Consider the following 55,741-nt stretch of genomic DNA (forward strand, 5'->3'; position numbering starts at 1 on the left):
GCGGCTGCCGACTTGCTGGCCGTCCCTGCCTGGCTGGCCGTCTCTGCGCTGCTCACAGCTGCTCCCCCTCTTTGCCGATTTCGGATTCGGCGGAATTCTTGTCCAACAGGTCAAACCATTCGGCTGCGGTGGCCACGTCCTTGTCTCCGCGTCCGGAAAGATTGACGATGACGATCTTTTCGGTGGCGGAGGCCGGGTCTTCGGCGGCCAGCCGCTGGCCCACCTTGATGGCCCCGGCCAGCGCGTGCGAGGACTCGATGGCGGGGATGATGCCCTCGGTGCGGCACAGGAGGCGGAAGGCATCCATGGCTTCGCCGTCCGTGATGGGTTCGTAGCTGACCCGTCCGATGTCGGCCAGGTAGGAGTGTTCCGGACCAACGCCAGGGTAGTCCAGGCCGGCGGAAATGGAATGCGACTCGATGGTCTGCCCGTCGTCGTCCTGCATCAGGTAGGAGCGGGCGCCGTGAAGGACGCCGGGCTTGCCCAGGGTGATGGTGGCAGCGTGCCGGCCGGTCTGCACACCTTCGCCGCCGGCTTCGAAGCCGTAGATTTTGACGGAGGGGTCGTCCAGGAACCCGTGGAAGATGCCGATGGCGTTGGAACCGCCGCCGATGCAGGCACAGACAGCGTCCGGGAGCCGGCCCTCCTGCTCCAGGATCTGGGCGCGGGCTTCCTCGCCGATGACCTCGTGGAAGTACCGGACCATGGCGGGGAACGGGTGGGCACCCGCAGCGGTCCCCAGCAGGTAGTGGGTGTTGGCCACGTTGGCCACCCAGTCCCGGAGGGCGTCGTTGATGGCGTCCTTGAGGGTCTGCGATCCGCTGGTCACCGGAATGACCTTGGCGCCCAGGAGCTCCATGCGGGCGACGTTCAGTGCCTGGCGGCGGCAGTCCTCGGCACCCATGTACACCACGCACTCCAGGCCCATGAGTGCCGCGGCGGTGGCGCTGGCCACGCCGTGCTGCCCTGCACCGGTTTCGGCGATAATGCGGGTCTTGCCCATGCGCTTGGCGAGCAGCGCCTGGCCCAGGACGTTGTTGATCTTGTGCGACCCTGTGTGGTTGAGGTCCTCGCGCTTGAGGAAGATGCGGACTCCCCCGGCATGCTGGGAGAACCGCTTGGCTTCGGTCAGCAGGGACGGACGGCCGGAGTAGTTCTTGTTCAGGTCGGCTATCTGGCCCCGGAATTCGGGATCGTCCTTGGCCTTGTTGAACGTCTCTTCGAGTTCGTCCAGGGCGGCGATGAGGGACTCGGGCATCCATCGGCCGCCGTAGTTGCCGAAGTACGGCCCCGGGGCGTGGCGGAGTGATCCGCCCTGCAGGAATGCTTCCGCGGTGTTGTTGTCAGCGTTTCCTGAGGGTGCGTCAGCCATCAGTCCTGTCCTGTTCGAGGTTGGTTGGTCAAAAGGGTGCTGCTCCGGCGGGTGGCCGGAAGGGCCTGTGCTGTGGGACCGGCTGGTACCGGCCCACAGCAAGGGTGTGGTGCGTCAGCCGCGGGCGGCGATGGCGGCGGCACCCGCTGCAGTGAATTCGGCAATGCGTTCCCGGGGCGTGGCGTGGCTTACCAGGGCCTCGCCCACCAGTATGGCGTTGGCGCCGCTGGCCGCGTAGTGCGTGACGTCGTCGGCGTCCCGGACGCCTGATTCGGCCACCACGACGGCCTCGGCCGGAATGAGCCCCGCCAGTGCGGCAAAGACTGAACGGTCGACGTCGAGCGTCTTCAGGTTGCGAACGTTGACGCCGACGATCCGGGCCTTCGCTGCGACGGCGCGCTCGATCTCCTCTTCGGTGTGCGTCTCCACGAGCACGTTCATGCCAAGCTCCCGGCTGAGGGCGCTGAAATCGGTGAGCTGGGCGTCGGAAAGGGCCGCCACGATGAGCAGGATCAGGTCCGCGCCGTGGGCACGGGCCTCCCAGATCTGGTACTCGTCCAGCGTGAAGTCCTTGCGCAACAACGGGATGTCGACGGCGGCGCGCACGGCATCCAGATCGGCGAGGGAGCCGTTGAAGCGGCGCTGTTCGGTGAGGACGCTGATGACGGCGGCACCGCCGTCGGCGTACTGCCGGGCGAGCGACGCCGGATCCCCGATGCTGGCCAGATCGCCCTTGGAGGGGCTGCGGCGCTTGATTTCGGCAATGACTTTCAACTGTTCCCGGGTTGGGGAGGTTCCGCCGAGGGCCGCCCAGGCATCGCGGGCAGGTGCCACGGCCTGGGCCAGGTCCTTCAGCTCAGCCAGGGAAACGAGCCGTTTCCTGGCCTCCAGATCCTCCCTGACACCGGCGTTGATGTCATCGAGAACAGTTGCCATCAGTGGCCGGAGTTCTTCAGCTTGCTGCCCTCGACGCCGTAGCCTGCCTTGCGCATGATGTAACCGAGGATCAGGCCCACGACCATCACAGCGGCGCCGCCGATGAAGATGGGGGTGCTGGCGATGACGAAGGCGATGGCTGCGATGAGTGCGCCTACGAGCATGACGATGACGCAGGTCCAGGCGGCCGGGCTGTTGCCGTGGCCCAGTTCCTGGCTGTGGTCAATGGCGCCGGGGGCCACCGTGCGGGTGCCTGACTTGGAAACGGACGCAGGTGCTTTGCTCATGGAAATCTCCTCAGGATGGATACTGCTTACATTCTGCCATTTTTTGGCTGCCCCCCGCGTACCGCCGGGCCTGGACGCCTGCGCCGCGGCCGGCAGCTCCTGGCCTTAGGTGGGATCCTCGCCGCGGCTAAGCCGGTCCCAGCTGTCGATCTCGTCCACGGGGCCGGCCGCCGCAACGGTCCCCGCGGCGCCGGCCGCGTCATATTTCGTACGCGTCTTCCAGTACCGGGACGCGGGGAGGATCAACAGGGCTGCCAGGGCCAGCAGGCAGCCGGCGACGACGGCGAGGACCGGAAAGAGGGTGACCTCAACGTGCGCCTGGCTGCCGGAGACACCCGTGGCACCTGCAATGGTGCCCTGCGCCGCCGCGAGCGGGTCAGCCAGGACGGTCGCCGCCGCGGTCGCCACGCCGGCAGCGGCAAGGACGATGATGGCGGTGATCACCCACCGCGCGATCCTGCCTGCAATGGCCGCAGCGAGACCGCCGGCGAGGGCCACCAGGGCCAAGGCGGTAACGGTGGTGGCAGCCTTGCTGCCCTGTACCTGGATGGCGCTTTGGGTAGCCGCGGCCTGACCCACCTGATTGGGGTCCAGGGTGGCGCTGATCCACGTCTGGGTGGTGGTGCCGAACGCGGCAAGCGCCAAAAGGATAATCAGCAGCACCAGCGTGGATTTGCGCGCCCACACCGGCGTAGTGCAGGCTTTCCTGCCCTTGCGCGCTTTCCCTGTGGTCCCCGTCGAGCCGGCAGCAATTCCGGAATCCGACATCAGGAATCCGTCCCGCCGGGGAGCGACTCCGCGGAAATGTTGTGCAGGGACCCTGCCGTGTGGACGGCGCGCAGGGGTGCGGCGGCCTTGTTGACGGTTTCCAGGGCCTCGGTGGGGTTCACCGAGTCCGCAACGATGCCGCCGCCCGCCTGGACGTATGCGCGTCCCTCCCGGATCAGGGCGGACCTGATGGCGATGGCCATGTCCATGTCACCTGCGAAGTCGAGGTAGCCCACCACCCCGCCGTAGATGCCGCGGCGGTGCGGTTCGAGCTCATCGAGGAGGCGCAGGGCCCTGGGCTTGGGGGCGCCGGAGAGGGTGCCGGCCGGGAACGTGGCCTTCAGGACGTCGTAGGCCTTGGCGTGCGGCGCCAGCCTGCCCACCACGGTGGACACCAGGTGCATGATGTGGCTGAAGCGCTCCACCTCCATGAACTGGGTGACGTCGACGGTGCCGGCCACGCAGACCTTGGAGAGGTCGTTGCGGGAGAGATCCACGAGCATGAGGTGCTCGGCGCGTTCCTTCTGGTCCGCCAGGAGCTCCTCGGCGAGGGCTTTGTCCGCTTCCACGGTTTTCCCCCGGGGCCGGGAGCCGGCGATGGGGTGGGTAATGACTTCCTGGCCGGTGACCGTCACCAGCGCCTCCGGCGAGGACCCCACGATGGAGTATTCCCGGCCCTCGGCGTCGGCCAGGCTGAAGATGTACATGTAGGGGCTGGGGTTGGTGTTGCGCAGGACGCGGTACACATCCAGCGCGGACGCCTTGCACTCCATCTCGAACCGGCGCGAAATCACCACCTGGAAGACCTCGCCGTCGACAATGGCTTCCTTGCCGCGGTCCAGCGCGGCAAGGTACTCCGCTTCATCCCAACGCTCCTGGACGCTGGAAGCGAAGTCCAGGGCCGCCGGCGCCAGGACGGACACCGGCTGCACCACGGGGGCGCTGATCTTCGCCAGGAGTTCCTTGACCCGGGCCACGGCGTCATGCCATGCCTCATCCACGCGCTCGGAACTGTTGTCGAAGTTGATGGCGTTGGCGATGAGCAGGACAGTGCCGTCAACGTTGTCGTGCACAGCCATGTCGGTGACCAGGTTCAAGGCCATTTCCGGCAACTGCAGGTCGTCCTCCGGCGGGCTGACAAGCCGTTCCCAGTGCCGGACAGTTTCCCAGCCGAGGAAGCCCACCAGGCCGGAGGTGAAGGGGGGCAACCCGTCGAACCGGTCGGTGCGCAGGGCCTCGATGGTGTCGCGGATGGCATCCACCGGGCTGCCGCTGACCGGCACGCCTGCGGGCGGTTCGCCCAGCCAGTGCGCCTGGCCGTCCTTGGTGGTGAGGGTGGCGCGGGACCTGGCGCCGATGAATGAGTAGCGGGACCAGGCTCCGCCCACCGCGGCGGATTCCATCAGGAAGGTACCCGGCTGGCCCTGGGCCAGCTTCCGGTACAGGCCGATGGGGGTTTCGGCGTCGGCGAGGACCTTCAGCCTGACGGGAATGACGCGGCTGTGGCCGGCGAGTTCCCGGAATTCCTCGAGGCTTGGGCTGATGGTTCCGAGGTCCTGCATGGCTATGCTTGTCCGCCTGTTCTTCGAAAGGGCCGGCCGTGCCGGGCACCTTGGGTGTGCTTGCTGGGGTGGGCGCGGCCGGGTGGGTGGGCCGGCCGGGCAACGTAGGCCGCCTAGCCCTCCACCACGTCGAGTGCCCTGCCGTCGAAGCAGGTGCGGGTACCCGTGTGGCAGGCGGCACCCACCTGGTCGACGCGCACCAGGAGCGCGTCGCCGTCGCAGTCCATGGCCACGGATTTGACCCACTGGACGTGCCCGGAGGTGTCACCCTTGCGCCAGTACTCCTGGCGGGAGCGGGAGTAGAACGTCACCCGGCCGGTGGTCATGGTGCGGTACAGGGCTTCGTCATCCATCCAGCCGAGCATGAGGACTTCGTTGGAGTCGTACTGCTGCACCACTGCAGCTACCAGGCCTGCGCCGTCGCGCTTGAGCGCCGCAGCCACAGCTTCGGGAAGCGGGCTTGCCGGCGGCGCTGCCGGACCGGATACCGCGGGCGACGGCGGCATGGATTCCACGGACTGGAATACCGCGGATCCTGCGGCTTGGACGGGGGCTGGCAGCTCAGACATCGGGTCAAGTCTAGTGCCTTCACGGACCCGTTCTCCTGTTGTGAACAACGGCGCGCCACCTACCGCTGCGCTGCTGCCCAACTCCACACCAGTCGTGCTAGTTTCACAAGTGATGCATTTCGTCGAACCCTCCCGAGAAGTCCTGGCCGAAACCCTGCTTGCGGCCGGCCCTGATGCGCCCACACTCTGCAAGGGCTGGCGTACCAGGGACCTTGCAGCGCACCTGTACCTGCGAGAGCGGAAGGCGGCCGTCGGGCTCGGTTTGATCATCAAGCGCCTGGCCAGGGCATCGGACCAGGCCACCGCCAAGCTCGCGGCCAAGCTGACCAGCAATGAGGACTACGCCCGGCTGGTGAACACCTTCCGCGCCGGGCCGCCTGCCCTCTCGCCGATGAGCATCCGCGCGCTGGACGAGAGCGCCAACCTGATTGAGTACTTCGTGCACACGGAGGACGTCCGGCGCGCCGTGGACCGGTGGGCGCCCAGGGCACTGGATGAGGCCTATTCGGATGCATTGTGGGACGAACTGGTCAAACGCGCTGCCATCCTCTACCGCGGCGTGGACCTGGGCATTGTCCTCGTGCGGCCCTCCGGACCCCGCCATGTCGCCAAGCGGGCACCTGTTTCGGTGGCGATTGTCGGCGAGCCGGGCGAACTCCTCATGCACGCCCACGGCCGCACCCGCCATGCCCTGGTCACCTTCGAAGGCCAGCCCGACGCCGTCGCCCTCCTCCAGTCGGCCGAAGTAGGGCTTTAGTCCCCACCCGCACCCTAGCCTCGCAAGCTCGGCCCGGGAACCCTGCGGGCGTGGGCCCACCCACCCGCACCCTAGCCTCGCAAGCTCGGCCCGGGAACCCTGCGGGCGTGGGCCCACCCACCCGCACCCTAGCCTCGCAAGCTCGGCCCGGGAACCCTGCGGGCGTGGGCCCACCCACCCGCACCCTGACGGCGTGGGCCCATCACCTGACCTCGTAGCCGGCTTCCCGGATGGCGTCCTTGACCTGGTGCATCATGTTGTCGGGCCCCCAGTGGAAAATCGAAGCGGCCAGCACGGCATCCGCACCCGCAGCGACGGCCGGCGGGAAGTGCGCGGGCGCCCCGGCCCCGCCGGAAGCGATAATGGGGACCCTGACGGCGGCCCGCACCAGTTTGATGAGTTCGAGGTCGAAGCCGTCCTTGGTGCCGTCCGCGTCGATGGAGTTGAGCAGGATTTCCCCCACCCCGCGGTCCGCTGCTTCCCTGGCCCACTCGATGGCGTCGATTCCGGTGCCGGTGCGCCCTCCGTGGGTGGTCACTTCGAATCCCGACGGCGTGGGCCGCGAGCCGGGGCGGGTCCGGCGGGCGTCAACGGACAGGACGAGCACCTGGGAACCGAAGTGCCGGGTGATTTCGTCGATGACGTCCGGCCGGGCCACGGCCGCCGTGTTGATGGAGGCCTTGTCCGCGCCGTAGCGCAGGAGCTTGTCCACTTCAGCCACGCCCCGGACGCCACCGCCGACCGTGAGCGGGATGAACACTTCCTCGGCGGTGCGGCGGACCACGTCGAACGTTGTCTCGCGGTTGCCCGACGACGCGGTGACGTCAAGGAAGGTCAGCTCGTCGGCCCCGGCATTGTCGTAGCGGTGGGCGAGTTCCACGGGGTCGCCGGCATCGCGGAGGCCCTCGAAGTTGACGCCCTTGACGACGCGTCCGGCATCAACGTCAAGGCAGGGAATGACCCGTACTGCTACTGCCATGGGAACTCCTGGTATTCGGTAATGCTGGCGGGGCGGCCTGTGCCGTGGGAGGTGCGTGCTAGATGCGGCAGGCGTGGATGCTGCTGACCAGGATGGCGCGTGCGCCGAGGTCGTACAGCTCATCCATGATCCGGTTCGTTTCCTTCTTGGGCACCATGGACCGGACAGCTACCCAGTCGGAATCGCGCAGCGGGGATACGGTGGGCGATTCGAGGCCGGGGGTCAGGCTGGCGGCCTTTTCCACGAGCTCTTTGCGGATGTCGTAATCCATCAGCACGTACTGGCGCGCCACCAGGACGCCCTGGAGCCGCCGGATGAGGACTTCGATTTCCTTGGCCGTACCGTTGGCGGCGCCACCATTGCCGGTGCGCCGGATCAGGACGGCTTCGGACTTGAGGATGGGGTCGCCGAAGATTTCCATGCCGGCGGCCTTGAGGGTGTTACCGGTTTCCACGACGTCGGCGATGGCGTCCGCCACCCCGAGGCGCACGGAGGATTCAACCGCGCCGTCGAGCCGGACCACCTTGGCGTTGATGCCGCGTTCGGCCAGGTAGTTGCGCAGCAGCCCGTCGTAGCTGGTGGCAAGGCGCTTGCCTTCAAGCTCGGCGGCGGAGGTGAAGTCGCCCACCGGCCCGGCGAAGCGGAAAGTGGAGGCGGCGAACCCCAGCGGAAGCAGCTCTTCGGCTTCCACCTCGGCGTCCAGGAGTAGGTCGCGTCCGGTGATGCCGACGTCGAGGGTTCCCCTGCCCACGTACACGGCAATGTCGCGGGGGCGGAGGAAGAAGAACTCAATGTCGTTGTCGGGGTCCACCATGACCAGTTCGCGGCTGTCGCGCCGCTGGCGGTATCCGGCTTCGGAGAGCATGGCGGAGGCGGCTTCGGACAGGGAGCCTTTGTTGGGTACGGCTACTCGCAGCATGGGAGGTTCTTTCTGGGATGGAAGGTCTGGTGTTCAGGCAATGCAGGCCACAGGGGGCCCGGCGGCAGTGCGCCGGTCCGGTGGCTACAGATGCTTGTAGACGTCTTCCAGGGACAGGCCTTTGGCGAGCATCAGAACCTGTAGGTGGTACAGCAGCTGGGAGATTTCCTCGGCCGCGGCTTCATCGGATTCATATTCGGCAGCCATCCATACTTCGGCTGCTTCCTCAACGACTTTCTTACCGATGCCGTGAACACCGGACTCCAATTCAGCGACGGTGCGGGAGCCTTCCGGGCGGGTGGCTGCCTTCTCGCTGAGCTCAGCGAACAGCGTCTCGAAATTCTTCACGCCCACCAGCCTACTTGCTGCGGCCGCAGGGGCGCTTCCCGGGCCGTTGCATGACGGGCGCGATGTGAGGGAACACACACGCGCCCGCCGCCTGCAACTGCTAGTTGCCGTACTGCTTCAGGACGACGGCGGTGGCCAGCGCCGCGGTCACGGCTTCGTGGCCCTTGTCTTCCTTCGAGCCGGGCAGGCCGGCGCGGTCCAGGCCCTGCTGTTCGGTGTCGCAGGTGAGCACGCCGAAGCCGACCGGGACGCCGGTGGACACGCTGACGTCGGTGAGTCCCGACGTCGCGGCCTGGCAGACGTAGTCAAAGTGCGGCGTGCCGCCGCGGATGACGACGCCGAGGGCAACGACAGCGTCAAAGTGCGGTGCCAGCCGCGCGGCAGCGACCGGCAGCTCGAAGCTGCCCGGAACCCGGAGGACGGTTGGCTCCGCGATGCCGGCATCCTTGGCGGCCCGGAGGGCGCCGTCCAGGAGGCCATCCATGATCTGCGTGTGCCAGCTGGCCGCCACGATGGCCAGCTTGAGCTGGGAGGTCTCGGCGGGGTTGAGGGTGCTGAGGTCGATGTCGGGGGCGCCGTGTCCGCTCATAAGTTCTTCTGTTCCGTTCGTTCGTGAAGACGTTCAGTCTTGTTCGTGGTCGTAGGGGGTTTCGGGGGCCGCCACGGGCACCGGCACCGCCTGGGCATCCAGCAGCAGCCGGTGTTCCATACGGTCCTTCTTGGTACGCAGGTACCGGATGTTCTGTTCGCGGGACGGTACCTCGGTAGGGACCATTTCCACCACCTTGACGCCGGCCTTGGCAAGCCTGTTCTGCTTGTCCGGGTTGTTGCTCAGCAGCCGCACCTCGTGCAGGCCCATTTCCGCCAGGATCTGGGCTGCCGCTTTGTAGCACCGGGCATCAACGGGCAGGCCCAACTGCTCGTTGGCTTCAACGGTGTCGAACCCTGCTTCCTGCAGGGCGTAGGCCTTGATCTTGTTGGCCAGGCCGATGCCGCGGCCTTCCTGGCCACGGAGGTACAGCAAGGTCCCGCCGTTGTCCCGGATCAGCTCCAGCGCGAAGGCAAGTTGTTCCCCGCAGTCGCACCGGTAGGAACCAAAGACATCGCCGGTGAGGCACTCCGAGTGCAGCCGGACCAGTGGAGCCTTTCCGTCAGTGGGAGCGTTCGGTGAACTGACGGCCAGGTGTTCCACACCGGTCACGAGGTCCGTCCATGCCTGCGCCACGAAGTCGCCAAAAGCGGTGGGCAGTTGAACCACCGGCCCTCCGCTGACGGGATGGGGCGCCTCGCCGGATAGCGCGTGGGACTTCCGGTGACCGTTCTGCCGGCTGTCGTCGCTGGCTGCCGCTGCCGTCATCGTTTCTCCTTCTCTTCACCCGGGATTGCCCGGGCATCCTCATCCGGGGCTCCCCCGGCCCCGGCTTCAAGATACGCCACCAGGTCCTCGATGGAGATCAGGGGGCACCCATGTTCCGCTGCGAACGAACGCAGCCCGTCGAGGCGCATCATTTCACCGTCGTCGTACACCACTTCCGCGATCACCCCGACAGGCTCAAGGCCTGCGAGGCGGCACAGGTCCACCGCGGCCTCGGTGTGGCCCTGGCGTTCCCGCACACCACCGTCAACTGCACGGAGCGGGAATATATGCCCCGGACGCGTCACGGACGCGGGACCGGCCAACGGGTCTGCCAGGATCCGGGCGGTCAGGGCCCGGTCCGTGGCGGAGATTCCCGTGCTGACGCCGGTGGCTGCATCACAGGAAACGGTGTAGGCAGTGCCTTTTGCATCCTCGTTGACGGCCGTCATGGGCGGCAGCGCCAGGGCGTCGGCGCGGCCTCCGGTCAGCGGCACGCAGATCACGCCGGAGCTGTACCGGATGGTCCAGCCGATCAACGCCGGAGTGGCATGCTGGGCAGCGAAGATGATGTCGCCTTCGTTTTCGCGGTCCTCGTTGTCGACGACCAGCACGGGGCGGCCGGCGGCCATGGCGCGCACTGCGTCCTCGATGGAGTCCAGTGCGCTGGTGGGCGTGAAGGACGCTGCGCCGGTAACCGGGCCACCGGCGACGGCGGGTTCCAGGCGTACTGCAGCGTTCACAGTGCACCTCCCGCAATGGCGGCGCCCACGGTGCCGGCTGCTGCGCCGGTGTCACGGAAGGCAAGCAGCCGTTCGGTGTACTTGGCCAGGACATCGACTTCCAGGTTCACCCGGCTGCCGGTGGTTTTGGTGCCCAGGCCGGTTTCGGCCAAGGTGGTGGGGATCAGGCCTACTTCGAACCAGGGGTCCTGCTCAGCAGCCGGGCTGACGGCCGTCACGGTGAGCGAAACGCCGTCGATGGCAATGGAGCCCTTCTCGGCGATGTAGCGGGCCAGGTTGGCGGGGACGCCGAAACGCAGCCGCTCCCAGTTGCCTTGGGGTTCCCGCTCCAGCAGGACGCCCACCCCGTCCACGTGGCCCTGGACCACGTGCCCGTCCAGGCGGCCGCCTGCAGGGACACACCGCTCCAGGTTGACCGGGTCACCGGCAGCGAGCTCGCCGATGGTGCTCCGCACCAGGGTCTCCCCCATGACATCCACGCTGAACTCCTGGCCCTCAATGGCGGTGGCGGTAAGGCAGACGCCGTTGACGGCGATGGAGCCGCCCAGTGCCAGGCCCTCGGTGGAGCCGGGCGCGTGCAGGCGGACGGTGGCGCTGGTGTTCCCGTCGCGCTCCACTGACAGCACGTGCCCCTGTTCGGCAATAATTCCGGTGAACATCAGAAGCCTCCCTGGGCTTGTTCCGCGGTACCGCGGGTTGGTTGGTGGTCGAGTGCAACTTTCCGTTGCGGTCTGAGGTGAAGCCTGAGGTCCCGGCCCAGCGTCCGCACCGCACCGCCGTCGGACGCGTCCCATTCCCAATGCTGGGCATCCGGGAGGCTGGTGATGCCCAGCCCGTTCAGGGCGGGGGTGCCCGACCCCAGCAGGGTCGGGGCCAGGTAGACGATGAGTTCATCAACCAGGCCTGCCGACAGGAAAGCACTGAGGATCCTCGAGCCGCCCTCCACCATCACGTGCCGGATGCCGGTTTTGTACAGCATGGACAGCGCTTCCTGGGGGTCGCGGGTAGGCAGGTGGACGGCCAGTCCGTCATCGCCAAGGATTGCCGCGCTGTCGGGAATACCCCGGATCCCCATGACGGCGCGTACCGGCTGCTTGGGTGCGGGGTCCCCGGAAGCGTCCCGGGCGGTCAGCCGGGGGTTGTCCACCAGCACCGTCTGGGTGCCCACCAGGATGGCGTCGATGCGGCTGCGGATCCCGTGGTTGTCTGCCAGCGACTCCGGGCTGGAGATCCACTGGCTGGTGCCGTCTTCGGCGGCGATCCGCGCGTCCAGGGTCTGGGCGATGTGGAGGGTGACGAACGGCCGCCTGGCAGCCACCGCTTCAAACCACCGGCGGTTCAGGTCCAGGGCTTCGTCCGCGCCGAGGCCGCTGCGGACCCGCACGCCGGCTGCACGGAGGGTTGCCGCGCCCCCTGCCGCGGGGTCATGGGGGTCGTCGACCGCGTAAACAACATCGGTGATCCCTGCGGCGATGATGGCTTCCGTGCACGGGCCTGTGCGGCCCACGTGGTTGCAGGGCTCCAGCGTGACCATCATGGTGCAGCCGGCAAGGTCCAGCCCGACGGCGGCGGCCTGGGTTATGGCGTCTGCCTCGGCATGCGGGGTGCCGGCACCGCGGTGGTGGCCGGTGACGAGCCGCCGGCCGTCAGGGCCCACGACGACGGCGCCCACCAAGGGGTTCGCGCCGCGCGGGCCCTGCAGGGCTGCCTGAAGGGCGTCCTCCATGGCGCGCGTCTCGTCGGCGCTGAAGGCAGTGACCACGCCGGCGGCCGGCTGTAGTTTTGCGGCGCCCGTCATGCGGCTGCCCTTACGAAGTGGTTGCCTGCCCCGGAAGCAGCAGGACTTTCGGCGTCAAAGAGCCATCGCTGGGGGTTCATCCGTGCGTCGTTCCTTCCCTGTCGAACCGCGATGGCTCCGGGGAATACGACAGCAGAACGCTGCGGGGTCCAAAAACCCGCAGATACAGCTGTACGTGCTTCTCTCATCCAGACTTTAACTGTCGGTACCGGAATTCCACCGGTTCAACCGTCTGCCGGAATCCCCCTGGGAGAACGCCGGCTCGCGGGTCGCGGACTGTCACCGCCGGTTCGGACTTACACCGACCCCGGAGCACGTATGTGTGTTGTTATTCTGCCACAACCGGCAGCGGCGTCCGCTTATTCCGTCGCCGCGCGTAATGTCCTGGCGCCTTTTTCGCGCAGCAGGTTGATGGCTGCGGCCGGATCGTCGGCGCCGTAGACGGCGGAGCCCGCCACAAAGACATTGGCACCGGCCTCAGCGGCGCGGCCGATGGTCTCTTCCGTAATGCCGCCATCCACCTGGATGGCCACACCAAGTCCGGAGCCTTCCACGGCCGCGCGGGCCCTGCGGATCTTGGGCAGGGTGACATCCAGAAACGCCTGGCCACCGAAGCCCGGTTCCACGGTCATGATCAGCAGCATGTCCAGTTCCGCCAGCATGTCCAGGTACGGTTCCACCGGAGTGGCGGGCCGCAGGGCCATCCCCGCCTGGGATCCCCTGCTGCGCAGCTCCCGTGCCAGCTTGATGGGCGCAATGGACGCCTCGGCGTGGAAAGTGACCGAGGCCAGGCCGGCATCGGCGAACCCGGGCGCCCATCGGTCGGCATCGGCGATCATCAGGTGGGCGTCGAGCGGAACCGGACTGACGGCCTGGATCCGCTGCACCACAGGCAGCCCGAGGGTCAGGTTGGGGACGAAGTGGTTGTCCATCACGTCCACGTGCACGGCATCTGCATTGCTGATCCGCTGAAGTTCCGCCTCAAGGTTGACGAAGTCGGCAGAGAGGATGCTCGGGTTGATGCAGCATTGCGTCACAGGGATCAGGCTTTCTTTTTAATGAGGGCCAAAAACATGGCATCGGTTTGATGGATGTGCGGCCAGAGCTGCCCTGTCAGCTCATGGCCGGCGCCGAGGCTGCCGGTCAGGCTGACTGCGTCAAGGGCGGCCCCGGCGTCAAGGAGTTCCACGTCGGTGCGTTTCCGGAGGACGTCGGCCACAACTGCTGTGGTCTCGGCAGGATGCGGTGAACAGGTCACATAGGCAACCACTCCCCCGGGCCGGACTGCCGCCAGGGCGGAGGCCAGCAGGTCGCGCTGCAGCGGGCCGAGGTCCGCAATGTCCTTGGGTGAGCGCCGCCACCGGGACTCCGGCCTGCGGCGCAGGGCTCCCAGGCCGGTGCAGGGAACGTCCACCAGTACGCGGTTGTACCGCTCCGGCTGCTCGGCTCCCACATCCCGCCCGTCGCCGGTGCGGACCTGCCAGCTGCCGTGCGGAATGGCGGACAACGCCTGGCTCACCAGCTTCGCGCGGTGCGGGGCGGGTTCGTTCGCGAGCAGCGTGGCACCGCGCTGGTGCGCCAGCGCGCCCAGGAGGGCCGCTTTTCCGCCAGGGCCGGCGCAGAGATCGAGCCATGCTTCAGGGGCTCCGGCATGCGGTGCGCTATCGGTGCGATCCCCATCCTTTGCCGGCCCGAGGTCCACAGCGGCCAGCGCCCTGGCCACCAGTTGTGACCCGACGTCCTGCACCCGGGTGGTACCGGCGCGCACGGACGCCAGGCGGCCCAGGTCCCCGCCGCTGGAAAGGGCAGAGCCTTCCACGAGCTCCCCGGGGGCTGCGCCGTTTTCCAGTGCCTCGTCAAGGCTGCCGAGCCCGGGCAGTGCCACAAGGTTGACCACGGGGGCGGCGTTGTCAGCTTCCAGCAACTCATCGATTTCGGCTGCGGGGCGGCCGTGGGCCACCAGCGACTGGCGCATGGCCCGGACAATCCATTCGGGATGCGCATACCTGAGCGAGGCAATTTTCGTCTCGTCCGTTTCGCCGGCCACCAGCAGGTCCAACCATTCCTCGAGGGGGTGGGCGGCAACCTTGCGGAGGACGGCGTTGATCAACGTTGAGGGTCCGGCACCGATGACGGCGCGGGCAAGGCCCACGGTCTGGTCCAGGGCAGCGTGGGCCGGGACCCGCATGGCCAGCAGCTGGTGCGCACCTATACGGAGGGCGTCGAGGACTGCGGGATCAAGCTGGGCCAGGGGACGGTCCACGCAGCGCGCCAGGATGGCATCGTAGGTGCCTTGGCTGCGCAGGGCACCGTAGCTCAGTTCGGTGGCAAAACCGGCGTCGCGCTTATCCAGGTGGTGCTGGCGTATCCGCGCAGGCAGGACCAGGTTGGCATAAGCGTCCTCTTCTGCCACGGCGCGCAGCACCTCGAAGGCCACCAGGCGTGCGGGGTCGGCTCGCCTGCTCCGCTGCGACGGTGCCTGCTCCGTGAAGTTCCTTTGCGGCCCCCGGTTGCGTTCCCGCCCTTTGGCGTTCCGCCGGCTGGCATCCCGGGGCCCGCCATTGCCGCGGCCCCCGCCACTGCCGCCTTGCCCGTTCTTCCCGGTATTGCTGCGTCCCCCGGCGCTTCCCCGTCCTCCTGCGTCGCCGCCGGACCCGCTCATTCGAACACCACACTTTCCAGTGAAGCCATGCCGCGCGCCCAGTCGGCCGCAGCCATCATCTTTTTCCCGGCAGGCTGGATCCGGGTGAGTTCCACCGCGTGCGACCCTGTGCCTACCAGGACGCTCTTTCCGTGGACTGACACCGAGCCCGGGGCTAGTCCTGGAATATCCGGGCGGAGCCGTACGGGCTCAAGTTTGACCCGTTGCCCGTCCAGAAGGGTCCAGGCACCGGGCTCGGGGGTGACGCCACGCGCCTGCCTGCTGATGGCAAGGGCGGGATGGGCCCAGTTAAGGCGGCCATCCTCCAGGGTCAGTTTTGGGGCGAGCGAGACATCGCCGGCTTGCGGCTGCGGTGATGCCTTTCCTGCGTCGATGGCGGACAGCGTCTGCGCCAGCAGGACTGCACCGCTGAGGGACAGCCGCTCAAGCAAATCGCCGGCCGTGTCGCTGGGATGGACGGCCTCCGTCAGGGTGCCGAACACGGGACCGGTGTCGAGTCCTTCCTCGAGCTGGAAGGTCACTGCACCCGTGACATCGTCTCCAGCCATGACGGACCTCTGGACGGGCGCCGCCCCGCGCCAGGCCGGCAGCAGGGAGAAGTGCAGGTTGACCCAGCCGTGTCGTGGGATGCCCAGGGCGTCACGGGGAACTAGTCCGCCGTAGGCGACGATGGCCGCCACGTCCGGCTGCACGGCGGAGATACTGGCGATGGCCTCTGCATCGATGCGTGCGGCATGGATGACCGCAATGCCCAGTTCGGCGGCACGTTGCGCAACGGGCGACGGCGTGAGCACCCGCTTCCGGCCCACCGGCGCGTCGGGACGGGTCAGGACAGCAACGACGTCGAACCCGGCACCTACAAGCGCGTCCAGGGACGGGACCGCGACGGCGGGGGTTCCCGCGAAGAGGACCCTCACCCGGCTGCGCCGAAGCTGGAGCCCGGGGTGCCGGTTCCGCCAAAGCTCGCCCCGCCGAAACTCGACCCGACGCTCTTGGCGCGCTTGGCTGTGGTGCGCTCGGTGACGGCGTCGTAATTGGCGTTGCGGATGGAGCGCAGAGCCGACTTCCGGTCCTCACCCTCAAGCCGGTCGGTATAAAGGATGCCGTCCAAGTGGTCATTTTCATGCTGGAAGCAGCGGGCCAGCATTCCCTCGCCCTCGATGGATACCGGGTTGCCGTGCATGTCCACACCTGTGACCCGGGTGGCACGGAAACGGCGGACCGGGAAGCCCAGGCCCGGGATGGACAGGCAGCCTTCCACGTGGTCCGGCTGGTAGTCCGCGCTGTTCTCCAGGACCGGATTGATGATGTACCCTTCGACGCCGTCTATCCGGTAGGTGAAGACGCGCTTGCTGATGCCAATTTGGGGAGCGGCCAGCCCGGCGCCGTCCACGTCTTCCATCGTTTCGGTCATGTCGGCGACCAGTTTGGCAAGCTCGGGTCCGAATTCCGTCACGGGATCGGCAACTGTGCGCAGCACAGGGTCGCCGATGATGCGGATATTCAGAATAGCCATGCGCTGTTTGTCCTCACGGTTGGCGGCAAAGGGAACCTATCCAGTTTAGGTGCAGTCTCAACGGGTATATCCGTGCCTTAGGCCGTGCGGGCCTGCGCCAGGGGCGGGGGCGCGATGGGCAGCAGGGCGGTGCCGGCACTGATGGTGTCCGCGGAGAGTTCCCAGACCCGGCGCAGGGCGCAGAACTTCCACCAGTGGTGCTTGAGGACCTCGGGGTTGGCGCGGACGGGGCGGACCTCGGTCTCGCCGATGGCGACAGCCAGGAGGACCGGGGTCTCCCCGTACTTCCATGGCTCCCACGTTCCAGCCTCCGGATCCACGAGGCTCTCTTCCGCCTTCATGCCCGCCACCAGCTGCATCACTACCTTGTCATCCAGCGGCTTGACCAGCCCGTCCCGCGTTGTGCCCTTGGTCTTGTAGTCGATCAGGCAAATGCGGCCGTTGATGCGGGCCACCAGGTCAAGGGTCCCGGCGTACCCCACGGAGTTATTCCAGACCGTGATCTCAGGGGCGATGGGCTCCACCTGGAAGAGTTCCCACCATTCGTCGAAGCGGACAGCGAAGGCCTCCTCGCCGCTGGCGGCCAACGCCTCCCGGGCCTCCTTCATGGAGTGCGGGCGCCCCAGAGCACGGAGGGCCACCTGCTCGCAGTAATTGTGGACCCGGTCCCCGCGCCGCGCGGCGTCGTCCCGGTAGGTTTCGGCAGCCTTTGCCGCACGGTTGATGGCCTGTTTGATCTTGGCCGGGCTCCCCAGGCAGTCCGAGAGCAGCGGATCCTTGGCCAGGCTGCTCGCCCCCATGTAACCGAACCAGCCATCGAGGCCGTGCGGCTGCTGGCTGATCACCGTGGTGATGGAAGGAACCGAAAACTGCTCGGACGTTGACCGTGCATACATCCGGCCGTATTCGGTGGCGTGGGCGAGAAGCGGATCAGTCATACAAAAGACTCTTTCACAGGGGGCCGACAAAATCTCCGGGGGCAGGAGCCGGACACAAAAAAGGTCCGCTTCCGCTGCGGATGAGCGGAAACGGACCTCTGCGGTGGGCGATACTGGGTTCGAACCAGTGACCTCTTCGGTGTGAACGAAGCGCGCTACCACTGCGCCAATCGCCCCGATGCATTTGAATGCTAGCCCACCTCCGGCACATTTCAAAAATCGGCGGCACCGCGCCAAAGACCTGGTACCCGCAGCCCACCCGAGTGCCCGGCCAGCGCCCGGGTAAGCACGACACCGGGCTGCACCAAGTCCGCAAAGCCGGCTTCGCGGCGCCGGAAATTACACGCCTGTAACTTCCTAAATCCGCGCCATTGCAGGGATGCCCGGGCGGCGTGACCTCGATGCGCCGGAGCGATTTGGAGTTTCCCGGAACCTCCTATATTGTTTTTACTCGTTGGAACGCGAGGAAATGCCGGAAACGGCAAGGAATCAAGCCTCCAAAATGCGGACGTAGCTCAGCTGGTAGAGCACCACCTTGCCAAGGTGGATGTCGCGAGTTCGAATCTCGTCGTCCGCTCGCAGGACACTGTCACAGCAAACATTCTTCGGAATGGACGCTAACACGGTGGGTTGGCCGAGAGGCGAGGCAGCGGCCTGCAAAGCCGTATACACGGGTTCGAATCCCGTACCCACCTCGGTGAAAACCATGGTTTCCGGATTTTCCGGATGCAATGGGCGATTGGCGCAGCGGTAGCGCGCTTCCCTGACACGGAAGAGGTCACTGGTTCGATCCCAGTATCGCCCACTGGCAAGGCAACTTGCCCGCAGTAACACCGGTATCGCCGGGACAATCTGTACAATGCGGACGTAGCTCAGCTGGTAGAGCACCACCTTGCCAAGGTGGATGTCGCGAGTTCGAATCTCGTCGTCCGCTCTCTTATATCCCATAAGCCGGTCTTCCGGTCCCGGGCGATTGGCGCAGCGGTAGCGCGCTTCCCTGACACGGAAGAGGTCACTGGTTCGATCCCAGTATCGCCCACACATGCACAGCAGCTCTGCGGAGCTGCTTTTTTCGTTTCCGCGGGTTCCGCCCCATCCGCTGCAGGCGAACGTGATTCCCTTGGCACGCCTCCCCCGCCCCGATAGGATCGAATGCGCGAGGAGCGACCTGGCTCCGCGACAGAAGGGAGGTGCCCGTGGGTTTGATTGACGACCTAAAGGGCAAGGCTCAGGGTCTCATCCGCGGCAACGAGCAGACCATCAAGGACGGCATCACCAAGGCCGGCGATTTCGTCGACACCAGGACCGGCGGCAAGTACGCAGGCCACGTCGACAAGATCCAGGATGGCGCTTCCAAGCTCGTTGACAAGAACGGCACCCCGGGACAGGCACCTGCCGCCGGGCAGGTTCCCCCGGCAGCTCCTGGAAATCCGGTTCCGCCGGTGAACAGGGCTCCGTAAAGGATTTGGCCAGGGCTTTGCCCGGCACGTCAAGGAGGTGCGGGTCCCGCCGGGAGGCGGCGCCCGCACCTTTGGCGTTTAAGCGACCGTTTCCTGCAGCCCCAATTGCCGGTTACCAAACCTCCGACGGTACCCTGCCGTATGCCCCAGTCCCCCCGCACCCGCCAACACAACAAAAGCCGGGCCCGCCCGGACCAACTCCAGTGCCGTGGTCGCCGGCATCGTCACCGCGCTGATGGGCTTCACGTCATCATTTGCCGTGGTCCTGGCCGGCCTCAGGGCAGTGGGTGCCGGTCCCGCCCAAGCAGCGTCGGGCCTGCTGGCACTGACGCTCGCCGTCGGACTTGGCGTCCTGGTACTCGCTTGGCGCTCCAGGGTTCCGGTGACCCTGGCCCGGTCCACGCCGGGCGCGGCGTTGCTCGCTGCACCGGGAACCCCCGACGGCGGGTGGCCGGCCGCCGTCGGGGCCTTCATTGGGACGGGCCTGCTGCCGGCCCTGACCGGCATAGTGCCGGCGCTCGGCAGGCTGATGACGCGCATCCCCGCCTCCCTGGCGCAGGCAATGCTGGCCGGGGTCCTGCTGCAGCCCTGCCTGGCCCCGTTCAAAGCCTTGGGCACCGTCCCGACGTTCGTGGCACCGGTAATCCTCTGCTGGCTGGTGATGATGAACTTCGCTCCGCGGTGGGCCGTTCCCGGCGCCTTGCTCGTGGCACTGGGAGTGATAGGAATTTCCCTGGCCTCGGCCGGGACGTCGCTGGACCCGGGAGCCCTCATGACGGCACTCACCTGGACCACGCCCGCATTCAGCCTGCAGGCCATGGCGGGCACTGCGGTCCCGTTGTTCGTGGTGACCATGGCGTCGCAGAATGTTCCCGGGGTGGCTGTCCTGCGGTCCTTCGGATACGAAACCCCGTGGCGGCCGGCGATGCTGGTCACGGGAGCGGGGACTGTCGTGGGGGCACCGTTTGGCTGCCTTTTCCGCTGCCCTGGTGTCGGTTGTCAGCCGGGCGCCGGCGGTTACTTTCCTCATGGCGGCTTCAGGCCTCGCTTTCGCCGGTATCGGGTCCGCGTTCTGGGCACTGCTGGCCGGGGCTTGTAGTGCGGTCAGTCCTGAATAACCGCGGTGTGCAGGGCTGAAGGAAGCGCCCGGAGAGCTTCGACGCGAGGTGACTGCCGCCGTCATGGGCGGCTTTGGGGCGACGAAACCCCGTAAACGGACTAAGGCCGCCGCGTGTCCGTGTCAAAGTGCCCCTCTTTGGGCTGGACCGCGCAGGAAAGCTGGGCCAACCCCTAGCTGGGTTCGTGGTTCTGGCCTTCCCGCGCCAGCGCGGTGAGGCGGGAAACGGCGCGGAAGTACTTCTTCATGTACCCGCCGGTCATCATTTCCTCCGTGAACAGCTTGTCGAAGGGGACACCGCTGGCCAGGATGGGAACGTCCTTGTCGTAAAGCCTGTCTGCCAGCACCACGAACCGCAAGGCCACAGCCTGCTCGGTGATGGTTTCCACGTTGCGCCACACCACGCCGTCAATGCCGTCGATCAGCTGCCGGTAGCGGCTGGGGTGCACACCGGCCAGGTGGTGGATAAGGGTGGAGAACTCGTCCTGGGCCACGGTCTTCCCGTCGAACTCCGCCTTCATGTGCGTGGACAGTTCACTGTTCCGCAGCGGGGCGGGCGCAGCCGGAAGCCCACGGTGCCGGAAGTCCTCGCCGTCGATGCGGACGACATCGAACTGGTCTGCCAGGACCTGGATCTCACGCTGGAAGTCAACGGCGGCGAAACGGCCGTCCCCCAGCGATCCGGGCAGTGTGTTGGACGTTGCCGCAAGCTTGACGCCGGCGTCGGCCAGTTCCCGCATCAGCCGGGACATGAGGACGGTATCGCCCGGATCATCGAGTTCGAACTCATCGATGCAGACGAGTTGGTAGCTGCTGAGGGCCTCCACCGTCTTGCGGAAAGACAGGGCGCCCACCAGGTTGGTGTACTCAACGAACGTGCCGAAGGCCTTGGGCCCCGGCGCTGCATGCCACAGTGACGCGAGCAGGTGGGTTTTGCCCACCCCGAAGCCGCCGTCCAGGTAAATGCCCGCCCGGGATTCGTCCTTCTTGCCGAACAGCTTCTTGAACAAGCCACCCCCGTTACCCGACCCCACGCCGTCGGCAAATCCCTCGAGGGCACGCACGGCCCCGGCCTGGCTGGGCTGCTTGGGGTCCGGGCGGTAGCTCGAAAAGGAAACCTCCCCGAACCGCGGCGATGGGTAGAAGCCCTTGAGGAGTTCGTCCACCGAAACTGCCGGAGTGCGGGCGGCAAGCTGTTCGATCTGTACCAAGGTGGTCCGTTCTGCTGGTGGTTGGTCCCCAGAAAGGATACCGGCAATGCCGACCCCACCCGGCTGCACGCCTGCCTCACGCCCTGCAGCGTGATGAAGGCAACATTTCGCCCTGTTAACGGAATACGGACAAGGACTCGGGCGCTGGCTAGGGTGGGAACAGGTGCCAATGCCGGTTCCGCGGTTTCCCGTGCTCTTACTGAAAGGCCAAATTATGCCCTACCCGGTTGAACAGAATGAGAAGTTCGCAGCCTACGCCCATCCGGACCGGCTCGTTTCCACGGAGTGGCTTGCGGCAGCCATCGAGGGCGGCGCCGTGGAAAACGGCGAGCTCATCGTGGTGGAATCCGACGAGGACGTGCTCCTTTACGAGACGGGCCACATTCCCGGCGCGGTCAAGATTGACTGGCACACGGACCTGAATGACGAAGTGTCCCGCGATTACATCGACGGTGCGGCCTTCGCAGGGCTTGCCGCGTCCAAGGGCATTTCCCGCGACAGCACGGTGGTCATCTACGGTGACAAGTCCAACTGGTGGGCAGCCTACGCCCTTTGGGTCTTCACGCTCTTCGGCCACCGGGACGTCCGGCTGCTCGACGGCGGCCGGGATAAGTGGGTTGCCGAAGGCCGGGAACTGACCAAGGACAAGCCGGCCCCCGCTCCCGGCAACTACCCGGTGGTCGAGCGCGACGACGCCCCCATCCGCGCCTTCAAGGACGACGTCCTGGCACACCTGGGCAGGCCCCTCATTGATGTCCGCTCCCCCGAGGAATACACCGGCCAGCGCACCCACATGCCTGCCTACCCGGAGGAGGGCGCCCTGCGCGGCGGCCACATCCCCACCGCCGCGTCCATCCCCTGGGCCCGCGCGGCCGCGGCCGACGGGACCTTCCGGAGCAGGGAAGAGCTGGAGGCCATCTACCTGGGCGAAGCCGGCCTGTCCGAGGGCGACGACGTGGTGGCGTACTGCCGCATCGGCGAACGGTCCAGCCACACCTGGTTCGCCCTGAAGTACCTCCTGGGCTTCGAGACCGTCCGCAACTATGACGGTTCGTGGACCGAGTGGGGCAATGCCGTCCGTGTGCCGATCGTGAAAGGCGCCGAGCGCGGATCCTTTCCCGTCGCCGTTCGAGCGTGACGTGCGGCTCTCCCGCGTAGACTTGGAATGATGACTACTCAAGCTTTGCCTTCCGCCCTGGCGGCGATCGTGGACGACTTCCAGGTTCTGTCCGAGCCCGAGAGGCTGCAGCTGCTGCTGGAGTTCTCGGAAGGACTGCCTGAGCTCCCGGACCGGCTCAGGGACCACCCCGAACTCCTTGAGCAGGTTGTGGAGTGCCAGTCGCCGCTGTTCCTCACCATTGAGACGGAGAAGAACGACGCCGGTCCCGCCGGCGCCGTCCGTCTCTACTTCAAAGCCCCCGCGGAGGCTCCCACAACACGCGGTTTTGCCGGCGTCCTGCATGAGGGCCTGGACGGCCTGTCCGCAGGGGAGATCCTGTCCGTGCCGGACGACATGCCGGAACTGCTGGGGCTCACCAGGGCCATCACGCCGCTGCGCATGAGGGGCATGACTGCCATGCTGGGAAGGATCAAGCGCAAGGTGGCCGCAGCCTCCCGCGCCCACGCCTGACGCGCGTCAATGGCACGCAGGAACAGCTCCCAGGGAACCCCGGCTACAGCGGCACTCACCGCAGCCGGGGTTCCCTATGTGCTGCACCCCTATGCCCACGATCCCTCTGCGGCCAGCTATGGTGCCGAGGCTGCCCAAGCCCTCGGCATCGAACCGTCCCGTGTTTTCAAGACCCTGATGGTGGAGGTGGAGGGCCGGCTCGCGGTGGGCATCGTACCGGTCAGCGGGACGCTTGACCTGAAGGCAATGGCCAGCGCGCTGGGAGCCAAAAAAGCTGCCATGGCGGATCCTGCCGCAGCCCAGCGGCGCACCGGCTACGTCCTGGGCGGCATCTCCCCGCTCGGCCAGCGCCAGCCTTCCCCCACGGTGCTGGACTCCAGCGCGTTGGCACTGGCCACCCTGCTGGTATCGGGGGGCAGGCGGGGCTTGGACATTGAGCTGGCCCCGGCCGACCTGATCCGGCTGACGGACGCAGTCGCGGCGCCCATCAGCTCGCTGGCGTCGGGCCTGCGGCCTTAGCCGGCGGGACCTCGCTGGAGCGGCCGGTGAAGTGGTCCATGGTCCGGTTGACCCCCAGCACGTCCATGAGCCGGTCAAAGACGCTGACCGGCAGGAGCCGCAGGACCGGAAGCAGGTTCACGAGGGACGGCAGGACGAGCTCCTGGCGGCCGTCCTCGATGGCGTCAAGCACCCTGGTTGCCACTTGCTCTTCCTGGAGGATGGGCAGGAGCCTGGGCCACCGGGTCCGGACGCCTTCGAACATGCCTGTGTCGATGTAATAGGGACACACCACCAGCGTGTTGACGCCCAGTTTTCCGGCCCGGACCTCCGCCCGGAGTGACTCGTTGAAGCCGAAGGCGGCGAATTTGCTGGCGGAATAATCGGTTTGCCGGGCTACTCCCACCAGCCCGGCAGCGCTTGCAACCGTGACCACCGTTCCCCGCCGGCGGTTTGCCATCCCACCAAGGAAGGCGCGCGTAACCCAGTACAAGGCCATGACGTTGACCTGCATGGTCCGTTCGATGGCCTCATCCGTGGCATCAAGGAGCTGTTGGCCGCTGACCACCCCCGCGTTGTTGACCAGGACGTCCACGGGCCCCGCCCCGGCCGCCGCAGCCTTTACCGCATCACGGTCCGCAACGTCCACTGCCTGGGCCTCGGCCCGCCCTCCGGCGGCCCGGATTTCATCGCGCACTGCTGCGCCCCGCCCGCCGTCCACATCCCAGATGATTACCCGGCTTCCGCGCCGGGCGGCACCAAGCGCCATGCGCCGACCCAGCCCGCTTCCACCTCCCGTGATCAACACTGTTGCGCCGGAAAGTCGGGTTCCTCTGGCCATCTCAGTTCTCCTGGTTTTGGCGGCACCAACTGTGCCGGGAAGAAACGGTGCCGTTACCGGCTCCGGGGAAAGCGGCCCACCAGCGTGATGGCCCCTTTCATGATTCGCGCGTAGGCACGGTTGGACATCCCGGCGGCGGGCGCAACCCGGAGCAGCCGCTGCACGGCGATGGTCTGCGGCTCAGTGTATTTGAGGATGCCTTCCCGCCCGTGGCGGCGGCCCGCGCCGGAGTCCTTCATTCCACCAATCGGCGCGTCGTGCGATGCCCAGGTTGCGGCGTAGCCTTCATTGACGTTGACCGTGCCCGTCAGGAGCTTTCGGGCGGCCGTTTCCCCGTGGCGGGCGGACCAGACGCTGGCGTTCAGTCCGAAGTCCGAGTCGTTGGCCAGGGCGACCGCTTCGTCGTCGTCCACTGCCCTGTAGACGGCAACCACCGGCCCGAACGTCTCCTCCCGGGCAAGGAGCATGTCCTCCGTGACTCCCGCCAGGACGGTGGGTTCGTAGAACGACGGCCCCAGGTCGGGCCTCCGTCGTCCGCCGGCCAGCAGCTGCGCGCCTTTGGCGAGTGCGTCCTGGACGTGGTTGTCCACCCGCTCAACGTGGGCTTCGCTGATGAGCGATCCCATGCCGATGTCCCAGTCCCGGCCAGCGCCGATCCGGATTCCCTTCACCTCGGCCACGAATGCCGCCAGGAAGCTGTCATAGACATCAGTGTGGGCATAGATCCGTTCGATGCTGACGCACAGCTGCCCGGAGTTGGAAAAGCAGGCGTGCACCGCCCCGCTGGCGGCTTTGCCATGGTCAGCGTCGGCCAGCACCAGCATGGGGTTCTTGCCGCCGAGTTCGGCGGAGAAGCCGATCAGCCGCGCGCCGCACTGCCGTGCCACCGCCTTGCCGGTCTTCGAGGATCCAGTGAACATCAGGAAGTCGACCCGCTCAATCAGGGCAGGGCCTATCGCTGTGCCGGGCCCGGTGACGATCTGGAACAGGTCCTCAGGAAGGCCGGCCCGCCGAAGCAGCTTGAGCATCAGCAGGGCCGTAAAAGGCGTTTGTGAATCCGGCTTCAGGACGATGCCGTTTCCCGCCAGCAGGGCCGGCAGTGCGTCGGAGACCGCAAGGGTCAGCGGATAGTTCCAGGGGCTGATGACCCCCACCACTCCTTTAGGCACGCGGTACTCGGTGGCGCGGGTCAGGACCGGTGCGGCGCCCTTCCGGCGGCTCGGACGGAGGTACCGTTCCGCGGTGCGCTCGTAATAGTCCGCTGTGAGGACAACGTCCGCAAGCTCTTCGAAGGCGCTCAGCCGCGACTTGCCGCTTTCTGCCTGCACCAGGTCCAGGATGTCCTGCTCCCGGCCCAGCAGCAGCTCCCGGAAGCGCCGGATCACGGCGCGGCGTTCAGCGACGGGCATCCCGGCCCAGTGCTGCTGCGCGGAGCGGGCAGTGGCGACGGCGGCATCGACGTCGTGCGTGCTGCATACAGGCACGTCGCCCACAAGTGTGCCGTCGAAGGGGGCCTGCGAGGCCTGGGTTGGACCACCTGGGGCGGCCGCCACCAGCTGGGAAAGATCCGCTGCCAGCTCACGGCCACGGTCAATGACCGTTCCTGTCCGGCGTCGTGCTGCCATGTCAGGCTTCCGCCGGGCTGTGCCGGGCCGGCGATCCCGGACCGGGCTGCGATCCCCTATCAAGCCCTGATCCCGGGTTCAGGCGCGGAGCAAGCTGCTGCCGGAGCCAGGCCTTCACCAGCCGCTCCCAGCGTTCCGGGTCCACGTTCCATTCCTTGGTGTGCCGGGCATGGTTGAACGTTTCGAACGTCACCATGTCCGGGTTCCGTTCGGCCAGCAGTGCGGAGGGTTCGTACGGTACGTACTCGTCGTCGACACTGTGGACGATCAGCGTGGGCGTCCGCAGCTCAACGGCCCGGGACACCCAGTCCATGACTTTAAGGTCCACCGGGGCGGACAGGCCCGTGAGCCTGCGCCCCAGCGGGTGGCCAAGCATCAGCTGCCCGTACCGGCCCACGAGCGACGGGATCCGGTTCAGCTGCGCATGGTGCGCCAGCACCGTGACCCAGTCGATGACCGGCGCGTTCAGCACCATGGCCCGGATCAGGTGCCGGTGGCGGGAGAGGTCTGCCGTCTGGAGGCAGATCGCCCCTCCCATGGACCAGCCGAACAGGACAACTTCCCCGGCACCATGCGCCAGGGCGTACTCGATGGCGGCGTCGATGTCCTGCCACTCCGTGGAGCCCAGGCCGTAGCGTCCGTCGTCGGCCGATGGCGCCAGCCCGTCATTCCGGTAGGACACGAGGAGGCTGGTCAGTCCCAGTTCCAGGGCCGGTCCCACCGCCCGCAACGCCTCCTGCCGGGTAGCCCCGCGTCCGTGCACCATGATGGCCCAGGTCCGTGCCGTTCCCTTGGCGCGGACCAGCCAGGCGGGTGCTTCGCCGCGCTCCACGGGGATCAGTACGTCTTCGGCCGGAATTCCGACGGCGGCCGGGTCCGGGTAGGTGGCGCCGCTCCACCATCCCCAGCGGGCCGTGGAAAGGTCCCCGCTGTAGACGGCTTCGACCTCGCGCAGGACCGTCCGTTCGGCGGGCGAGTAGGAAATGATGCGGCCGATCCGCGCATGGCCCTTGCCGCCGTCGAAAAAGAAACCGTAGACACCGTCCACCGTGGTGTCATCGTTGGCGGCCAGGATCACCTGCTGGGTCTGCCCGTCCCGGATTACGGCCAGCACTTCCTTGTCCGCCACCCGTTGCCGTGCAGGGGTGATCACGCGGCGGGCAAAGTACACGGCGAGCGCAGAGGACCCCGCCCCCAGCAGGGCCGCCACCGAGCCGCCGGCGATGACCCCTGCAATGGCCCACTTGGCCCCCGGCGACATCCCGCCGGAGTCGCTGGTGGGTGCAGTCATTGCAGGGCGCGCTCGCCGGAAAGGTGCCATGGAACTATTCTTACCGGCGTTGCCGCCGATACCCGCATTCGCAGGCGGGACCGGCACGGCGCCGGACGGCGTAGCGTGGTGGCCGGAAGTGCAGTGCAGGCGCCCACCGGCGGGACTAGGCTAAGGCCATGAGTGATCCCATCGTCATCCTGACCGAAGAACCTCTGGGCGCGGACGACCGCCTGAACATTGAACGGCTGGTGGATGGTTCGGACAGCCGCCTGCTGGTCCTGGTGCCGGCGAACACCGAGCGCCACCTGCTGGTGGACTTCCTCGAAAACCTGTCCATGCTGGACGTTGCCAAGGCTTTCCGGGAACTCGGGGCACGCAACCCGGACGCCGCCGTCGAGCGGGCGCACGCGGACGAAACCCTTGCGGCCTCGCTCGCAGCGCTGGACGGGCTGGGGTCCGGGGTGACCGGCCAGGTTATGGACGGCAATGCCGTGGACGGCCTGGTGGCGAAGGTTCGCGAAACCGGTGCCGGCCAGGCCGTGGTGATCACCAGGCCCCACGCCGTGGCCGATACCTTCCACACCGACTGGGCCAACAAGGCCCAGGACCAACTCGGCGTCCCCGTGCTGCACTTGTACGCCGGCTCGGGATTTATCGGCGACTCCTGAGCGTTGGGAATGCTATGAGCATCTTTGGAAACAGCATCTTCGGTAATAAGGCAACAGGCATCGCTGGCGGGGCACCGGCTTCCGATGCATCCGAGGCCGAACAGCAAAACAGTGGCGACCAGAAGAGTGATGCCCAGTGGCGCGAGGAACTGACTCCGGAGGAATACCACGTCCTGCGGCAGGCCGGGACCGAACGGCCCTACACCGGCGAATACTGGGACACCCACACCGAGGGTGTGTACCAGTGCCGGGCCTGTGGCGCTGAACTGTTCACCAGCACCGAGAAGTTTGACTCCCACTGTGGCTGGCCTTCCTTCTGGGCTCCTTTGGCTGAGGGGAACGTCCGCTACATCCATGACCGCACCTTGGGAATGGACAGGATTGAAGTGCGGTGTGCCTCCTGTGACTCGCACTTGGGGCACGTGTTCGAGGGCGAGGGCTACGGTACCCCTACTGACCAGCGTTACTGCATCAACTCGGTGTCCCTCCGGCTGGTGGCCAAGGAAACCCCCTCCCAGCCTTGATCCCACAGTAGGGGGCTGTCTCAGGGAGCTGGAGAAACGGTCGAGCATAAGACCCTCTTACCGGAAACCGGTTTGGGCATAAGTCCTGCTGGTTGCTTGTTACGCTCGCCAGAGAAGCAAGCAACCAGAAAGGCAGCCGACGATGACAGAGACCCTGACCACCGCCGTTACCGGGATTTCCGCGCAGAACCAGGACTGGCTCCGCCTCAAGGGCGCAGCCACCGCCCTGCAGGAACTCCAGGTCCAGGACGGCTCCGTCCCTGAGCCCGCGAACCGCGCGGCGGCCGCGCAGCACGTGGACACCATCGTTGCAGCGATCCAGGCCCTGGCTCCCGCCTTTCCGCACGACGCAAGATACCTGGAAGCCGCCTGCGTGGACTTCGCCGCCTGGGCCGACGGCGGCTTCGCAGTCCCGGACTTCCTGTCTTCGCTGCTGGCGTTCCAGCCCCAGGCGCAACGCGAGGACGGCCTGCAGCACCTGGTGGTCTTCCCCATGTACACCCAGAACGGCAGCAGCAACCGGTTAGTGGAGGCCGTGCTCGTGGAGGTCATCTGGCCGGAGTTCATCGCGGGTCTGGAGGCCGGGGAGTACTCGAACCAGCTTTTCGTCCCCATCCGCTTCGTCGATTTCACCCCGGGTTACGACACCAACTCCGCCGTCCTCTTCCCCGAGACGGTGGCTGTCAGCCAGACCCCCACCTTCACATGGGGCGCCATCTTCGCCGACCGCGAGGCCGCCCGGTTCCGCCGCGTCCTGAAGGCCGCCGCGGAGACCACCTCGCTGGAGCTGCCGGACGGCGCCGCTGAACTGCTCGCGGACCAGGACATCACCGAGGCCACCTTCGTGATGTGGGACCTGATCCACGACCGGACACACATGCGCGGCGACCTGCCGTTCGATCCCTTCATGATCAAGCAGCGGATGCCCTACTTCCTGTACTCGCTCGAGGAACTGCGCTGCGACCTCACCGCGTTCCGCGAATCGGTCCGGATCGAAAAGGACGACGACGCCGACCCCGAAGCCCGGCGGCACGCGAAGCTGGTGCAGTACGCCATCATTTTCGACCGCATCTTCCGCTTCGCCATCACCGGCAGCCGGATCCGCAACTACGATGGCCTTGGCGGCCAGCTCCTCTTCGCGTGGCTGCACCAGCAGCACGTGCTGCACTGGACGGACACGCGGCTGACCATCGACTGGGACGAGGTGGCGGACGCCGTGATCGCACTGGGAGCCAGCATCGACGACCTGTACTGGCGCTCCATCGACCGGCCCAAGACCGCACACTGGCTGGCGGCGTACCAGCTGGTTTCGGCTACCGTCACCCCCAACCCGGCCTCCGTGTGGGCCAAGGGACCGGACGCGCTGCCGCTGGCGGGAACCCCGCGCGGCCTCACAGACCAGGTGCTGGACGACGAATTCCCGCTGTCCATGTTCTACGAGGCATTGGAGAAGAAGATGCGCCCCGTCATTGAGTCCACGGCCGGCCTCACCGGCCGCTCCGCACTGTGACAGGTTCCGGCGTGGGTGGCAGCGGGCCCCTCAACGTCCTGGTGACTGGCGGCAGCGGTGCATCAGGCATCGCTGTTGCCCAGGCACTCGCCGCTGCCGGCCACCGGGTGTCCATGGTGGGATCGGACCAGGCCAGGATCAGGGCGGCAGCGGAGAAAGCGGGCGACAGCGCCACGCCCTTCACGTGCGACCTCGCAGTTTTGGCGGACGTGCGGCAGCTGCGCGAGGACGTGTCCGGGGATGTCGGGGCGGTGGACGCAGTGATCCACCTGGTGGGCGGCTGGCGGGGGGCCAAGGGCATCGTGGACCAGTCCGACGACGACTGGGACTTCCTGGAGCGCGGCGCCGTGACCACCCTGCGCAACGTCTCACGTGTCTTTTTCGATGACATCGCCGCGTCAGCCTGCGGCAGGTTTGCCATAGTGTCCTCGACAGCCCTGGAGAAGCCAACTGCAGCGGCAGCGAGCTACGTGGCGGCCAAGGCGGCCGCGGAAGCCTGGACCATGGCCATGGCGGACGGCTTCCGCCGGGCTGCCCAGGCCGGCGGAGGGCCGGCCGCCGCCACCGTCCTGGTGGTCAAGGCCCTGGTGGACGACGAGCTTCGCCGCGCCCACCCCGGGCGGAAGTTCCCTGGTGCCACCGACGTGGCCGACCTGGCAGCCGCCGTCGTACGGCTTTTCGGCACTCCGTCCGCCGAACTCAACGGTGCCCGGCTCCGGCTGGCGGACTGACCGCCGCCGTGACTGTCCCTAAACTGAAAGCGTGAGCAACCCTATGACGACAACAGCAGAAACAGGCACGGCGCTGCGGCTGCACGATCCCAATGTGCGCGGCTTTGCCTCCGACAACTACTCCGGGGTCCACCCCGAGGTGCTGGCAGCCCTTACTGCGGCCAATGACGGACACCAGGTCTCCTACGGCGAGGACGACTACACCGCGCGGCTGCAGGAATTGATGGTGGAACACTTCGGCGCGGGCATCGAATGCTTCCCAGTCTTCAATGGCACCGGCGCCAACGTCCTGTCACTGCAGTCCCTGCTGCCCCGCTGGGGTGCCGTGGTGTGCGCCTCCACCGCCCACATCAACATGGACGAAAACGGGGCTCCCGAACGCATCGGGGGCCTCAAGCTCCTGCATGTCCCCGCCCCGGACGGCAAGCTGACCCCCGAACTGATCGACCGGGAAGCCTGGGGCTGGGGCGACGAGCACCGCGCCCAGCCCCTTGCCGTCTCCATCACCCAGACCACGGAACTGGGCACCTGCTACACCCCCGAAGAGGTGCGCGCCATCGCCGACCACGCGCACGCCAAGGGAATGAAGCTGCACATGGACGGGGCACGGCTTGCCAATGCGGCTGCCCACCTGGGCGTCCCCCTGCGCGACTTCACCACGGACGCCGGCGTGGACATCCTGTCCTTCGGCGGCACCAAGAACGGGCTGCTCTTCGGCGAAGTGGTGGTGGCGCTGAACCCGGAGGCGGCCCACGGGCTGCTCTACCTGCGCAAGATGGACATGCAGCTTGCCTCGAAAATGCGATTCATGTCCGCGCAGTTCATCGCCCTGCTGGAAGGCGGCCTGTGGCTGCGCTCGGCCTCGCACGCCAACGCCATGGCCGCCCGGCTGCGTGCCGCCGTCGACACCATTGACGGCGTCCGGCCCACCCAGAAGACCGAATCCAACGGCGTGTTCGCTGTCCTGCCTCCAGGGGTGGCCGACACGCTGCGCAACTCCTTCCGTTTTTACGACTGGGACGAGGCAGCCGGCGAAGTCCGCTGGATGTGCTCCTTTGACACCACCGAGGAGGATGTCGATGCCTTCGCTGCCGCGATCCGCCATGAACTGCGGAATTACCGTGACGGCCAGGCCGGGTGACCGGCCGCTGACGGCGAGCCTTCCAGCCCGGCGCCGTCCCGCCCCGTAATCTGCCATGGTGAACGCACTTGACCAGGTTCCCCCGGATTTTCTCCACGCCTTGGGAACCCTCCGGAAAGCCCGGTGCCGAAAGGAACTGCGCCTCGCGGAGATCCCCGCCCCCGCGCGGCTGGCACCCTTCGCCGTCGCACTGGGCGCAGAAGTGATGGCTCCCGGCGCCGGTGCTCCCGCCACGCCCGTGCACGGACCTGCGGCGATGGCGTTCGCCGCCGCATCCGGAACAGCGGGTTCGGGAACAGACGACCAGGATGAGACGGAACTCGCCACCGGGCGGTTCATCCTGCTGCACGATCCGGACGGCTCAGCGGTGTGGGATGGCGAGTTCCGCATTGTTACCTACATCCGGGCCGAGCTGGAACCGGAGATGGGCAACGACCAAATGCTGGGCACCGTGGCGTGGACGTGGCTGGTGGAGGCGCTGGAGAACCACAAGGCTGCCTACCGGGCAGCCGGCGGCACCGCCACCCGCGTCCTCTCCGAAAGTTTTGGCACCCTGGCGGGGCGGCCTGGGTCGATCGACATCGAACTCCGTGCCTCATGGACACCGGATTCCTCCGACGTCCAGGCCCACCTCGAAGCCTGGTCCGACATGGTGTGCACGTTCGCCGGCCTGCCGCCGCTCCCCGACGGCGTCACCGCACTCCCGCCCCGGCGCCGAAGCCAGCAGAACGGTCATGGAGCAGCCCGGTAAACTGGGGGCATCATGACCCCAAACATTCCGGAAAACACCACAGCCGGCGTCCCGGCTGCTGCTGGCGCACCCCACATCACGGTGGAGGGCTTTGACAGCCCCATCCCCCAAATCATCGACCTTGACTCTCCCCGCGAGGGCGTTCCGCTGGTCATCGAAACCCAGGCCGGCCTGGAGCGCTGCGCGGCTGCGATTGCCGCCGGCACCGGTCCCGCCGGCGTGGACGCCGAGCGCGCGTCCGGCTTCCGCTACGGGCAGCGCGCCTTCCTGGTCCAGATCCGCCGCGAGGGCGCCGGTACCTGGCTGATCGACCCCGAGCCGTTTGGGAACCTGGACATCATCAACGACGCCCTGCGCGGCGTCGAATGGATCCTGCACGCCGCAAGCCAGGACCTGCCCTGCCTCTCGGAACTCGGGATGTGGCCGGACAGGCTTTTCGACACGGAACTCGCTGCGCGCCTGGCCGGATTGCCCCGCGTGGGCCTGGCCGCGGTCATCGAACAGCTGCTGGGATTCGGACTTGCCAAGGAGCACTCCGCGGCGGACTGGTCAACCCGCCCGCTGCCGGAGCCGTGGCTGCGCTATGCCGCCCTGGACGTCGAAGTCCTCACCGAGCTGCGCGAGGAACTCATCGAGCTGCTGCAGGTGGACGGGAAACTGGAGTACGCCGAGCAGGAGTTTGCCGCCATCCTTGAGGCCGGCGTCGCTCCTCCCCGTGTGGACCCATGGCGTAAGACCTCGGGCCTGCACCAGATCCGGGACCGCCGCCAACTGGCCGCCGTACGCGAGCTGTGGTTGGAGCGCGACTCACTGGCCCAGAAGCGGGACGTGGCGCCCGGAAGGCTCATTCCGGACTCGGCGCTCGTGGCGGCGGCGAAGGCAATGCCCGCCACTGTCCCGCAGCTGCTCAGCACCAAGGGGTTCCACGGGCGCGCGGCACAGCGCGAAGCTCCGCGTTGGCTCCGCTGCATCGCAGCGGCCCGGGACATGGAGGAACTGCCGCCCCTGCACCTGGCCACCAACGCTCCACCGCCGCCACGCGTCTGGGCAGACCGCGATCCGGACGCTGCCGCACGGCTGGCCACGGCCCGGCCACTGCTCCAGGCAAGGGCCGAGGAGCTGAACCTGCCGCTGGAAAACCTGTTGACCCCCGACTACCTGCGGCGCGTGGCATGGCGCCCGCCCGCAGAAGTCACGGAGGACTCGATTTCCGCTGAGTTGCGGGCACTCGGTGCCCGCAGGTGGCAGGTGGAAGTCGCGGCCCCGCTGATCACGCGCGCTTTCCTGGACCCGCAGCCGCTGCCTCCCAAGGAGCCCAGGACCGTCGCAGCCGCGGGCAGCCAGTAACGAGCCAGCTTCAGCCCTTGCAGGCTAAGTTACTCACGAGTAACATCGGTGTGACCGACGCCAGGCTGCTGCCGCCTTTCGGCATGCACCCGGCGCGCTACGTCTCGATGAGGAGTTACACGTGAGCCAGCACGGAAGCGGCGCATCCCCGCGCACTGTCCGCGACGTCGTCTTTGTTGACGGCATCCGCACACCCTTCGGCAGGGCCGGCGAGAAAGGAATCTACGCCGGAACCCGGGCCGACGACCTGATCGTGAAATGCATCCGCGGCCTGCTGCGCCGCAACCCGTCACTGCCGGCGGAGCGGATCGATGAGGTTGCCATTGCCGCGACCACCCAGACCGGCGACCAGGGCCTCACCCTCGGCAGGACGGCGGCGCTGCTGGCCGGCCTGCCGCGCACGGTCCCCGGCTTCGCCATCGACCGGATGTGCGCCGGCGCCATGACCGCTGTCACCACGACGGCAGGCGGCATCGGCTTTGGCGCCTACGACGTGGTGGTTGCCGGCGGCGTGGAGCACATGGGCCACCACCCCATGGGCTCCGGCGCCGACCCCAACCCCCGGTTCATGTCGGAACGGCTGGTTGACCCGGCAGCCCTGAACATGGGAAACACTGCCGAGAACCTGCATGACCGCTTCCCTGCCATCACCAAGCAGCGCACCGACGCGTATGCGGTGGCTTCGCAGGACAAGCTGGCGGCCGCGTACCAGGACGGCAGGATCCAACCGGACCTGGTTCCCGTTGCTGCCCGGAAGCCAGGCGAAGGCTGGACCGTCCACAGCAAGGACGAACCACCCCGCCCCGGCACCACCCTGGCCGACCTCGCCGGCCTCCGCACCCCGTTCCGCGCGCACGGCAGGGTCACTGCAGGAAACGCAGCCGGCCTGAACGATGGCGCAACCGCCGCAGTCCTGGCATCCTCTGACGCCGCCGCCGAACTGGGCCTCCCCGTGAAGATGCGGCTGGTGGGCTACGCCTATGCAGGGGTGGAGCCGGAGGTCATGGGCATCGGACCCGTCCCTGCCACCGAAAAGGCACTGAAGAACGCCGGACTCACCATCGATGACATTGGCCTGTTCGAGATCAACGAGGCCTTCGCCGTGCAGGTCCTGAGCTTCCTTGACCACTACGGCATTGCCGACGACGACCCCCGGGTCAACCGGTACGGCGGCGCCATCGCCGTGGGCCACCCCCTTGCCTCCTCGGGAGTCCGGCTGATGATCCAGTTGGCCCGCCAGTTCGAGGAAGACCCCTCCGTGCGGTACGGAATCACCACCATGTGTGTGGGCCTGGGCATGGGCGGCACCGTGATCTGGGAGAACCCGCACCACCCCGAGTACAGTGGAACCCCCTCCGGGGAAGCCGTCACCGATACCGTTTCCGAAGGAGCCATCGCATGAGCGCCGCAGATTTCCGCAAGTTGGCGGACCTTTTCCCCAACGAAACTGTGACCCACTCCTACGTGCAGGACATCGCCCTGCCGGGCACCGCGGGGAAGCCAAGCCCCGGCACCTTTGCCCTGGTCACCCTGGACAACGACCTGGACCACTCCAAGCCAACCACCCTTGGACCCAACACCCTGGTGGAGCTCGGAACGGTCCTGGAGGGCCTGCGGGGCCGGGCGGCCCGCGGTGAAATCGTGGGCGTCGGCGTGACCGGCAAGCCGCATTACCTGGTGGCAGGCGCCGATCTTTCTGCCGTGAAGTCGCTGGAAAAGCGTGAGCACGGGCTGTGGATGGCACAGCTGGGCCACGACGTTTACGCAACCCTGGCAAACCTCGGCGTCCCCAGCTTCGCCTTCATCAACGGCGCGGCGCTTGGCGGCGGCCTGGAAATCGCCCTGCAGTCCACGTACCGGACAGTGTCCACCGGCGCAGGCGCCCTGGCGCTTCCGGAAGCGTTCCTGGGCCTGGTGCCCGGCTGGGGCGGCGTCTACATCCTCCCCCGCCTGGTGGGCCCGGAAAACGCCGTCAAGGTCATGATCGAGAACCCCCTCAGCAACAACCGGACCCTTTCCGGTGCCCAGGCGTTCGGCATGGGCATCGCCGACGCCGCCTTCGAGCCTGCCGACTTCCTGGAGCAGTCACTTGCCTGGGCGGCGGGCGTCATCTCCGGTGCGGTGGTCCCGGAGCGGCCCAACGCCGTCGATCCCTCCTCCCCTGGCGCTGCAGCCCGCTGGGCCGCGGCCGTGGAAGCGGGCCGGACGTTCGTCGAGGCCAAGACCTCCAACGCCTCCCCCGCCCCGGCCAAGGTCCTGGACCTGCTCGAAGCCAACCGCACCATGACCAGTGCGGAATCCGCGGCGCTGGAGTGCGAAACGTTGGCCGGGCTGATGCAGACGGACGAGTTCCGCTCCACCGTCTACGCCTTCCTTGACCTGGTGCAGAAACGCGCCAAGCGCCCGGCGGGGGCCCCAGACCGCAAGCTGGCACGCCCCGTTACCAAGGTGGGAGTGGTGGGCGCGGGACTGATGGCCGGCCAATTGGCGTTGCTCTTTGCCCGCCAGCTGAAGGTGCCCGTGGTTTTGACTGACATTGACCAGGGCCGCGTGGGCAAAGGCGTGGCCTACGTCCACGGCGAGGTGGACAAACTGCTGGCCAAGAAGCGCCTCAGCCAGGACGCGGCGAACCGCACCAAGGCGCTGGTGACGGTGTCGGTGTCAAAGGAAGCCTTCGCGGACGCTGACTTCGTGATCGAGGCCGTCTTCGAGGAACTGCACATCAAAAAGCAGGTCTTCGCCGAGCTCGAAGGCATCGTGTCGCCGGAGTGCATCCTGGCCACGAATACGTCGTCCCTCTCGGTGACGGAGATGGCCGCTGGCCTGCAGCACCCGGAGCGGCTGGTGGGTTTCCACTTCTTCAACCCTGTGGCCGTCATGCCGCTGCTGGAGATTGTCCGCGCCCCGAGGACCGATGACGCCGTGCTGGCCACCGCCTTTGAGCTGGCCAAGGCCTTGAAGAAGACGGGCGTCCTGGTCAAGGACGCGGCCGCGTTCGTGGTCAACCGCATCCTGCTCCGGCTCATGGGCGAGGTGACGGCTGCGTTCGATGAAGGCACCCCGGCGGAGGTGGCCGACGACGCACTGCGGCCCATGGGACTGCCCATGACGCCCTTCACGCTGCTGGCCATGGTGGGCCTGCCCGTGGCGCAGCACGTCCAGGAGTCCCTGCATGCGGCCTTCGGCGACCGCTTCCCGGTTTCGGACAACCTGAAGAAGCTTATCGACAACAACGTCAAGGCGCTGTGGGAGGCCGCCCCGGATGGTTCGCGGGCCATCCCCGACTCCACGCTTGAGTTGATGTCCTTCGGCTCCAGCCCTTCCACGGCAGGGCAGGTGCTGCAACGTGTCCAGGATGCGCTGGCCGAAGAGATCGGCCTGATGCTGGACGAGGGCGTCGTCGCCGGCCCGGAGGACATCGACCTCTGCATGATCCTGGGCGCGGGCTGGCCCATGTTCCTGGGCGGCATCACGCCGTACCTGGACCGGGTGGGCGCATCCGAGCGCGTCAACGGCAGGCGCTTCCTGGCGCCCGGCACGGCCTCCAGTCCCGCCGAAGGGTAACGACGCCGGCGCTCAGGCCGGCACGAGCCGTCCGCCGTCGAGCGCAAGGATGCGGTGCGCCGCCGAACGTGCGTAGCCCAGCTCGTGGGTGACCAGCACGACGGCGGCGCCCCCCGCCGCTGCCGAGCGTACAGCGGCATCAAGCAGGGCCAGCCCGTCCCCGTCCAGCGCCACGGTAGGTTCGTCCAAGGCCAGGATGGCTGGCCTGCGGGCCAGGACGGTGGCCAGGGCCAGGAGGCGCTGGGCGGAGGCCGGCAACTCGGCAGGATGCTCTTCGGCTGCATCGCCCAGGCCCACCGCCCGCAGCGCCGCAGCGGCGTGGTGGGCTGCCATGGCGGGGCCGACCAACCGGTCAAGCCCGAACCGAACCTCCCGCAGCACGGTCCGTTCAAACAGCTGGTCACGTGGCTGCTGGAAGAGCAGGCCCACGGAGGCCGCAGTTTTTCCCACCGGAGCTTTGGCGATGTCAGCGCCGCAGACGGCCACGCTGCCTGTTGCGGGGCGCAGCAGCCCGTTGAAGTGCCGCAGGAGGGTTGATTTCCCTGCCCCGTTGGGTCCGGTTACAGCCACGATTTCCCCCGGATGGACTGCCAGGCTGACGTCCTGCAGCACCAACGCCGGGCCGTTCAATTCCCCCGCCTGCGGGGACTTTCGACGTTTCATGCGGCTGGCTGGCGATGCCGGGTACGCGAAGGAAACACCCCGGAGCTGAAGTGCCGGCGGTCCCGACTGCCGCTCGGCCGGCCGGGGCACGGAGGGTGCTGCGGCCTCCACTCCGCCAAGGCGCCGGATGGCCCGGGGCAGCAGCCCGGAGTGGTGCCCCACGCCGGCAGGGGAACCGCCCGCGGCGACCGTCCCGCCCGACAGCACCACCCACGCATCAGCCTCCATCAGCAGCGGGTCCACCGCCTGGCTGAGGATGACGACGGCGGTACCCCGCTTCAGGAGGTCCCTGACCAGGGTGGCAAGCTCGGTGGTCCCTGCCGCGTCCAGGGAGGCAAAGGGCTCGTCCATGACCAGCACCGGAGGTCCGGGGATGATCGCGCAGCCAATGGCGAGCCGCCGCAGCTGGCCGCCGGAGAGCCGCGCAGGATCCTGGTCCAACTGGCTGCGAAGTCCCAGCAGCCCGGCGGTGTGCTCCACGGCGGCTTTCATGTCGCCCCGCTCCGTGCCGGCATTTTCCAGGCCAAACGCAAGTTCCTCGGCCACCGTGGCCCGGACCGTGGACAGGACCGCGGCAGGGTCCTGCGGTACGTAACCCACCTGCCGGCCCCACTGGGCCGGATCGATCCGCGGGTCCCGGCTGCCGCCGTCGAACTCCAGCCGGGCGCCTGACAACTCAAGGAACCCTGCCAGCGTTCCCTGGCCGCCCGGCGGCAGCCAGCCGGCCAGGAGGCGGCCCAGGGTGGACTTGCCGCTTCCGGAGGCGCCCAGGACGGCCGTGAAGGAGCCCGGGGCAAAGGAAACAGCCACATTTCGCAGGGCGGGGGCCTGCGCGTCGTGGAAGGTGAACTGGCGGATCCCGGCGGCCAGTACAGGGCCGTCCGTGGGGACGGCGAGGCCGGCTGCCGCCATGCATTCAGGCACCGGGCTGCACCACCCGGAGGACTACTGCTGCCAGGGCGGCCAGCACCAGGACAGCCCGCGCCGTCCGCTGCTGGCCGGAATCAGGCACCTCGCGGTAGCTGGTCCGTGGCCCGCTGTTACCCAGCCCACGGGCTTCCAGGGCAGCAGCCCGGGTGCCGGCATCTTCGATCAGGGACAGGACCAGGGGAACGGCCTGCAACCGAAATGCGCCAACCCTGGACACCAGGTTGCGCGAGATCACCAGGCCGCGGGACTCCTGGGCCTGCCGGATCCGCCGCGCCCTGCCGGCGATGGCAGGCAGCAGGGTCAGGGTGGACGCCAGTACGAAGGCGAACCGGCCCTGAACGCCGCGGGCAGACAAGGCAGCCACCAGGTCCGGCACGCTGACGCTGAAGGAGAACAGCAGCAGGGCCAGGACCACGGCGGCCAGCTGCAGGATCCGCTGCCCGGCGAAGTGCAGGCCTTCGGCTGTGATCCGGGCAGGCCCCCACTCTGCCAGGACGGTCCTGCCCTCGGGGAAGAACAGCCCGTGCAGCACCAGGAGTGACAGGGCGAACGGGACCAGGACCGCCGCAGCTGCCGGCAGCACGCGGCGGGACGTGCCGCCTGCGACGGACAGGCCAAGGCAAGCGGCAATCACGGTGAGGGACAGCTGCCAGCTGCCGGCCGCCGTCGTGATTGCCGCCGTGGCCGCGGCAGCTGCCAGTGAAGTCAGCGGGTTAAGGCGCTCCCGCCTGGCCGGCTGCCCGGTCCGGCCTGCGGAGGATGCAGTCACAGGGTTTTGGTCAGCCGTTCCGTGCCGAACCGTGGGCAGTACCCTGGGCCGTATCCTCCACCGCGGCGCCAGCCTGGGTGTCGGCGGCCTTGCCGTTGCCGGCCAGTACCCGGTAGCGCCGGATGAAGGGGAACTGCTGGCGGGCACGGCGGGGCAGCGCATAGACCAGGATGGCCACGATGGTGAACACGATTGCCTTGTCCATGGGGTCGGAGATCAGGGCCTGCTTGGTGATGGCGGCCAGCAGGGTGTCCCCCATGGCACGGAACGCGCTGACGATTGCGCCGGTGGCCACGCCTGACGTTCCGCCGTAGACAAACGCAGCCACGGGCGCGGACACCACACCGGCGATGATCCCGGTGACGAAGCCGGCCACGGGAGCGAGGTAGAAGCGGCGGAAGAGGCCGTAGCGGGCTGCCAGCCCCGCCAGGCACCCGATGAGTGCGGCGCCTGCAGCAAACGGCAGCACGGTGGGGTTGAAGAAGGACCAGACGATGCTGCCGAGCGCGCCGGTGGCGGCCCCGGCGGCCGGGCCTGCCAGGACGGCGATCAGCACCGTGCCGATGGCATCGAGGTAGAAGGGAACCAGCGTGCTGCCGACGAACTGGCCGAGCACGATGTTCAGGACCAGCGCAACGGGGATCAGCACCAGGGTGGAGGCCGGCAGCGTGGGCAGGACGGCGACGATCAGCAGGACCGCCCCTGCCAGGAAGCCGGTGAGGGCGATCAGGGCTGAGGCGCTGCCCGGACCTCCGGTGATGTCCGCCGGCTGGTTGAGTACAAGGTAGACGTAGGTGGCGGCGATGGCCAGGGCGCCGAGGATCTCGAGCAGCCGGCGGCGGGCCGCGGGGCGTTCCTGGGACGGAAGCGTCAAAGAGGGCGATGACATGGGGGCTGTTCCTTTGGGGTGCAGGCAGTGGCCCGGCAATACCGGGCCGGAGTGTGGCTGCCTATGTCACCTCGGCAGCAGCCGGCGGCAACTGCGCCGGGCCGGTTCCGTGGCCAATTCTACCGGTCCTGTGCCACCCGGCGGGCAAGACTTCCGACGGCGGACACCAGCTCGCGGAACGCCTGCTCCGGGTTGTTGGTGGCAACGATGCGGGCGTTCGGTGCTGCGCCCCAGAGTCCGCGGAAATCGGCCACCGTTGTTCCCACCAGGAGAGGTGAGTCCGTTTCGACGTCGACGGTGGCGGGGCGGGCTGTGTACTCAAGCGTGCCCGCGGCGACTCCGGCCGCGAAGAAGTCATGGACGTGGGCCAGGTACCCCTGGTCGTAGCGCCGGTGGAACTCGAAATAGAAGCGCAGCGCGTCCGAGAGGTGCCTGACGAGGGTGTTGTCGGAGGTGCTGCGGCGGCCTTCGGGGTCCTCCGGGAGCACCCGTTCCGGAACGGCGGCGCCTGCAGCCTGGGCCAGGGCCGTGACGTGTGCCGGGTGCAGTTCCATGCGCTCGGTGGTGTCGAGGGAGCAGACGATGGGCAGTTTATCCAGTGGCCGGCCCCGGTACGCGGCGTAGACCTCCTTGGCTGCGTGCGGGTCCACGTGGGTGTTCCACTCGGCCGTGGGGGTGGTGTTGCCTTGGTGGTAGAAGGCACCGCCCATGATCACCACCTTGGCCAGGAGGTCGGGAAGTTGCGGTTCCTGCCGCAACGCCAGCGCGAAGTTGGTCAGCGGGGCGGTAATGAGCGCGGTGAGCTCCCCCGGCCTGTCCCTGGCATGTTCGATCCAGAGGTCCACGGCGTTCCGGGGGCTGAGTTGCCCGACGGGTTCGGGCATGACGGCGTATCCGATTCCTTGCGGCCCGTGCGTCTCGGGGGTGGTGAGCAGCGGGATGGACAAGGGCTTGCGGGCACCCACTGCCACCTGGACGTCCGGCCGGCCGCACAGTTCCAGCAGTGCCAGGGTATTGCGTGCCACCTGGTCGGCGTCCACATTGCCCGGGGTCGCGGTGACCGCCACGAACTCCGTGTCCGGGAGGGCGGCAAGGTAGGCCAGGGCCAGGGCATCGTCGATGCCGGTATCGACATCCAGGAGGTAGGCGGGCACGGCTGCCTAGAAGAGCGCGACCTTGGGCACGGCCGGGAAGATTTCGTCCAGGGCCGCGAGGTCTTCGGGGGTGGGGACCCAGTTTGCTGCTTCCGCGTTCTGCCGGACCTGTTCGGGCCTGGTGGCGCCGGCGATGACGCTGGCCACCGAGGGTTGCGCGGCAAGCCAGGAGAAGGCCACCTCGATCTCCGTCAGGCCGCGTTCCTTGGCGAAGGCGCTGTACGTGCCCAACTGGTCCCAGTCGGCGTCGTCCACCATGTTGGTGCGGGTGTGGCTGAGCCGGGACCCCTCGGGGGCGTGGCCCGGCGAGTACTTGCCGGTCAGCAGGCCGTTGGCCAGCGGGAAGTACGGGAGCACGCCCAGCCCGAATTCCTCGGCGGCCGGGGTGACCTCAAGCTCGGCGCGCCGGTCCAGCAGGTTGTAGTGGTTCTGCGAGGAAATGAACCGGGCCGTGCCCAGTTCGCGGGCCACGTACTCCGCCTGGGCGATCTGCCAGCCGGACCGGTTGGAGTGGCCGATGTAGCGGACCTTGCCGCTGCCCACCAGGGTGTCCAGCGCCGCCAGGGTTTCGTCGATGGGGGTCAGCGGGTCCGGGGTGTGGAACTGGTAAAGGTCGATCCAGTCCGTGCCCAGCCGCCGCAGCGAAGCCTCCACCGCCTGGATAATGTACCGCCGGGAGCCGCGGGCGCCGAAGTCCTGGCCGTTGGCGCCCCTGGTATCCATGCCGAACTTGGTGGCAAGGACCACGTCCGCACGGCGGGCCCCGAGGGCCTTGCCGAGCATGGTTTCGCTGAGGCCCGGCTCCCGCCCGTAGTTGTCTGCCACGTCGAACAGCGTGATGCCGGCGTCCACCGCTGCATGGACCACCGCGTCAGTGGCTTCCTGCGATTCCGTGGCCGTGTTGGCCCTGCCCAGGTTGTTGCAGCCCAGGCCCACGGTGGAGACTGTCAGGCCTGATTTTCCAATACGGCGGTAACTGGTCAAGGAGTCTCCTAAAGGCTGAAGCTGCTGGCGGGCTTGGCTGAATGCTTGAGTTTGAAATGGTCCGGGTCGCTGTAGGGGGCAGCGCCGATACTGAGCTTGGTGAAGTCCAGGTCCTCGCCGCGGGCGCAGACCTTGATGGCGTTGACGGCTTTGTTCACGTCCGGGCAGAGGCAGAAAATGTTGAGCTTGTAGTCGGTGAACTCTGAGCGTTCCACCGTGCCCAGGCCGCGCCACGCGAGGTGGCTGATCAGGGCGTCAGTTGCCTTTTGCTGCAGGCGCCGGTCCCGGTCCGTGCCTTCCCTGGTCTTAAGGGAAAACTGGGCCACCACCCAGAACTGTTCCTCGTTGGGGACTTCGGCGTAGCCGTCCTCCGCGCACTGTGCGGCAAAGGCGTCCAGGAGGCTGTCGGCGGCATCGGCATCAGGGACGTCGGTTTCCTCGGTCTTGCTCTGGTGCCCCACTGCGCCGAAATTCATGACGAACTGGGAGTATTCCTCGTCGAACCAGGCTTCCCGGAAATGCAGGGCACCCTCGTCGTCGCGCTTGTAGACCCTGACAATGCCGCTCATATTCGTCCTTTTGTAAACCATTCGACGTCGGTGCCGTCGAAAGGTGCGTCCTGCGCCTTCACGGCGTGGTAGAGCCCGTCCGCAGCGGCCTGGATGTCCTCGATCAGGCGCCGGGGATAGCGCATGGAGACGCTGTGCTCCGCGAATTCGTCCTGGTCGTCGATGAAGACCCCGCGGTCGGATGTCCGGATGACGTCGAGGTCCATGTCGATCACATGGAACTCCGTCACCGCCGGGCGGATGTGTGTCCACTCGTGTCCTACTGCCAGGTCGATGTACACCCGCACTCCGCCGGGGTGGGTGGCGTCGTAGAACGTTGCCACCCAGTCGCCTTGGCGGGGCACCAGGAGTACCGCATCCGAACGCGTGTAGAACGCGGCGCCGGGGCCGGAACAGAATTCGTTGGTGCCTTGGAAAATCCACCACCCGTGCTGGTCTTCGCCGAGGTACCGCCCGGGCACCACCCAGTGGGCCTTGCCGTTCCATTTCCGGTTCCGGGACACCACCAGCTGCCCCGGCTGCAGTCCATTGGGAACGCGTGTGGTGGTGGTGTGCAGGACCGGTCCGGACTCCCCGGCAGGCCCGGGGTACTTCAGTTCATCCTCGTCCCTCACAGGATCGGAAGGCTGCCGGTGGTGGGGTGCTGCTGCCCGGGCAGCAGCCTCGCAAACGGAACCTTTGTTCCCAGGACCTGCGCGACGACGTCGTGCGTGATCTGCTGGGCAGTGAGCCCAACGCGCTCCAGCACCTGGTTGCGGGTGCCATGCTCCAGGAATTCCACGGGCAGGCCCACCTCGTTCAGGGCGGTGTCCACACCTGCGGCACGCATCTCCTGCCGGATGCGGGAGCCCACGCCGCCCGCGCGGACGCCGTCTTCGATGCAGACCACCAGGCGGTGGTGCGAGGCCAGCGCGATGATGGATCGGCGGACGGGGAGGACCCAGCGTGGATCCACTACGGTGGTGCTGATACCCTGCGCGCCGAGCCGGTTGGAGACGTCGAGGGCCAGTTCGGACATGGCGCCGACGCTGACGATCAGCACGTCATTTTCGGTGGAGCCGGACGGGCGGCGGGCAAGGATGTCCACGCCGTCGCTGAGCCGTTCCATTGCCTCGACTGCCGGGCCAACGGATCCCTTGGAGAAGCGGACCACGGTGGGGGCGTCGCTGATGGCCACGGCCTCGCGCAGTTCCTCGCGGAGCCGGGTGGCATCGCGGGGCGCGGCCAGGTGCAGGCCGGGGACGATCTGGACCATGGCCATGTCCCACATGCCGTGGTGGCTGGCGCCGTCCGGGCCGGTGACGCCGGCACGGTCCAGGACGATGGTGACGCCGGCCTTGTGGAGGGCGACGTCCATGAGCAGTTGGTCGAAGGCCCTGTTCAGGAAGGTGGCGTAGACGGCGACAACGGGATGCAGGCCGCCGAAGGCCATGCCGGCTGCGGCGGTGAGCGCGTGTTGTTCGGCGATGCCGACGTCGATGACCCGCTTGGGGTGCTTGGCCGCGAACTTGTGCAGGCCCACGGGGATCAGCATGGCCCCCGTGATGCCGACGATATCGTCGCGTTCGTCCGCGATGGTGGCAATCTCGTCCGCGAACACGGAGGTCCAGGACTGGGCGCCGCCGGTACCGGTTGGTTCGCCGGTTTCAGGATCGATGATGCCGACGGCGTGGAACTGGTCGGCTTCATGGGCCCGGGCGGGAGCGTAGCCGTGGCCCTTTTCCGTCATGGCGTGGACGATGACGGGCCCGCCGTAGTTTTTGGCGGTGGAGAGTGCGTGTTCCATGGCCTGGAGGTTATGGCCGTCCACGGGGCCGATGTATTTCATGCCGAGGTCCTCGAACATGCCCTGCGGGGCCCACCAGTCCTTGATGCCCTTTTTCATGGCGTGCAGGCTCTTGTAGGTGAACTGGCCCACCGGGCCGCCGTCCTGCAGCTTCTTCTTCCACCAGTCCAGGGCGCCCTCGTAGGCGGGTGCCGCGCGGAAGGAGTCGATGGTGGGCCGCAGCGACGCCAGGTAATCGGCGAAGCCGCCCACGGTGGGGGCGTAGGACCGGCCGTTGTCATTGACCACAATGACCACGCGGCGCTTCTTGTCCGCCGCGATGTTGTTGATGGCTTCCCAGGCCATGCCACCGGTTAGGGCACCGTCGCCGATGATGGCCACCACGTGCCGGTCGCCTTCGTCGGTCAGCTGGCGGGCGCGGGAGATGCCGTCGGCCCAGGACAGCGACGACGAGGCGTGGGAGCTTTCCACAATGTCGTGTTCCGATTCGGCCCGGTCAGGGTAACCAGAGAGACCGCCTTCCTGGCGGAGCGTGCTGAAGTCCTGCCGCCCGGTGACCAGCTTGTGGACGTAGGACTGGTGACCCGTGTCGAAGACGATGCTGTCCCGGGGGGATTCAAAGATGCGGTGCACGGCCAGCGTCAGTTCCACGACGCCGAGGTTGGGTCCGAGGTGGCCGCCCGTCTGGGAGACGTTCGTGATCAGGAATTCCCTGATCTCCGAGGCCAGCTGTTCCAGCTGTTCCTCGGTCAACTCGTTCAGGTCCTGCGGATTCCGGATGGTGTCCAAGATTCCCAATGACCCCTCCTTCGGGTGGTAGACGTGCCGTTTAACTCTAACGCCTCGGCTTGAATGCAAAGCCGAAGCCCCGGCTGGTCGGTGACCGGCCGGGGCTTCGGGGAGATGGTGCCTGCTTGGCAGTTCCCGCTAGTTCGCGGAGATCTGGCGCAGCACGTACTGCAGGATGCCGCCGTTGCGGTAGTAGTCCGCTTCACCCGGGGTATCGATGCGCAGGACCGCGTCGAACGACTTCGAGGAGCCGTCCTCTGCGGTGGCGGTGACCTTCAGGGTCTTGGGCGTGGTGCCCTCGTTCAGGGCAGTGACGCCCTCCACCGAGAAGGCTTCCGTGCCGGTCAGGCCCAGGCTGGCAGCGTTCTCGCCGGCCGGGAACTGCAGCGGCAGGACGCCCATGCCGATCAGGTTGGAACGGTGGATGCGCTCGTAGCTCTCGGCGATGACGGCCTTGACGCCCAGCAGGGCGGTACCCTTGGCGGCCCAGTCGCGGGACGACCCGGAACCGTACTCCTTGCCTGCCAGGACCACCAGCGGGGTGCCGGCTGCCTGGTAGTTCTGCGCGGCGTCGTAGACGTATGCCTGCGGACCGTCAGCCTGGGTGAAGTCGCGGGTGAAGCCACCTTCAACGCCGTCCAGGAGCTGGTTCTTGATACGGATGTTCGCGAACGTGCCGCGGATCATCACCTCGTGGTTACCACGGCGCGAGCCGTACGAGTTGAAGTCCTTGCGCTCCACGCCGTTGGCCAACAGGTACTGGCCGGCCGGGGTGTCGGACTTGAAGGAACCGGCCGGGGAGATGTGGTCGGTGGTGACGGAATCGCCGAGCTTGAGCAGCACGCGGGCGCCCGAGATGTCCTTGACCGGTTCCGGCTTTGCCTGCATGCCCTCGAAGTACGGGGGCTTGCGGACGTACGTGGAGTTCGGATCCCAGGCAAAGGTGTCGCCCGCCGGGGTGTCCAGTGCCTTCCAGCGGTCGTCGCCGTCGAAGACGCCTTCGTAGCCCTTGGCGAACATGTCCTTGTCGATCGAGGAATCGATGACCTGCTGGACCTCGACCGGGTTGGGCCAGATGTCCTTCAGGAAGACGTCGTTGCCGGCCTCGTCCTTGCCGAGGGGGTCGGTCTCGAAGTCGAAGTCCATGGAACCGGCCAGGGCGTAGGCGATGACCAGCGGCGGGGAAGCCAGGTAGTTCATCTTGACGTCCGGGTTGATGCGGCCTTCGAAGTTGCGGTTGCCGGACAGGACGGCGCTGACGGCGAGGTCGTTGGCCTGGACGGCCTCGGAGATCTCAGTTTCCAGCGGACCGGAGTTGCCGATGCAGGTGGCGCAGCCGTAGCCCACGATGTAGAAGCCAAGCTTCTCCAGGTAGGGAGTCAGGCCGGACTTCTCGTAGTAGTCGGTGACCACCTTGGAGCCGGGGGCCACGGAGGTCTTGACCCACGGCTTGGCGGTGAGGCCCTTTTCGACGGCGTTGCGCGCCAGGACGGCGGCGGCCAGCATGACCGAGGGGTTGGACGTGTTGGTGCAGGACGTGATGGACGCGATGGTGACCGCGCCGTGGTCCAGCTCGAACTCGCGTCCGTCAGCCATCTTCACGGGGACGGGGTGGGAGATCCGCCCGGCGCCGCCGTGGGCTGCCGAGTACTTGGGCGGTTCGCGGTCGGTGTCGGAGACGTGGGTTGCTCCGCTGGTGAAGGACGGGGCGTCGGAAGCCGGGAAGGTCTCTTCGAGGGACTCGTCCAGGGTGCCGGCGTTCGCGTCGTGGGAGACGTAGTTGAGCAGGTCGTGGCGGAACTCGTCCTTTGCCTCGGTCAGCTCAATACGGTCCTGCGGGCGCTTGGGGCCTGCGATGGACGGGACAACGGTGGACAGATCCAGTTCCAGGTACTCGGAGAACTTGATGTCGCGGGACGGATCGTGCCACAGGCCCTGTTCCTTGGCGTAGGCATCCACCAGGGCCACGTTCTGCTCGGACCGGCCGGTGAGGCGCAGGTACTCCAGGGTGACGTCGTCGATGGGGAACATGGCGGCGGTGGAGCCGAACTCCGGGCTCATGTTGCCGATGGTGGCGCGGTTTGCCAGCGGCACCTCGGCCACGCCGTCGCCATAGAATTCGACGAACTTGCCCACCACACCGTGCTTGCGCAGCATTTCGGTGATGGTCAGCACCACGTCGGTGGCAGTGGCGCCGGCGGGAATGCTGCCGCTGAGCTTGAAGCCGACCACGCGCGGGATGAGCATGGAGACGGGCTGGCCGAGCATTGCTGCCTCGGCTTCGATGCCGCCCACGCCCCAGCCCAGCACGCCCAGGCCGTTGACCATGGTGGTGTGCGAGTCGGTGCCAACGCAGGTGTCAGGGTAGGCACGGAGCGCACCGTCCACTTCTCGCGTCATCACGGTGCGGGCCAGGTATTCGATGTTGACCTGGTGCACGATGCCGGTTCCCGGGGGGACCACCTTGAAGTCGTCGAACGCGGTCTGGCCCCAGCGCAGGAACTGGTAGCGCTCACCGTTGCGCTGGTACTCGATCTCCATGTTGCGCTCCAGTGCGCCGGAGTTGCCGAAGGCATCGATCTGGACCGAGTGGTCGATGACCATTTCGGCCGGTGCCAGCGGGTTGACCCGCTTGGGGTCGCCGCCCAGGTCCTTGACCGCTTCGCGCATGGTGGCAAGGTCGACCACGCAGGGAACGCCGGTGAAGTCCTGCATGATCACGCGTGCCGGCGTGAACTGGATTTCTGTATCGGGCTCCGCATTCGGATCCCAGCCTGCCAAAGCGCGAACGTGATCGGCAGTGATGTTCGCGCCGTCCTCGGTCCTCAGCAGGTTTTCAAGCAATACCTTGAGGCTGAACGGAAGGTTTTCTGCACCTTCAACGGAGTTCAACCGGAAAATCTCGTATTCGGTTCCGGCTACATTAAGTTTGCCTTTTGAACCGAAGCTGTCCACAGTGCTCATCGCAGGACTCCTCTCGCAACAGTTTCATCTTTGTCGCGCGGTTGACCGCCTGCTAGTTAGGACGCCCTAAGTAGTTCCAGGGCCCGAAAATTGCACACGGCCGGCCGAGAATACGGGCGCGACGTGGGACTACTACGGCCATCGTAGTCCAAAACCGCGGCGGCATCAGGGACCTTGAGTCAGCAGTGCCACGGTCTCGAGGTGGTGGGTGTGGGGGTACAGATCGAAGGCCCGGAGCCCGGCGAGCTCCCACCCGGAGCGGCGGAAGTAACCGAGGTCACGGGCGAACGACGCCGGATCGCAGGACACATAGGCAATGGCCCGGGGCTGCGATGCAACCAACTGGCCGACGACCGCTTTCCCGGCTCCGGCCCGGGGCGGGTCAAGCACCAGCGCATCGAGCTTCCGCGGCCTCTGGCGCAGGACCGTTTCCACGCGGCCCTGGACCACCTCCACCTGCGGTGCCGCGTGCAGGTTCTTGCGCGCGTCGCGGCTGGTTCCGGGCGACCCTTCAACCGAGAGCACGGACCCCGTCTCCCCCACGGCGTCGGCCAGGACGGCGGTGAAGAGCCCAGCGCCGGCGTAGAGATCGGCAACCACAGCTCCGGGGTGGAGGAAGTCCCCCTGCTGCAGGAATTCCGTGACAGCCCCCACAAGGGTTCCGGGCGCGTCCCGGTGGATCTGCCAGAAGCCTTCGCCGGTGACCCTGTATTCGTGGCCCACGGCGGATTCCTGCACCCAGGTACGCCCCCGGAGCTGCGTCACGGTGCCGGCCTGGGGATCGAAGGCCGCGACGGAAGCATCTCCCGGCATTTGCGCGGTGATTGCCCTCAGCCGCTTGTCTTTGGTGCCGGGCGCCGGGGCCAGGAGCAGCAGGGGGCGGGAACCGTTGGCCGGTGCGGCCACCTCAACCCGCTCAACGCCCTGCAGGTCCAGGTCCCACAAATGGAGGGCGTTGATGGCCTCGCTTGCCAGGGGCATCTCCCGCACCGGAACGATGTGGCCGGAGCGGTGCGCGTGCATCCCGAGTTTGCCACCGGGGGTGACCGAAAAGCTGGCCCGCGTGCGCCACCCAAGGCCGGTGCCGCCGTCGTACTTTTCCCCGACGGCCTCAACGCCGCCGGTCCACACGGACGGTACCTGCCCGAAGCCGGCAAGCCGGGTGAGCTGTTCGGCAAGGACGTCCGCCTTCAGGCTGCGCTGCCGGGCCAGCGTCATGTGCCCGAACTCGGCACCGCCCACCGGCGGATGGCCGTGGCTCCAGGCCCGCGGGGAATCGGCCGCGCGCCAGAAGTGCTCCACCCGGTCCGGTGACGCTTCCAGCACCTCGATGACATCCGCCCGCCAGAACTTGGCGCTGTCCCCGGCGTCCGTCAGGCGGACGCGGACTTTCTCCCCTGGGATGGCGTGGCGGACAAAGACCACCCGGCCCTCATGGTGCGCCACACAATGACCGCCGTGGGCCACCGGCCCGACATCGAGCACAGCCTCTTCGCCCGTGTGGCCGGGTTCGTCCGTCTCCTGCAAAGGGGTTCCTGATGGCCGCGCGGCGGTTGAAGTTCTGGCGGTCACTGGACGTCCTGGAGGTTCTTTGCTTCTTCGGAGGATTTGAGCTGCCAGGGGACGCTGGCCACCATGACTCCCGGCTCGAAGTGCAGGCGGGTCTTGATGCGCAGGGCCGTCTGGTTATGCACCAACTGCTCCCACCACTTGCCCACCACGTACTCCGGGATATAGACGACAATGAGGTCCCGCGGGGAGTCCAGGCGCATCTGCTTGACGTAGTCCATAATGGGCGTGACCGTCTCGCGGTAGGGGCTGGCCAGGACGGTCAGCGGGACCGGGATTTCGAGCTTTTCCCAGTCGGTAATGGTGTGCGCCGTCTCCTCCGGGTCGATGTCCACCGTGATGGCATCAAGCCGCGAAGGCCGGGACGCGCGGGCGTAGGCCAATGCGCGCAGCACGGGCTTGCGGATGTGCGACACCAGCAGCACGGCGTGCACCCGGGTGGGCAGCGCACGCGGGGAGGAGTCCTCGTCCACCGCGAGTTCCTTGGCCACATTGTCGTAGTGGGCCCGGATGCTCCACATGATCAGGAAAAGGATGAACATGGCCAGCAGCGCGATCCAGGCGCCCTGCTGGAACTTGGTGATCAGCACGATGACCAGCACCAGTCCGGTCATGCCGAAACCTATGGTGTTGATGGTCCGCGACTTGATCATCTTGCGCCTGACGGCCTTGTCCTTGGCGAGTTTAAGCTCGCGGCCCCAGTGCCGGATCATGCCGAGCTGGCTGAGGGTGAACGAGATGAACACGCCCACGATGTAGAGCTGGATGAGCTTGGTGACGTCCGCGTCGAACGAAATGATGAGCACCAGGGCACCGGCGGCCAGGGCCAGCACGCCGTTGCTGAACGCGAGCCTGTCGCCACGGGTCCGGAGCTGGCGGGGCAGGTAGCCGTCCTGGGCCAGGATGGAACCCAGGACCGGGAAGCCGTTGAAGGCAGTGTTGGACGCGAACACCAGGATAACGCCGGTGGCGGCCACCACGACATAGAAGGGAATGCTGCCCGCACCAAAGATGGTCTGGGCGATCTGGCTGATGGCCGGGTTCTGGATGTAGCCCTCGGGCAGTGGGTTGCCGTTGAGCAGGAATTCCTTTGCAGGGTCCAGGACGATGTGGACCTTGGTGGCGTTGGCCAGGTAGATGATGCCGGCCAGCATGGCGGCGCCGATCACGCCCAGGAGCAGCAGCGTGGTGGCAGCGTTCTTACTCTTGGGGTGCCGGAAGTTTGGGACGCCATTGCTGATGGCTTCGACGCCGGTCAGCGCAGCGGCGCCCGACGAGAAGGCCCGGAGCAGCAGGAAAGCACCGGCCAGGCCCACCAGGCCCTGGTCGAAGCCTTCCGTCGGAACGATGGTGAAGGCCGCCGACGGCGCCTGCCCGAGCTGCCCAGTGGCAGCCTGGAACATGCCCACCGCCGTCATGCCAAGGATGGACGCCATGAAGATGTACGTGGGGACTGCGAAGACGCTGCCCGCTTCCTTGATGCCGCGCAGGTTCACCAGGGCAAGGATGACGACGCCGATGGTAGCTATGACGGCCTGCTCGCCGTGGAGAGACGGTACAGCCGTGGTGAGGTACGCGGCGGCCGAGGACATCGACACGGATACCGTCAGGACATAGTCGACAAGGAGGGCCGACGCCACCGTCAGGCCGGCATACTTGCCAAGGTTCTCGTTGGCGATCTCGTAGTCACCGCCGCCTGACGGATAGGCATGGACATTCTGCCGGTAGGAGGCCACGACAGTCAGGAGCACCACCATCACTGCCAGGCCTACCAAGGGCGAAATGGCCACTGCGCTGACACCTGCCAGGGCCAGCGTCAGGAGGATTTCGTCCGGCGCGTAGGCTACGGACGACAGGGCGTCGGACGCGAAGATCGGAAGTGCGATCTTTTTGGGGAGCAGCGTATGGGCCAGGCGGTCATTCCGGAAGGGCCTGCCCACCAGCACGCGTTTGACGGCGTTCAGTATTGTCAACACCCCACAAAGCTAGTCTGATTCGCGGGCGATGTCATGACGGGCCCCGGCCCGCCCGCACCGGGGCCATGCCGGTAGAGTTCTAGCTGCACGTTCCTGACATAGATACAGAGGAGATACGGTGGCGCATTTCGTGATCATGGGATGTGGCCGGGTGGGGGCAACGCTGGCGCACACGCTGGAGGATGCCGGGCATTCCGTGGCCATTATCGACCAGGACGACCGCGCTTTCCGCCGGCTCCGCCAGGGCTTCACGGGCCGGAAGGTCACCGGGGTGGGCTTTGACCGGGACACCCTCAAGCAGGCAGGCGTCGGCGAGGCCTACGCCTTCGCTGCCGTCTCCAGCGGCGACAACTCCAACATCCTGGCCACCCGGGTGGCCCGGGAAACGTTCCACGTCCCGCATGTCGTCGCCAGGATCTATGACCCGGGACGAGCCGAGATCTACCAGCGCCTGGGCATCCCCACCGTGGCCGCAGTCCGCTGGAGCGCCGACCAGGTGCTGCGCCGCATCCTTCCCGAACAGCACCTTGCAGGGGACTTCCGTGAACCTTCCGGACGCTTGGTACTGGCAGAACTGGACCTGGACGCCGGCTGGATCGGACACCGGATCAGCAGCATTGAGAAAGCCGCGGATGTCCGCATTGCCTACCTCACCCGCTTCGGCGAGGGCCTGCTCCCTGGTGCCGGAACGGCGTACCAGGACGGTGACACCGTGCACGCCATGCTGCAGGTGGACCGCAGCGCCCAGATCGCCCAGATCCTCGCCAAAGCCCCCGCCAAGGAGTATCAGTGAAAGTCGTTATCGTCGGTGCAGGCAGTGTCGGATCGTCCATCGCCCGGGAGCTTCTGGCGCATAAGCACGAGATCCTCCTGATCGACCTCAAACCCGAGGTGATCGGGCGCAGCGGCCTCCGCGGCGCCCACTGGCTCGTCGGGGACGCCTGCGAACTTTCCACGCTGCAGGGCGCCAAGGTGGAGGACGCCGACGTCGTGGTCTCCGCGACGGGTGATGACAAGGTCAACCTGGTGGTGTCGCTGCTGGCAAAAACCGAGTTCGGGGTTGGCCGCACGGTGGGCCGGGTGAACAACCCGAAGAACGACTGGATGTTCAACGACTCATGGGGCGTGGACGTGGCCGTCAACACTCCGCAGCTGATGACCGCCCTGGTGGAGGAGGCGGTGGAGATCGGCGACCTGGTCCGGCTGCTGACGCTGCAGACCGGCGTCGCATCGCTGGTGGAATTCACTGTCCCCCATGATTCGCACGTCATCGGCATGACCGTCGGAGACATCCATTGGCCCGAGGACGCCACCCTGGTGGCAATCCTGCGGGACCAGGCACCGATCACTCCAAGCCGGGACGACGTGATCGACGGCGGCGACGAGCTCTTCTTCGTCACCACCATTGCGGCTGAGGACGGGCTCCGCGAACTGCTCTCCTCCGCCCCGGGCAGCACCGACTCCGGGGAGCAGGCTGAGGGCAACGGCCAGCCCGCCACCGCCGGCGGCCATGGACATGCTGCGGACGACGACGGTTTCGACGGCTAGGACAGTCACGGCGCCTTGGGCTCAAAACCGCCGACGTCAGGCTTGCCGGGCGTCAGGCTAGGTCCGTCAGGCTTGCCGGGCGTCAGGCTAGGTCCGTCAGGCGGCTTGGCCTGCGCCGGCTTCCGCTTCGGCCGGAGCCGGCCGGGTCACGAGCCACGCCACCCAGACGCCGAGGATGTACAGGGGTGCGCCCATGATGAGGCGGGTGGTGGCGAGTGCGGCCAGACCGTCGGTGCCCATGAGGTAGAGGGGCACTTGCACGATGAGCCGGAGCACCAGTACCGCCACGATGATCCAGGTGCCCAGGCGGTATGCCTTGACCCGGTCCGGTTCCTTGCGCCAGTCCACGCCCTCGTTGCGGATGAAGCCGAAAAGAAGGCCTGCCACAGGCCACTTGACCACGATCGAGAGGACCATCGCCAGGATATAGGCGGCATTGGTGAAGAAGCCGGGCAGGTAGAAGTCTTCCGCCTTGCCGGTGGTGTTGGCCAGCCAGGCCGATATGCCGACGCCGACGACGCCCGCCAGGGCCTGGGTCAGGGGTCGCCGCTGCACCAGGCGGACAACCGTGAACACAGCCGCGGACGCCAAGGCGGCCACCAGTGACAGTGTGAGTTCGCGGGTGATGGTGAAGGCGACCAGGAATACGAGTCCGGGAACAATGCTTTCGGCAATGCCCTGCACTCCCCCGGCGCTCCGCAGGACGTCCACCCTGCCGTCGTGGGTGCGGTGGAGCCCGGCCTTGGCAGCATACTCAGCGGCCAGCCCTGCCACCGGGGACTGTCCTGCAGCGGGCGGCTTGCCCTGCTGCTGGCCTCCGGTGCCGGGGTTCGCAGTGCCGGATGGTTGTTCGGGCTCTTGCGCGGTCATTCGTTCTCCTGGCGGGACAGTATCTCGTAGCGGGGATTGAATATGGTGGCCATGTCCTTGCCGCGGGCCAGCATCCCCTCGACCCGGATCTGCGCGCCTGCCTCGATGCCCTGCACCCGGCGGCGGCCCAGCCACACGACGCGGAGCCTTGGCGGCCTGCCGCTCCCCGGACCGGCGGCGGGACGTTCGGCGTCGTCCTCGGAAACAATGGCGATGAATTCAGCGGTCCGGTCCGCAGGGACAAAGGTCACTGATTCGACGTGCCCCTGGCACATGACGCGACCCCTGTCCGGCAGCTGGTGCAGGGGCGTGATCCCCCCGGACGCCGTGGCGGTCCCGCTATGGGGGGACTCAGCCGATTTGGGTGATTTCGGGACCACGTTCGGGCTCCTCCAGGGTGGGCGCGGCGGGCGGAGGAGTGGTGGAGGCGTCCTTGGGCAGCTTCAGCTGCAGCAGGTCGCGCGGCGGCATGGGGCTGTCGCCGCGGACCACGACGACCTGGCGGAACAGGGCCTCGAGCGGCTCAGCTGCGGGGCGCTCCAGCGCTGCAGGTCCGCCCAGGACGCCTCGCAGGAACCAGCGGGGGCCGTCGACGCCGATGAAGCGGGCCACGCGGTAGCCTTGGCTGCCGTCAGGGAGCCCGGCAGGCAGCTTGGCCACCAGTTCCGTGCCGAAAGCGCCTTCCACCTCTTCAACCTGGCCGCCCTGCGAGCCCACCGATTGGCCGATCTGCTCGCGGATCTCGTCCCACAGCGTCTCTGTCTTAGGGGCAGCGAAGGCCTGGAGCTGGAGGCTGGAGCCGTTCAGGTCCAGGGTGACTGCCACTACCCGTTGGGTGGCCTCTTCGACTTCGAGGCGGAGTTGAAGGCCCTCGCTCGGTGT

General features: G+C 67.2%; 54 protein-coding genes, 6 tRNA genes, 1 pseudogene and 1 riboswitch (2 of these 62 running past the window's edge). Of the genes and pseudogenes, 22 read left to right on the forward strand and 39 right to left on the reverse strand.

Annotated features, from left to right (window positions below; all coding sequences use genetic code 11):
• From trpA to hisI, 7 genes are all read right to left on the reverse strand, one after another.
• Nucleotides 1-56: the 5' end (the start) of a tryptophan synthase subunit alpha gene (gene trpA / locus IEW19_RS09180; RefSeq protein ID WP_188571334.1), read on the reverse strand. Its footprint begins 793 nt before the window's first position; 56 of the gene's 849 nt are visible here — the first part of the coding sequence; it begins with the start codon at nucleotides 54-56; its stop codon lies off the left edge, out of view.
• Nucleotides 53-1,372, reverse strand: a complete 1,320-nt coding sequence (gene trpB, locus IEW19_RS09185) for a tryptophan synthase subunit beta (RefSeq protein ID WP_188571335.1) — start codon at nucleotides 1,370-1,372, stop codon at nucleotides 53-55. Before trpB ends, trpA begins: the two co-directional genes overlap by 4 nt.
• A 114-nt stretch (nucleotides 1,373-1,486) precedes the next feature.
• A complete protein-coding gene (gene trpC / locus IEW19_RS09190) occupies nucleotides 1,487-2,308 on the reverse strand; it encodes an indole-3-glycerol phosphate synthase TrpC (protein ID WP_188571336.1) in 822 nt (273 codons plus the stop codon).
• A complete protein-coding gene (locus tag IEW19_RS09195) occupies nucleotides 2,308-2,595 on the reverse strand; it encodes an HGxxPAAW family protein (protein ID WP_188571337.1) in 288 nt (95 codons plus the stop codon). The genes trpC and IEW19_RS09195 overlap by 1 nt, the downstream gene beginning before the upstream one ends.
• Before the next feature lie 105 nt (nucleotides 2,596-2,700).
• Nucleotides 2,701-3,363, reverse strand: coding sequence for a Trp biosynthesis-associated membrane protein (locus IEW19_RS09200; protein ID WP_229748401.1), 663 nt, complete (start codon nucleotides 3,361-3,363; stop codon nucleotides 2,701-2,703).
• Nucleotides 3,363-4,925: an anthranilate synthase component I gene (locus IEW19_RS09205; RefSeq protein ID WP_188571338.1), complete on the reverse strand. Its 1,563-nt coding sequence runs from the start codon at nucleotides 4,923-4,925 to the stop codon at nucleotides 3,363-3,365. Before IEW19_RS09205 ends, IEW19_RS09200 begins: the two co-directional genes overlap by 1 nt.
• 113 nt (nucleotides 4,926-5,038) lie before the next feature.
• The gene (gene hisI / locus IEW19_RS09210) at nucleotides 5,039-5,494 is read right to left on the reverse strand and encodes a phosphoribosyl-AMP cyclohydrolase (RefSeq protein WP_188571339.1); all 456 of its coding nucleotides are present in this window, start codon (nucleotides 5,492-5,494) and stop codon (nucleotides 5,039-5,041) included.
• Between the two features lie 112 nt (nucleotides 5,495-5,606).
• On the opposite strand from hisI, the gene IEW19_RS09215 reads away from it, so the two are divergent.
• Entirely contained in the window at nucleotides 5,607-6,251 is a 645-nt protein-coding gene (locus IEW19_RS09215) for a TIGR03085 family metal-binding protein (protein WP_188571340.1), read from the forward strand.
• 202 nt (nucleotides 6,252-6,453) lie between these two features.
• Here IEW19_RS09215 and hisF read toward each other — a convergent pair whose 3' ends face one another.
• From hisF to IEW19_RS09285, 14 genes are all read right to left on the reverse strand, one after another.
• Complete coding sequence (gene hisF / locus IEW19_RS09220; protein ID WP_188571341.1) at nucleotides 6,454-7,230, reverse strand: imidazole glycerol phosphate synthase subunit HisF; 777 nt, start codon at nucleotides 7,228-7,230, stop codon at nucleotides 6,454-6,456.
• A gap of 58 nt (nucleotides 7,231-7,288) precedes the next feature.
• Nucleotides 7,289-8,149, reverse strand: a complete 861-nt coding sequence (hisG, locus tag IEW19_RS09225) for an ATP phosphoribosyltransferase (protein WP_188571342.1) — start codon at nucleotides 8,147-8,149, stop codon at nucleotides 7,289-7,291.
• Nucleotides 8,150-8,233: 84 nt separating this feature from the next.
• On the reverse strand, nucleotides 8,234-8,497 hold the full coding sequence (locus IEW19_RS09230; RefSeq protein WP_188571343.1) for a phosphoribosyl-ATP diphosphatase: 264 nt from the start codon (nucleotides 8,495-8,497) through the stop codon (nucleotides 8,234-8,236).
• 100 nt (nucleotides 8,498-8,597) lie between these two features.
• Nucleotides 8,598-9,086 (reverse strand): 6,7-dimethyl-8-ribityllumazine synthase, encoded by a 489-nt coding sequence (gene ribH, locus IEW19_RS09235; protein WP_188571344.1) that lies wholly within the window; start codon nucleotides 9,084-9,086, stop codon nucleotides 8,598-8,600.
• 33 nt (nucleotides 9,087-9,119) lie between these two features.
• Nucleotides 9,120-9,854, reverse strand: coding sequence for a GTP cyclohydrolase II (gene ribA / locus IEW19_RS09240; protein WP_188571345.1), 735 nt, complete (start codon nucleotides 9,852-9,854; stop codon nucleotides 9,120-9,122).
• Nucleotides 9,851-10,594 (reverse strand): 3,4-dihydroxy-2-butanone-4-phosphate synthase, encoded by a 744-nt coding sequence (gene ribB, locus IEW19_RS09245; RefSeq protein ID WP_188571346.1) that lies wholly within the window; start codon nucleotides 10,592-10,594, stop codon nucleotides 9,851-9,853. Before ribB ends, ribA begins: the two co-directional genes overlap by 4 nt.
• Nucleotides 10,591-11,253, reverse strand: a complete 663-nt coding sequence (locus IEW19_RS09250; RefSeq protein ID WP_188571347.1) for a riboflavin synthase — start codon at nucleotides 11,251-11,253, stop codon at nucleotides 10,591-10,593. Before IEW19_RS09250 ends, ribB begins: the two co-directional genes overlap by 4 nt.
• Entirely contained in the window at nucleotides 11,253-12,392 is a 1,140-nt protein-coding gene (gene ribD / locus IEW19_RS09255) for a bifunctional diaminohydroxyphosphoribosylaminopyrimidine deaminase/5-amino-6-(5-phosphoribosylamino)uracil reductase RibD (RefSeq protein WP_188571348.1), read from the reverse strand. Before ribD ends, IEW19_RS09250 begins: the two co-directional genes overlap by 1 nt.
• 171 nt (nucleotides 12,393-12,563) lie before the next feature.
• Nucleotides 12,564-12,712, reverse strand: a riboswitch (FMN riboswitch).
• Nucleotides 12,713-12,751: 39 nt separating this feature from the next.
• Nucleotides 12,752-13,429, reverse strand: a complete 678-nt coding sequence (gene rpe / locus IEW19_RS09260) for a ribulose-phosphate 3-epimerase (protein ID WP_188571349.1) — start codon at nucleotides 13,427-13,429, stop codon at nucleotides 12,752-12,754.
• 5 nt (nucleotides 13,430-13,434) lie between these two features.
• On the reverse strand, nucleotides 13,435-15,054 hold the full coding sequence (locus IEW19_RS09265) for an RsmB/NOP family class I SAM-dependent RNA methyltransferase (RefSeq protein WP_188571350.1): 1,620 nt from the start codon (nucleotides 15,052-15,054) through the stop codon (nucleotides 13,435-13,437).
• The gene (gene fmt, locus IEW19_RS09270) at nucleotides 15,051-15,971 is read right to left on the reverse strand and encodes a methionyl-tRNA formyltransferase (RefSeq protein ID WP_188571351.1); all 921 of its coding nucleotides are present in this window, start codon (nucleotides 15,969-15,971) and stop codon (nucleotides 15,051-15,053) included. Before fmt ends, IEW19_RS09265 begins: the two co-directional genes overlap by 4 nt.
• Nucleotides 15,968-16,570, reverse strand: a complete 603-nt coding sequence (def, locus tag IEW19_RS09275; RefSeq protein ID WP_188571352.1) for a peptide deformylase — start codon at nucleotides 16,568-16,570, stop codon at nucleotides 15,968-15,970. Before def ends, fmt begins: the two co-directional genes overlap by 4 nt.
• Nucleotides 16,571-16,647: 77 nt before the next feature.
• Nucleotides 16,648-17,508 carry a cytochrome gene (locus IEW19_RS09280; protein ID WP_188571353.1) on the reverse strand — a complete coding sequence of 287 codons (861 nt, stop codon included), beginning with the start codon at nucleotides 17,506-17,508 and terminating at the stop codon, nucleotides 16,648-16,650.
• Nucleotides 17,509-17,612: 104 nt separating this feature from the next.
• Nucleotides 17,613-17,684, reverse strand: a tRNA-Val gene (locus IEW19_RS09285).
• 328 nt (nucleotides 17,685-18,012) lie between these two features.
• On the opposite strand from IEW19_RS09285, the gene IEW19_RS09290 reads away from it, so the two are divergent.
• The 7 genes and pseudogenes from IEW19_RS09290 (at nucleotide 18,013) to IEW19_RS09320 (ending at nucleotide 20,086) form a co-directional block, all read left to right on the forward strand.
• Nucleotides 18,013-18,085 (forward strand) — tRNA-Gly (locus tag IEW19_RS09290).
• A gap of 47 nt (nucleotides 18,086-18,132) precedes the next feature.
• Nucleotides 18,133-18,203, forward strand: a tRNA-Cys gene (locus IEW19_RS09295).
• 38 nt (nucleotides 18,204-18,241) lie between these two features.
• Nucleotides 18,242-18,313, forward strand: a tRNA-Val gene (locus IEW19_RS09300).
• A 56-nt stretch (nucleotides 18,314-18,369) separates the two neighbouring features.
• Nucleotides 18,370-18,442 (forward strand) — tRNA-Gly (locus tag IEW19_RS09305).
• Between the two features lie 33 nt (nucleotides 18,443-18,475).
• Nucleotides 18,476-18,547, forward strand: a tRNA-Val gene (locus IEW19_RS09310).
• 157 nt (nucleotides 18,548-18,704) lie between these two features.
• Nucleotides 18,705-18,968 (forward strand): antitoxin, encoded by a 264-nt coding sequence (locus IEW19_RS09315; protein WP_229748402.1) that lies wholly within the window; start codon nucleotides 18,705-18,707, stop codon nucleotides 18,966-18,968.
• A gap of 208 nt (nucleotides 18,969-19,176) precedes the next feature.
• Nucleotides 19,177-20,086: pseudogene (locus IEW19_RS09320) on the forward strand (benzoate/H(+) symporter BenE family transporter).
• Between the two features lie 172 nt (nucleotides 20,087-20,258).
• On the opposite strand, the gene zapE reads toward IEW19_RS09320, so the two are convergent.
• Nucleotides 20,259-21,296, reverse strand: a complete 1,038-nt coding sequence (gene zapE / locus IEW19_RS09325) for a cell division protein ZapE (protein ID WP_188571355.1) — start codon at nucleotides 21,294-21,296, stop codon at nucleotides 20,259-20,261.
• Between the two features lie 214 nt (nucleotides 21,297-21,510).
• Here zapE and IEW19_RS09330 point away from each other — a divergent pair, with 214 nt between their 5' ends.
• From IEW19_RS09330 to ybaK, 3 genes are read left to right on the forward strand one after another with little or no spacing between them, the layout of a single operon-like run.
• On the forward strand, nucleotides 21,511-22,434 hold the full coding sequence (locus IEW19_RS09330) for a sulfurtransferase (RefSeq protein ID WP_188571356.1): 924 nt from the start codon (nucleotides 21,511-21,513) through the stop codon (nucleotides 22,432-22,434).
• A 30-nt stretch (nucleotides 22,435-22,464) separates the two neighbouring features.
• A complete protein-coding gene (locus IEW19_RS09335) occupies nucleotides 22,465-22,926 on the forward strand; it encodes a SufE family protein (RefSeq protein ID WP_188571357.1) in 462 nt (153 codons plus the stop codon).
• Nucleotides 22,927-22,935: 9 nt separating this feature from the next.
• Nucleotides 22,936-23,445: a Cys-tRNA(Pro) deacylase gene (gene ybaK, locus IEW19_RS09340; protein ID WP_188571358.1), complete on the forward strand. Its 510-nt coding sequence runs from the start codon at nucleotides 22,936-22,938 to the stop codon at nucleotides 23,443-23,445.
• Here the strand turns inward: ybaK and IEW19_RS09345 are convergent.
• From IEW19_RS09345 to IEW19_RS09355, 3 genes are read right to left on the reverse strand one after another with little or no spacing between them, the layout of a single operon-like run.
• Nucleotides 23,414-24,265, reverse strand: coding sequence for an SDR family oxidoreductase (locus IEW19_RS09345; protein WP_188571359.1), 852 nt, complete (start codon nucleotides 24,263-24,265; stop codon nucleotides 23,414-23,416). The two genes, ybaK and IEW19_RS09345, sit on opposite strands and share 32 nt — an antisense overlap.
• A gap of 53 nt (nucleotides 24,266-24,318) precedes the next feature.
• A complete protein-coding gene (locus tag IEW19_RS09350) occupies nucleotides 24,319-25,890 on the reverse strand; it encodes a succinic semialdehyde dehydrogenase (RefSeq protein WP_188571360.1) in 1,572 nt (523 codons plus the stop codon).
• 1 nt (nucleotide 25,891) lies between these two features.
• Nucleotides 25,892-27,181 (reverse strand): alpha/beta hydrolase family protein, encoded by a 1,290-nt coding sequence (locus tag IEW19_RS09355; protein WP_188571361.1) that lies wholly within the window; start codon nucleotides 27,179-27,181, stop codon nucleotides 25,892-25,894.
• Nucleotides 27,182-27,339: 158 nt separating this feature from the next.
• Here IEW19_RS09355 and IEW19_RS09360 point away from each other — a divergent pair, with 158 nt between their 5' ends.
• The 9 genes from IEW19_RS09360 to IEW19_RS09400 all read left to right on the forward strand — a co-directional run bounded on the left by IEW19_RS09360 (nucleotide 27,340) and on the right by IEW19_RS09400 (nucleotide 37,399).
• A complete protein-coding gene (locus IEW19_RS09360) occupies nucleotides 27,340-27,831 on the forward strand; it encodes a hypothetical protein (protein WP_188571362.1) in 492 nt (163 codons plus the stop codon).
• Nucleotides 27,832-27,845: 14 nt separating this feature from the next.
• Nucleotides 27,846-28,355 (forward strand): peptide-methionine (R)-S-oxide reductase MsrB, encoded by a 510-nt coding sequence (msrB, locus tag IEW19_RS09365; RefSeq protein ID WP_188571363.1) that lies wholly within the window; start codon nucleotides 27,846-27,848, stop codon nucleotides 28,353-28,355.
• 142 nt (nucleotides 28,356-28,497) lie between these two features.
• Nucleotides 28,498-29,865, forward strand: a complete 1,368-nt coding sequence (locus tag IEW19_RS09370) for a DUF6421 family protein (RefSeq protein ID WP_188571364.1) — start codon at nucleotides 28,498-28,500, stop codon at nucleotides 29,863-29,865.
• A gap of 11 nt (nucleotides 29,866-29,876) precedes the next feature.
• Complete coding sequence (locus IEW19_RS09375; protein ID WP_188571365.1) at nucleotides 29,877-30,596, forward strand: SDR family NAD(P)-dependent oxidoreductase; 720 nt, start codon at nucleotides 29,877-29,879, stop codon at nucleotides 30,594-30,596.
• Nucleotides 30,597-30,639: 43 nt separating this feature from the next.
• Entirely contained in the window at nucleotides 30,640-31,737 is a 1,098-nt protein-coding gene (locus tag IEW19_RS09380; RefSeq protein ID WP_188571421.1) for a threonine aldolase family protein, read from the forward strand.
• 55 nt (nucleotides 31,738-31,792) lie between these two features.
• Nucleotides 31,793-32,488, forward strand: a complete 696-nt coding sequence (locus IEW19_RS09385; RefSeq protein ID WP_188571366.1) for a DUF3000 domain-containing protein — start codon at nucleotides 31,793-31,795, stop codon at nucleotides 32,486-32,488.
• 12 nt (nucleotides 32,489-32,500) lie between these two features.
• A complete protein-coding gene (locus IEW19_RS09390) occupies nucleotides 32,501-33,835 on the forward strand; it encodes an HRDC domain-containing protein (protein WP_188571367.1) in 1,335 nt (444 codons plus the stop codon).
• A 121-nt stretch (nucleotides 33,836-33,956) separates the two neighbouring features.
• Entirely contained in the window at nucleotides 33,957-35,237 is a 1,281-nt protein-coding gene (locus IEW19_RS09395) for a thiolase family protein (protein ID WP_188571368.1), read from the forward strand.
• Nucleotides 35,234-37,399, forward strand: coding sequence for a 3-hydroxyacyl-CoA dehydrogenase NAD-binding domain-containing protein (locus IEW19_RS09400; RefSeq protein ID WP_188571369.1), 2,166 nt, complete (start codon nucleotides 35,234-35,236; stop codon nucleotides 37,397-37,399). Before IEW19_RS09395 ends, IEW19_RS09400 begins: the two co-directional genes overlap by 4 nt.
• 12 nt (nucleotides 37,400-37,411) lie before the next feature.
• On the opposite strand, the gene IEW19_RS09405 is transcribed toward IEW19_RS09400, so the two are convergent.
• From IEW19_RS09405 to IEW19_RS09455, 11 genes are all read right to left on the reverse strand, one after another.
• Nucleotides 37,412-38,974, reverse strand: coding sequence for an ABC transporter ATP-binding protein (locus IEW19_RS09405; RefSeq protein ID WP_188571370.1), 1,563 nt, complete (start codon nucleotides 38,972-38,974; stop codon nucleotides 37,412-37,414).
• 4 nt (nucleotides 38,975-38,978) lie between these two features.
• Nucleotides 38,979-39,761, reverse strand: a complete 783-nt coding sequence (locus IEW19_RS09410) for an energy-coupling factor transporter transmembrane component T family protein (protein ID WP_188571371.1) — start codon at nucleotides 39,759-39,761, stop codon at nucleotides 38,979-38,981.
• Between the two features lie 10 nt (nucleotides 39,762-39,771).
• Nucleotides 39,772-40,650, reverse strand: a complete 879-nt coding sequence (locus IEW19_RS09415; protein WP_229748403.1) for an ECF transporter S component — start codon at nucleotides 40,648-40,650, stop codon at nucleotides 39,772-39,774.
• A 119-nt stretch (nucleotides 40,651-40,769) separates the two neighbouring features.
• Entirely contained in the window at nucleotides 40,770-41,804 is a 1,035-nt protein-coding gene (locus IEW19_RS09420; protein WP_188571372.1) for a nucleoside hydrolase, read from the reverse strand.
• 6 nt (nucleotides 41,805-41,810) lie between these two features.
• Complete coding sequence (locus tag IEW19_RS09425) at nucleotides 41,811-42,788, reverse strand: aldo/keto reductase (protein WP_188571373.1); 978 nt, start codon at nucleotides 42,786-42,788, stop codon at nucleotides 41,811-41,813.
• A gap of 8 nt (nucleotides 42,789-42,796) precedes the next feature.
• The gene (locus IEW19_RS09430; RefSeq protein WP_188571374.1) at nucleotides 42,797-43,357 is read right to left on the reverse strand and encodes a hypothetical protein; all 561 of its coding nucleotides are present in this window, start codon (nucleotides 43,355-43,357) and stop codon (nucleotides 42,797-42,799) included.
• Nucleotides 43,354-43,971: a DUF402 domain-containing protein gene (locus IEW19_RS09435; protein WP_188571375.1), complete on the reverse strand. Its 618-nt coding sequence runs from the start codon at nucleotides 43,969-43,971 to the stop codon at nucleotides 43,354-43,356. Before IEW19_RS09435 ends, IEW19_RS09430 begins: the two co-directional genes overlap by 4 nt.
• Nucleotides 43,968-45,941 (reverse strand): 1-deoxy-D-xylulose-5-phosphate synthase, encoded by a 1,974-nt coding sequence (gene dxs, locus IEW19_RS09440; RefSeq protein ID WP_188571376.1) that lies wholly within the window; start codon nucleotides 45,939-45,941, stop codon nucleotides 43,968-43,970. The genes IEW19_RS09435 and dxs overlap by 4 nt, the downstream gene beginning before the upstream one ends.
• Before the next feature lie 129 nt (nucleotides 45,942-46,070).
• Nucleotides 46,071-48,896, reverse strand: a complete 2,826-nt coding sequence (locus IEW19_RS09445; protein ID WP_188571377.1) for an aconitate hydratase — start codon at nucleotides 48,894-48,896, stop codon at nucleotides 46,071-46,073.
• A 165-nt stretch (nucleotides 48,897-49,061) separates the two neighbouring features.
• Entirely contained in the window at nucleotides 49,062-50,468 is a 1,407-nt protein-coding gene (locus tag IEW19_RS09450) for a class I SAM-dependent RNA methyltransferase (RefSeq protein ID WP_188571378.1), read from the reverse strand.
• Nucleotides 50,465-52,441, reverse strand: coding sequence for an APC family permease (locus tag IEW19_RS09455; protein WP_188571379.1), 1,977 nt, complete (start codon nucleotides 52,439-52,441; stop codon nucleotides 50,465-50,467). The genes IEW19_RS09450 and IEW19_RS09455 overlap by 4 nt, the downstream gene beginning before the upstream one ends.
• A gap of 118 nt (nucleotides 52,442-52,559) precedes the next feature.
• Between IEW19_RS09455 and IEW19_RS09460 the strand changes: the two genes are divergently transcribed.
• Together IEW19_RS09460 and IEW19_RS09465 are read left to right on the forward strand one after the other, a co-directional pair.
• A complete protein-coding gene (locus tag IEW19_RS09460) occupies nucleotides 52,560-53,234 on the forward strand; it encodes a potassium channel family protein (protein WP_188571380.1) in 675 nt (224 codons plus the stop codon).
• Nucleotides 53,231-53,989: a potassium channel family protein gene (locus IEW19_RS09465; protein WP_188571381.1), complete on the forward strand. Its 759-nt coding sequence runs from the start codon at nucleotides 53,231-53,233 to the stop codon at nucleotides 53,987-53,989. Before IEW19_RS09460 ends, IEW19_RS09465 begins: the two co-directional genes overlap by 4 nt.
• A 96-nt stretch (nucleotides 53,990-54,085) precedes the next feature.
• Here the strand turns inward: IEW19_RS09465 and IEW19_RS09470 are convergent, their stop codons facing one another.
• The 3 genes in view from IEW19_RS09470 to IEW19_RS09480 are tightly spaced (each overlapping or abutting the next) and all read right to left on the reverse strand, a layout consistent with a single transcriptional unit that may run on beyond the window.
• The gene (locus tag IEW19_RS09470; RefSeq protein WP_188571382.1) at nucleotides 54,086-54,859 is read right to left on the reverse strand and encodes a DUF3159 domain-containing protein; all 774 of its coding nucleotides are present in this window, start codon (nucleotides 54,857-54,859) and stop codon (nucleotides 54,086-54,088) included.
• On the reverse strand, nucleotides 54,856-55,239 hold the full coding sequence (locus IEW19_RS09475) for a single stranded DNA-binding domain-containing protein (protein WP_308419991.1): 384 nt from the start codon (nucleotides 55,237-55,239) through the stop codon (nucleotides 54,856-54,858). Before IEW19_RS09475 ends, IEW19_RS09470 begins: the two co-directional genes overlap by 4 nt.
• Nucleotides 55,211-55,741: the 3' portion of a DUF3710 domain-containing protein gene (locus IEW19_RS09480; RefSeq protein ID WP_188571383.1), read on the reverse strand. 183 nt of this gene lie beyond the right edge of the window; 531 of the gene's 714 nt are visible here — the last part of the coding sequence; its start codon lies beyond the right edge, outside the window; it ends in the stop codon at nucleotides 55,211-55,213. Before IEW19_RS09480 ends, IEW19_RS09475 begins: the two co-directional genes overlap by 29 nt.

It is taken from the genome of Arthrobacter liuii (genome assembly GCF_014639275.1).
GTDB lineage: Bacteria > Actinomycetota > Actinomycetes > Actinomycetales > Micrococcaceae > Arthrobacter > Arthrobacter liuii.

What these genes read in the sequence shown, in the direction of transcription:
- trpB (WP_188571335.1), bottom strand. Translation starts at nt 1,372, where the DNA reads ATGGCTGACGCACCCTCAGGAAACGCTGACAACAACACCGCGGAAGCA.
- trpC (WP_188571336.1), bottom strand. Translation starts at nt 2,308, where the DNA reads ATGGCAACTGTTCTCGATGACATCAACGCCGGTGTCAGGGAGGATCTG.
- IEW19_RS09195 (WP_188571337.1), bottom strand. Translation starts at nt 2,595, where the DNA reads ATGAGCAAAGCACCTGCGTCCGTTTCCAAGTCAGGCACCCGCACGGTG.
- IEW19_RS09200 (WP_229748401.1), bottom strand. Translation starts at nt 3,363, where the DNA reads ATGTCGGATTCCGGAATTGCTGCCGGCTCGACGGGGACCACAGGGAAA.
- IEW19_RS09205 (WP_188571338.1), bottom strand. Translation starts at nt 4,925, where the DNA reads ATGCAGGACCTCGGAACCATCAGCCCAAGCCTCGAGGAATTCCGGGAA.
- hisI (WP_188571339.1), bottom strand. Translation starts at nt 5,494, where the DNA reads ATGTCTGAGCTGCCAGCCCCCGTCCAAGCCGCAGGATCCGCGGTATTC.
- IEW19_RS09215 (WP_188571340.1), top strand. Translation starts at nt 5,607, where the DNA reads ATGCATTTCGTCGAACCCTCCCGAGAAGTCCTGGCCGAAACCCTGCTT.
- hisF (WP_188571341.1), bottom strand. Translation starts at nt 7,230, where the DNA reads ATGGCAGTAGCAGTACGGGTCATTCCCTGCCTTGACGTTGATGCCGGA.
- hisG (WP_188571342.1), bottom strand. Translation starts at nt 8,149, where the DNA reads ATGCTGCGAGTAGCCGTACCCAACAAAGGCTCCCTGTCCGAAGCCGCC.
- ribH (WP_188571344.1), bottom strand. Translation starts at nt 9,086, where the DNA reads ATGAGCGGACACGGCGCCCCCGACATCGACCTCAGCACCCTCAACCCC.
- ribA (WP_188571345.1), bottom strand. Translation starts at nt 9,854, where the DNA reads ATGACGGCAGCGGCAGCCAGCGACGACAGCCGGCAGAACGGTCACCGG.
- IEW19_RS09250 (WP_188571347.1), bottom strand. Translation starts at nt 11,253, where the DNA reads ATGTTCACCGGAATTATTGCCGAACAGGGGCACGTGCTGTCAGTGGAG.
- ribD (WP_188571348.1), bottom strand. Translation starts at nt 12,392, where the DNA reads ATGACGGGCGCCGCAAAACTACAGCCGGCCGCCGGCGTGGTCACTGCC.
- IEW19_RS09265 (WP_188571350.1), bottom strand. Translation starts at nt 15,054, where the DNA reads ATGAGCGGGTCCGGCGGCGACGCAGGAGGACGGGGAAGCGCCGGGGGA.
- def (WP_188571352.1), bottom strand. Translation starts at nt 16,570, where the DNA reads ATGGCTATTCTGAATATCCGCATCATCGGCGACCCTGTGCTGCGCACA.
- IEW19_RS09280 (WP_188571353.1), bottom strand. Translation starts at nt 17,508, where the DNA reads ATGACTGATCCGCTTCTCGCCCACGCCACCGAATACGGCCGGATGTAT.
- IEW19_RS09330 (WP_188571356.1), top strand. Translation starts at nt 21,511, where the DNA reads ATGCCCTACCCGGTTGAACAGAATGAGAAGTTCGCAGCCTACGCCCAT.
- IEW19_RS09335 (WP_188571357.1), top strand. Translation starts at nt 22,465, where the DNA reads ATGACTACTCAAGCTTTGCCTTCCGCCCTGGCGGCGATCGTGGACGAC.
- ybaK (WP_188571358.1), top strand. Translation starts at nt 22,936, where the DNA reads ATGGCACGCAGGAACAGCTCCCAGGGAACCCCGGCTACAGCGGCACTC.
- IEW19_RS09345 (WP_188571359.1), bottom strand. Translation starts at nt 24,265, where the DNA reads ATGGCCAGAGGAACCCGACTTTCCGGCGCAACAGTGTTGATCACGGGA.
- IEW19_RS09350 (WP_188571360.1), bottom strand. Translation starts at nt 25,890, where the DNA reads ATGGCAGCACGACGCCGGACAGGAACGGTCATTGACCGTGGCCGTGAG.
- IEW19_RS09355 (WP_188571361.1), bottom strand. Translation starts at nt 27,181, where the DNA reads ATGACTGCACCCACCAGCGACTCCGGCGGGATGTCGCCGGGGGCCAAG.
- IEW19_RS09360 (WP_188571362.1), top strand. Translation starts at nt 27,340, where the DNA reads ATGAGTGATCCCATCGTCATCCTGACCGAAGAACCTCTGGGCGCGGAC.
- msrB (WP_188571363.1), top strand. Translation starts at nt 27,846, where the DNA reads ATGAGCATCTTTGGAAACAGCATCTTCGGTAATAAGGCAACAGGCATC.
- IEW19_RS09370 (WP_188571364.1), top strand. Translation starts at nt 28,498, where the DNA reads ATGACAGAGACCCTGACCACCGCCGTTACCGGGATTTCCGCGCAGAAC.
- IEW19_RS09380 (WP_188571421.1), top strand. Translation starts at nt 30,640, where the DNA reads ATGACGACAACAGCAGAAACAGGCACGGCGCTGCGGCTGCACGATCCC.
- IEW19_RS09385 (WP_188571366.1), top strand. Translation starts at nt 31,793, where the DNA reads ATGGTGAACGCACTTGACCAGGTTCCCCCGGATTTTCTCCACGCCTTG.
- IEW19_RS09390 (WP_188571367.1), top strand. Translation starts at nt 32,501, where the DNA reads ATGACCCCAAACATTCCGGAAAACACCACAGCCGGCGTCCCGGCTGCT.
- IEW19_RS09400 (WP_188571369.1), top strand. Translation starts at nt 35,234, where the DNA reads ATGAGCGCCGCAGATTTCCGCAAGTTGGCGGACCTTTTCCCCAACGAA.
- IEW19_RS09405 (WP_188571370.1), bottom strand. Translation starts at nt 38,974, where the DNA reads ATGGCGGCAGCCGGCCTCGCCGTCCCCACGGACGGCCCTGTACTGGCC.
- IEW19_RS09415 (WP_229748403.1), bottom strand. Translation starts at nt 40,650, where the DNA reads ATGTCATCGCCCTCTTTGACGCTTCCGTCCCAGGAACGCCCCGCGGCC.
- IEW19_RS09430 (WP_188571374.1), bottom strand. Translation starts at nt 43,357, where the DNA reads ATGAGCGGCATTGTCAGGGTCTACAAGCGCGACGACGAGGGTGCCCTG.
- IEW19_RS09445 (WP_188571377.1), bottom strand. Translation starts at nt 48,896, where the DNA reads ATGAGCACTGTGGACAGCTTCGGTTCAAAAGGCAAACTTAATGTAGCC.
- IEW19_RS09470 (WP_188571382.1), bottom strand. Translation starts at nt 54,859, where the DNA reads ATGACCGCGCAAGAGCCCGAACAACCATCCGGCACTGCGAACCCCGGC.